We start from the raw sequence: 57,671 nt of genomic DNA, 5'->3' as shown, positions 1-57,671 counted from the left end.
CGGACCTTCTCGTCCAGCGGCGAGGTCTGCAGGTCGGTGTTGGAGTAACGGCCCTCGTAGAACAGGGTCTGCCACTGGCGGACCATGCCCAGGTTGCCGTTGTTGACCACCGCGACCTTGATCGGGATGCCCTCGATCGCGCAGGTGGCCAGCTCTTGGTTGGTCATCTGGAAGCAGCCGTCGCCGTCCACGGACCAGACCACGCGGTCGGGGTCGCCGACCTTCGCGCCCAGGGCGGCGGGGACGGAGAAGCCCATGGTGCCCAGGCCGCCCGAGTTGACGAAGGCGCCGGGTCGCTCGTAGTCGATGAACTGCGCGGCCCACATCTGGTGCTGGCCCACGCCCGCGACGTAGGTGGCCTCGGGGCCGACGACCTGGCCCAGGCGCTGGATGACCGCCTGCGGTGACAGGGTGCCGTCGTCGGGGGCGTCGAAGCCCTTGGGGTAGGTGGTGCGCAGCTTGTTGAGCTTGTCCCACCAGGCCCCGTAGTCGCCCTGGCGGCCCTTCTCCTGGTCGGCGCGCACGGCCACGACCAGGTCGGCGAGGACCTCGCGGCAGTCGCCGACGATGGGCACGTCCGCGTGGCGGTTCTTGGAGATCTCGGCCGGGTCGATGTCGGCGTGCACGATCTTGGCGTCGGGAGCGAAGCTGTCCAGTCGGCCGGTGACGCGGTCGTCGAAGCGGGCGCCCAGGGCGACGATCAGGTCGGCCTGTTGGAGGGAGCCAACCGCGGCGACGTCGCCGTGCATGCCGGGCATGCCCACGTACAGCGGGTGGCTGTCGGGGAAGACACCGCGGGCCATCAGGGTGGTGACGACCGGGACACCGGTGAGTTCGGCAAGGACGCGCAGTTCGGCCGCGGCACCGGCGCGCAGGACGCCGCCGCCGACGTAGAGGACCGGACGCTTGGCGTCGGCGATCATCCGGGCGGCCTCGCGGACCTGCTTGCCGTGCGGCTTGGTGACCGGGCGGTAGCCGGGCAGGTCCAGGCGCTCGGGCCAGATGAAGTCGGCGTTGTTCTGGAGGGCGTCCTTGGAGATGTCGACGAGCACCGGGCCGGGGCGGCCGCTGGAGGCGATGTGGAAGGCCTCGGCGATGGTCCGGGGGATGTCGCGGACGTCCTTGACCAGGAAGTTGTGCTTGGTGATCGGCATCGTGATGCCGCAGATGTCGGCTTCCTGGAAGGCGTCGGTGCCGATCATCGGGGAGGCAACCTGCCCGGTGATGGCGACCATCGGGACCGAGTCCATGTGGGCGTCGGCCAGCGGCGTCACGAGGTTGGTGGCCCCGGGGCCGCTGGTGGCCATGCACACCCCCGGACGGCCGGTGGCATAGGCGTAGCCCTCCGCGGCGTGCCCGGCCCCCTGTTCGTGGCGCATGAGGATGTGGCGCACCTTGGCCGAGTCGTAGAGGGGGTCGTACGCGGGGAGGATGGCGCCGCCGGGAATCCCGAAGACAGTGTCAACGCCGACGTGCTCCAGCGACCTGATCAGCGATTGGGCGCCGGTCATCTGCTCGGTCATCTCAAGATCCTTCAGCGAGGGTCCAGAGCGGTACAGCGGCTCTGGGGATGGTGGTTTCCGGTTCTCGGCCCTGGTTCGGCAATAAAAAAACCCCCACCGCCCGGTGGCGGTTGAGGGGTGGCGCGCAGCAGAGAAAACTCAGTGGGCTGCGCGCCGACCAAGTACGAGAATCAGGGAGTTGTTCTGCACGCTCACAACATTGGCCGAAGGAGTGCTCACCCGTCAACCAGAACTTAATAATGTCTCACTATGTGAGACAGAAATTTCAACATGCGGCCAGACAGCCCGAATGGCAGCCACTCTGGCCTGCGAAAACAACAAAAAGACCCCCGCCACGTGTAACGCAGAACACGTTGCAGGGATCCGACGCTTCGATCGTAAGCCGGACTTAACACCCCATCCCGGCCCGGGGCCAGGCTTAGGCCTCGAAAAGGTCCTCCGCCTTCTCCACCCTCACGGCCCGCCGCACCCAGGTGTCCAGCAGATCCAGGTCGGTGGTCGCCCCGATCCGTTCGCGGACACCCTCCGAGACAGGGATCCCACGCTCCTCGAGGACCCCCAGGATGGCCTCGGTCCGGCCCTCCTCCCTGCCCTCACGGTAGGGACGCCTCATCGTTTCGCTCTTGTACTCGTAGTCCTTCAGGATCATGAACTTCTCCAATGCTCCAGGAGCCGTGGCCTCCAGGGCCGCGAGCACATAGTCAGAATACAGCGGGGTGGACGAGGCATCGAGGCTCTTCAGGGCTTCGAGCAGGGCGTTCAGCGCGGCCCCGTCCTCGGTCGGATTGTTGGCCATGGCCAGGACGGTCAACACCGGTCGGGCTACCGCCACCTCCAGGTCAGTGACCGGGGTGAGGGTGTCCAGCGCGAGAACCAGGGGGCGGACCTCACCGCACCCCAGGTCGATCGGCTCGGAGAACCGGCCGGCCAACTTCGACGTGGGTGCGAGCACCAGGAGTACCACCGGGCATTCCAGCCGCAACCGGGTGTTGGCCACGTACGCGGGCCATCGGTAGTACTTGCGGGGGTCCGGCTTGTTGTGGGGCTCGACAATGATCCCCAGAACCGAAACCGGGCCGTCCGTCTTCTCGTGTGGGTAGGGCGGCCGTTCACAGACCACCACCGAATCCGAGGTCAGTTGGGTCAATGCTGTGCTCGTGGCTTCGGCCGAGTCGCATCGGACACGGGTGTACTCCGGCAGCGGTTTACCGGTGATCTCCTTGAGGAGTTCGACCACCGACCCGGGATCGTTGCGGATCAGGTCGAGGGGGAACTCGTGCTGATGAGAGGGCATGCCGGAAAAGTAGCGAGTTTCTCCGTGTCTTCGCAGGCGAACACCGCTATGACCACATTGGCCCCGGTTCAGGATCCGAGTTCGGCGGCCACCTCGGCGGCCGCCCTGCGGCCGCTGGCCAGGGCCCCGCTGAGATCACCGTTCTCGGGGAAGCCCGCGGTCTCCGTACCGGCCCAGTGGATCCGGCCGACCGGGCTCCGCAGCACCGGGCCGTACTCGGTCAGGAACCCCGGCGGCATCGGAGACCGGTAGAAGCCGCTGTAGGCCCCGTCGTCGGAGACCGACTGCGCCACCGCCAGCGGTTTGGCCCCCAGAGGCCCCAGGGCACGGGCCACGTTCTCCAGCAGCAGTCCCCGGTGCCGTGCCCGGTCTTCCACCGAAACCTGGTCAGCGCCGAGGGGCGCGTACTCACCGAAGGTGTAGGTGTGTGTCAGGAGGCGGCCGTGAGAGGAGTCCGAAGGGCTGTGGTCGATACTCCACGCGGGGATCCCGTCATCGAAGAAGACCTGTCCGGACCGCCCGAAGTTGCGCCAGAACGGCCGCCAGTAGACCAGCTCCGTCTGGACCACGCCCGCCCTTGGCCACTGCCTCTGCATGCTCCGCCGCCGTTCCGACAGCCGGGGGACGAACTCCACCCGGTCCGCATCGGCGGGGGAGAGGGCCAGCACGACCCGCTCCGCAGCGTACGTACCCCAGTCCCCGTGGACCCGCACCCCCGACTCGTCCTGCTCGACCAGGTCGACGTGGTGCCCGACGCGCACGTCCGCCAGCGCCGCCAGCCGGCGCACCAGGAGACGGGCGTCCAGGCCGAGCCCCTCCTCCTCGGCGGCCGGATCGCGGCCCACGTGCGCGATCAGCCAGAGCAGGCTCACCCGCCCCGTGGGCAGGCCGGCCTCCAGCGTGAGGTGCTCTTCCAACAGGTCGAGCACCTCGGAGTCCGGGGCGTACTCCCGGAGCCAGGAATAGGCCGTCTGCGCGTCGAGGTGCCCGGCCTTCGCGGAGAGCCACGGACTCCCGAAGTCGACGCCCTCTCCGAGCCGGCCGAACCTGTCCAGCAGCCATTCGCCGCCGAACCGACTCCACCAGGGGAGCGACAGGGGCAGGTTGTCCCGACTGGCCGAGACCTCGCCGTCCTCACCGACCCTCAGGTCCTCCAGATCCTGCCGGTGAGCCAGCCTCTCGACGGGAACCTCCAGTTTCCCCGCCAGTTCCAGGAGGTCGCGCTCGTCCGCCCGGATGAACATGGGGGCCGGTGAGAGGCCCTCCAGCTCCGCCCTGGGCATGGCGTCCGCGCGACCGCCGGGGCTGCGGGCCCCGTCCAGCACCACGACCGGGCCCGCACCCCGCGCGCGCAACTCCTCGGCCGCTGACAGCCCCGCGAGCCCCGCGCCGACCACGATGACCTTCGTCCACTCCACCAGCGTCCCCCCGAACACCAGACACACTCGAAGTCCCAACGCCCCCTGCGCGGGAGAAGTTCCGACGGAGAACTCCCTACCCGGTCGTCACAGGTTGGCTCCGGCCTCGCCGCCCACCAGGGACTCCACGCCGCTGGCGGGCATGGGGCGGGCGACCAGGAAGCCCTGGCCGTGGTCGCAGCCCATCACGCGCAGCTGTTCCAGCTGCTCGGGGCGTTCGATGCCCTCGGCCACCACCTGGACGCCCAGGTCGCGGCCGAGCTGGATGATGGTGTGCGTGAGCAGCGTGACCGTGTCGTCGCGTCCCAGGTCGGCGATGAACGACGGGTCGATCTTGATGGCGTCCACGCTCAGCTCGCGCAGGTGCGCCAGGGACGCGTAGCCCATGCCGTAGTCGTCGATGGCCAGGCGCACGCCCAGCTCGCGCAGCTCGCCCAGGCGCGCCACAGCGTCGCCCTGGTCGTCGAGCAGGACCTCCTCGTCCACCTCGAGGGTGAGGACCTCGGCGGGCAGGCCGGTCGCGGCCAGGACGCTCTCGATCGTGCGAACGAACCTCGGGGACAGCACCTGCTTCACGGACAGGTTCACCGAGAGGCCGATGTCCCAGTCCGAGAGCCGCCACACGGCGACCTTCTCGCAGGCCTCGCGGAGGATCCACTCCCCCAGCGGCACGATCAGGCCCGACTCCTCGGCGGCGCCCAGGAAGGCGCCCGGGCCCACCTCCTCGCCGTCGCGGTCCCAGCGCACCAGCGCCTCCACCGCAGTCACCTGGGAGGTGCCCAGGTCCACCACCGGCTGGTACTCCAGGTAGAACTCACCGCCCGCCAGCGCCTCGCGCAGCCGGATCTGGAGTTCCAGGCGAGACACGACCATGTCGTGCATGTGGGCGGCGTAGACCTCCACGTGTCCGGCACCGCGCTCCTTGGCCCTGGTCATCGCCACGTCGGCGTTGCGCAGCAGCTCACCGCTGTCCGTCGCCGCGTCCGCGAAGGCCACACCGATGCTCGCGGTCAGCACGATGTCCCGGTCAGCCACCTGGAAGGGTTCGGAGGCGATCACCCGGCCCAGCCGTTCGGCCAGGTCCACCACCCGCTGCGCCTTGGGCACGTTCTCCACCAGCACCGCGAACTCGTCCCCGCCCCAACGCGCCAGGGTGGCGTTGGCGCCCAGCTCGCCGCGCAGGCGCCGGGCGGCCTGTCCCAGCATGTGGTCGCCGCGCACATGCCCGGCGGAGTCGTTGACCGCGGTGAACCCGTCCAGGTCCAGGAAGATCACCGCCACGTCCCCCGAGGGGTCGTCGCTGATCGCCCGGTGCGCGAGCACGTCGCTGGCCCGCTCCTCCAGGTAGGCGCGGTTGGGCAGGCCGGTGACCCCGTCGTGGAAGGTCAGGTGCTCGACCTCGTCCTGGAGCGCGACCTGGGCACTGATGTCGCTGGTCGTGACCAGCAAGCGGTCGGGCTCGCCCGGCTGCTCGTACAGGGAGATGGTCGAGGAGGTGTGCCGCCAGGTGCCGTCCGCGGCGCGCACCCGCAGCCGCAGGTGCACGCCCTGGCTGGAGCGTTCGGTGAACAGGTCCGTGACGGCCTTGGTGCGGCTCAGGTCCTCGGGGTGGATGAGCGTGCTGACCGGGGCGGCCAGGACGTCGTCCAGTCGGTATCCGAAGGCCTCGGCCGTGCCCGGGCTCATGTAGAAGACACCGCCGTCGCGGTCCAGCACCAGGATGACGTCGCCGCTGTTGCGGGCCAGCTCGTTGAAGTGCCCCTCACGGTTGCGCACCATGCGGGCGAGCGTGGAGGTCTCCTCCAGCATCCCCACCACGCGCAACAGCAGGACCAGTACCGCGGTGCCCGCTGCCAGCGGCAGTACCGGGGCGACGCCGGGCAGGCGCAGCGCCGCCGCGGTGAGCACGACCGTGGCCAGGAAGACCGAGGCCACCGCCGCGATCTCCGGGGCGAAGCGGTACAGCCCGCGGCCGGTGATCCGGCGCGGGGCGGCGCCCGGCCGGTGCTCCAGCAGCCACGGCAGCGCTCCGAGCAGCGCGAAGCCCAGGAAGCGCACGGGCTGCTCGATCCCGCCCGCCACTGGCGGCCCGGTCAGGCGGGTCACCGCGCCGACCATGTCCGAGGCGGCGATAACGATGAGCGCGCCGATCGCCACCAACACCGCGCGCCTGGTGCTGTGCGGCGACATGAACACCAGTGGGATGAGCAGGCACAGCACCACGATGTCGGCGACCGGGTAGACCAGCGCAAAGCCGAGGAACCCGGCCCCCTCGCCCAGTTCCTCATAGAGCGGGGAGAACAGCAGGATCCACACGACCGCGAAGACCGCGGCAGCGCACACGTAGCTGTCGGTGATGTGCCGTACGGCGGTGCGCAGCCCGCCCGGCCAGGGTGCGAACTTGGTGAAGCCGATCACGAAGAGTGGCAGCGCGGCCAGCGCAAAGAGGTCACCCAGGGTGAGCGAGAGAACCGAGGCTCCGCTGAACGTCCGGGTGACGGCGTGAGTGAGACCACCCAAGCACCAGGCCAGCGAGGCCAGTCCGAGGAAGCGCAGGGCCGCGGGGCCGTCGGCCCCGTCCACGTGGGCGGCCCGGTCCGCGCCGGTCCGGGCCCAGCGTCGCGAGGCGAGGAGCAGGGACGTGCCCGCCACCCCGGCGGCCACCGCGGTGGGCCACTGCCCTAGCGAGGCGGCCAGCGTGGACTCCCCTGCCGGGATCAGGGTCCCCAGGAGGTAGAGCAGGAAAAGCGCGCCCAACCCGAACAGCCACAAACGGCGTGCCCTGGTGCCCATCACCAGCCTCCCAGCAGGGGTGTCGCGACCCGAGGGCGTGTTCGGTGGGTGCTGCCCGTCCGCGAGCGGAACAGAAGACCGCGCCGGAGGCGTCCGTTGAGGGGGGTGGCGGGCGACGGGTGGGCCGGTGGTGCCGGCGCAAGGCCGACGAAGGAGTGCCCCTGCTGTGCCCTGCCAGGCAAGCTCCGCAGTGTCGCACAGCGGGGGCCCGCCCCGGTTTGGCTGTCGACTGAGAGATGCACAGCGAAAGTGCCACCGGGGCGACGCGCAGCAGGGTCAGTGCTCGCCGAACACGCCCTGGCGGCCCTCGACCGCCGTCGCGCTCTCTCCTCGAACATGGAGCACCCACCTCGTGATCACTCGAATCAGGACGCGGCGCGGATGCCGCACCGCGAGTCGCCGCCCAGGATCTTCGCGGGACTGGGACAAACGGCGGCGGGGGTGACCCGGCGTACCGCGTGCACCCCCGTGCGTGGACACCCTACGCAACCAAGGTCACACAGCGATTGAGACCCGGACGAGAGATGACGACAGGATCATCACTCTGAGTAGCCAAATCCTGTTGGTGTCCACCCCTGCCGCGCTCGTCCCAGCGGTTCCCGTCCCGACAAAGGGTGGCGGCACCGCGGGTCCCCCTCAGTCCCCACGGCGCCGCACCAAACATAGGAGAACCCGGGTAAGCAGCGGATCAGCTGCCCACGGGCTCCGGAACCGGCTCTAGCTGCTCAGCTTCTCCAGGATGAGCTCGCGGGCGCGGCCCGCGTCGGCCTGACCGCGGGTGGCCTTCATGATGGCGCCGACCAAGGCACCGGCCGCGGCCACCTTGCCGCCGCGCACCTTGTCCGCGGCGTCGGGGTTGTTCGCGATGGCCTCGTCGACCGCGGCACCCAGGGCGCCGTCGTCGCTGACGACCTTCAGGCCGCGGGCCTCCACAACGGCGTCGGGCTCGCCCTCACCCGCGAGGACGCCCTCCACCACCTGGCGGGCCAGCTTGTTGGTGAGCGTGCCCTCGGCGACCAGCGCGATCACACGGGCCACCTGCGCCGGGGTGATGGGCAGGGAGGACAGCTCCACCTCCTGCTCGGTGGCGCGGCGGGAGAGCTCGTTCAACCACAGCTTGCGGGCCTCCGCCGAGGGGGCGCCCTCGACGACGGTCGCCTCGACCAGGCCGATGGCGTCGGCGTTGACTAGGTCGCGCAGCTCGGTGTCGGAGAGGTTCCACTCGGCCGTGACCCGGGCGCGCTGGGCGGCGGGCAGCTCGGGCAGGGTGGCGCGCAGCTCCTCGATCCACTCCGCGGACGGGGCGACCGGGACGAGGTCGGGGTCCGGGAAGTAGCGGTAGTCCTGCGCCTCTTCCTTGGAGCGGCCCGACGTGCTGCGGCCCAGGTGCTCCTGGAAGTGGCGGGTCTCCTGCACGACCCGCTCCCCGGCGTCCAGGACACCGGCCTGGCGCTCGATCTCCGAGCGCACGGCGCGCTCGACGGAGCGCAGGGAGTTGACGTTCTTGGTCTCGCTACGGGTGCCCCACTCGCCAGCGCCGCGCTCGTTGATGGAGACGTTCACGTCGCAGCGCATGGAGCCCTCCTCCATCCGCACGTCGGAGATACCCAGCGAGCGGACGAGGTCGCGCAGCTCGGCGGCGTAGGCGCGGGCGACCAGCGGGGCGAGGGAGTCGGTGCCGGTGATCGGCTTGGTGACGATCTCCAGCAGCGGGATGCCCGCGCGGTTGTAGTCGACGTTGGAGTGGCTGGCGCCGTGGATCCGGCCAGTGGAGCCGCCGACGTGGGAGGACTTGCCGGTGTCCTCCTCCATGTGGACGCGCTCGATCTCCACCCGGAACTCGCGCGGACCCTCGGGGGTGTCCACGGTGACGTTGAGGTAGCCGTCCACGCAGATCGGCTCGTCGTACTGCGAGATCTGGTAGTTCTTCGGCATGTCCGGGTAGAAGTAGTTCTTCCGGGCGAACCGGCCCCAGGGGGCGATGGAGCAGTTGAGCGCCAAGCCCAGCCGGATCGCGCCTTCGACCGCCTTCTCGTTCACCACCGGGAGCGAGCCCGGGAACGCCAGGCAGACCGGGCACACCTGGGTGTTGGGGTCGGCGCCGAAGGCGGTGGGGCAGGGGCAGAACATCTTCGAGGCGGTGCCCAGTTCGATGTGGGTCTCCAGGCCAAGCACCGGCTCGTACTTGTCCAGCGCCTGCTCAAAGCTAGGAGTTACCGCGTGGGCCATCGCCGCAAACCCGTTTCCGTAGAGGACATACCTTCCAGGTCAGCCTACCGAGGCTCAGAGGCCCGGTGACCCCCTTCCCCGATGTGGCGCAACCAACGGCCCCGATACGGCGCGGTTGACGGATGTCACGGCAAGCACACGATTGGGCCGCTGTAGAGGCGATCTCCCTCGGTAACGGGTGCCGGACCGTTAGTCTTGACAACCCAGGAACACGATTTCGCCAGTTGGGGCACCGCGCCCTTTTCACCCTTCGCACGGGAGCGCCTGAGCATGTCCGGCATCTTGCGTCGGTGCGCCGCGCTGCTTTCCGCCTCCGCACTGATCAGCACCCTGGTCGCCGTTCCAGCGGCGGCCGATGATTTCTCACGCGTGGACCGAGACCCGGTCGCGGGTCTTCCCGTCGTACTCTCCGACGGCGCCGAGGCCGACACCGCGCTGTTCAGCCTCCGCGTGGCCGACGAAGACTCGGTGCGCGCCTACGCGCTGCTCGCGGACGAGGAGGTGCGCCCGCGCACCGCCTACGTGGAGTCAGCGTGGGCGGACCGTGCGGAGTGGACCGAAACCGTCCGAGCCCCCGCGCCCGCGGACCGGGCCAGCTGGATCGTGAGCAATTCCTACCCGAACCTGACCCTCCCGGCTCTGGGGCTGGCCTCCGGCGTGCTGTACCTGGAGGAGGAGCATGCCATCGCGGCGACCCAGGCCGCCCTGTGGAACGTGCTGGACGGGGCCGAGCTGGACCCGGACGCCAACCACCAGGACGTCGTCACCGTGTACACGCACCTGGTCGAGGGCAGCAACGGCGCGGAGGGCGGCACGACCGCCCGTTCCGTGGAGCTCTCCCCCCACCACATCGAGGCGGTCTCCCCAGAGGAGCCGCTGGGCCCGCTGACGGTCTCCAGCGCGAGTGAGGACCCGGTGCGCCTCTCGCTGCGCGGCGCCCCGGCGTCGTGGCTGGTGGACGCCGGAGGCGAGGAGGTCTCGCAGGCCCACGACGGCGACGAGGTCTACCTGGCCGTGGACCCGTCGGTCCCGGCCGGGGTGGCCACCCTGCACGTGCGCGGCAACCAGGTCCCCCTGGAGGAGGGCCGCCTGTTCATCGGCCGGGAGGGTGTGCGGACGCAGCCGCTGATCACCGCCGAGCCGGGTTCGGCGACGAGTTCGACCACCGCGACGTTCACCTGGAACCGCGAGGAGCCGGAGGAGCAGGCCGCGGCGGTCGAGACCGAGGAGCCGGTGGAGTCCGAGAACTCCGAGGAGTCCGAGACCCGGGAGCTACCCCCAGCCGAACCCCTGGTCGAGGAGGCCGAGACCCCGGAGACGGAGGCCCCGGACGCCGAGGGCGGGCTGGCACTCACCGGCACCTGGCTGTCCGGACTGCTGGTCATCGCGGGGGCGCTGGTCGTGTCCGGCCTGCTCATCCTGGTTCTGGGTCGTCAACGGCGCGACTGAGGCCCTGCTGAGGCGCCGCCGCTGAGAAGCCTCCGAGAATCACCCGGAAAGCAGCTGGGAACAGCGGAAACACCCTTTACTGAAACCCGGTTCCATAACACCCGGCCATAATGCGGATCCGCCTTGCGCTGTTTTGTTCTGGCCCGTAACACGTCATATTTTTCGCGAACCGGGTTGGAAGTGGTGAATGGGATCGCTAGTATCAGCCGGGCGGTCGGCTTTCCCACGACGCACGCGGCCCGCTCCCGCGCCTGCGAGCCCCAACCGGAAAGACCACGCCCGTCCCCGACCTGTCACAGAGTCCCTGCTCCGACTCGATGACACTCGAACCGGGCGACCCCGCGACGCGCCTCTCCCTATCCACTGAGGGCGTCCACCACGTGGCGACCGCATCCGCCGTTCACGGCTTCCCATCGACCTGGGCGGATTCCATCCGGTTACCCCTAGAAGACACCGGGACACAACTTGAGTAACTTCTCCTTCCCCCGTTCCGTCGGGCGCGCTGGCCTCGCCGCCTCCGCCGCGGCGTTCCTCGCCCTCGGCCTGGCCGCCCCCGCGGCCGCCGATGAGGTCGAGACCTACGAGGGCTCCACCGTCGGCCAGTACACCGGGAACGCCGAAAGCGGCCCCGATATCTACATGACCGGCGACTCCTCCGCGCCCGCGAGCTTGTTCAACCTCAAGCTGAAGGACCAGGACACGGTCCTCACCGCCTACTGCATCGACTTCCGCACCAACATCCGGCGCAACGCCTGGTACAAGGAAGACGACTGGGCCAACTACCCGGGCAAGGGCGACTTCGCCCAGCCGGGCAAGGTCCACTGGATCCTGCAGCACTCCTACCCGAACGTCGACGCCGCCGCGCTGGGCGCTGAGGCCGGGGTGGACGGCCTCAGCAACGAGGACGCCCTGTCGGGCACCCAGGCCGCCATCTGGCACTTCAGCAACGACATGGAGCTGGACCTCGACGACAGCAGGAACAGCGACGCCGTCAAGGCCGTCTACACCTATCTGACCGAGAGCGCCGTCGAGCTCCCCCAGACCGACGAGCCCAAGGCCGCGCTGAGCATCACCCCGGACGAGGCCGCCAGCGGCCAGGCGGGCGAAATCGTCGGTGAGTTCCTCATCGAGACCAACGCCGCTGAGATTCCGGTCAGCCTGGAAGCCCCCGATGGTGTCGAGCTGGTCGACATCGAGACCGGTGAGGCCGTCGAGAGCGTCAGCAACGGCGACAAGGTCGGCTTCGGTGTTCCCGCCGACGCCGCCGAGGGTGAGGCCTCCTTCACACTGGAGGCCACCTCCAGGGTCGAGACCGGACGTCTGTTCCAGGGCAAGGACCCGAACAAGCCCACCCAGACGCTGATCACCGCCGAGGGCGGCCAGACCAAGGTCTCCGCTTCGGCCAGCGGTTCCTGGACCGAGGGCGAGCCCGAGCCCAGCCCGTCCCCTTCGCCCAGCCCGACCCCGAGCGACAAGCCCACGGAGCCGGGTGACAAGCCGACCGAGCCGGGCGACAAGCCCACCGCGCCGGACGACAAGCCGGCCCCGCCCGCGGACGACCAGCCGACCCTGCCGGTGACCGGTGGCGCGCTCGCCGGCCTGGTCGCGGCCGGTGTGGCCGCCCTGGGTGCCGGTGGCGGTGCCCTCTACCTGAGCCGCAAGCGCAAGGCGGCCGCCGGTGAGGAGACGGACGCCTAAGGGTTGACCCCCGGCTCCGGCTCCCCGCACCGCGAAAGCGCTGCCAGGGTTCTGCAAGACGAGTCAAGCCGCTAGCGAGGAACGAGCGTCAGGCGCCGACGAGGATGAAGAATCCCTGGCTTCTCCAAGCGCTTGAGCACCGAGCGAAGCGAAGCGGAGCTCAAAAGCAGCACCGCGGGTAGCACACGAGGGCCCGTCCCGGTGAGAGATCACCGGGACGGGCCCTTCGTCTTCACTCACAAACCCGCAGCTCAGTGGACATACCAGGAGTTTTCTTCCAGGGCGGCTTGGAGGTGACCCCACACATCGCTAATATCGGACAGGCACAAACCATTACTGCTGTGCCACCGGACTCATTCAAGGTCCGAAGCCGCTCCGGCCCCTCCCGGGTGCGTCCTCCTCTTTTTTTCTTCTCGCCGCCGTACGCCCCCTTGGGGCCGTGTGGCACAGCACCTCATGACAGGACACGACGTGAAGCACTCCCCCAACCTCCGGACCGCCGGTCGCGCGGGTCTCGCGGTCTCCGCCGCGGCGCTGCTGACCTTCGGCCTGGCAGCTCCGGCCGCCGCTGACACCGTGGGTACCTACGAGGGCTCCGTGCGGGCTCAGTACGTGGGCAACCACGAGACCGGCGAGACCGTGACCATGAGCGCGGGCACGATCGGCACCAACCTCTTCAGGCTCCAGCTTGAGGACGGCAGCGAGCTCATCACGTACTGCATCGACATCGAGACGGGTATCCGCTCGAGCGCCTGGTACAAGGAAGACGACTGGGCCAACTACCCGGGCAAGGGCGACTTCGCCGAACCCGGCAAGGTCCACTGGATCCTGCAGAACGGTTACCCGAGCAAGGGCGCCGACGAGTTCAACTCCCTTCCCGGTGCCAACCGGGTCGAAGGCAAGCACGCCCTGGCCGCCACCCAGGCCGCCATCTGGCACTACAGCAACGGCGCCACCCTCACCCGCGGTCACGCCAACGTGAAGGCGATCTACAACCACCTGATCGAGAACGCCGAGGAGCTGGCCAACGAGCCCGCGCCGACCCTGAGCGTCACCCCGGACAGCGCCACCGGCCAGGCCGGTGACACCGTGGGCGAGTTCCAGATCTCGACCAACGCCGCTGAGGTGCCGATCTCCCTGGACGCCCCCGAGGGTGTCGAGCTGGTCGACATCTCCACCGGTGAGCCGGTCGGCGAGTCCCTGAGCGACGGCGACAAGGTCGGATTCTCCGTGCCCGACGACGCCGACGCGGGCGAGGCCTCCTTCAGCCTGGAGACCACCGCCACCGTCCAGCAGGGCCGCCTGTTCAAGGGCGAGAGCGCGCACAAGGCGACCCAGACCCTGATCACCGCCAAGGACAGCGACGTCTCCGTCAAGGCCTCCGCCTCCGTCGAGTGGTCCAAGGCCGACGAGCCCGAGCCGAAGCCGACCCCGGAGCCCGAGCCCAGCCCGTCCCCGTCGCCCACCCCGACCGACGAGCCGGACCCGAAGCCGACCCCGACCGGCGAGCCCAGCAAGCCGGCGGAGGACGACAAGCCTGCCCCCGGCACGAAGGACGACGAGCCCACGCTGCCCGTGACCGGTGGCGCGCTGCTCGGTCTCGTGGCCGCCGGTGTGGCCGCCCTGGGTGCCGGTGGCGGTGCCCTCTACCTGAGCCGCAAGCGCAAGAGCGGTGCCAACGGCACTGACCTGGGCGCCTAGGACTCAGCGAACGCGAAGGGCCGGTCCGACTGACCGCCCTGTTCGAAGGGGCCCGTCCCGCGAGTGATTCGCGGGGCGGGCCCTTTGTCATGCGAACAGCAACAAAAGTCCTTTTTTCGACACAGCACGTCCCTTAGGCCGAGCGGTTTACACCCGGCATGCCGAATGGCTGATGTCGGCCAGATCTAAAAACTTCCGTTGTGTTACGTGACTCCCTGTGAAAACCTCGCCCAACGGCAGCAGAGCACTCACGCCGTGCATTCCACAGCATTCCTGGCACTCGCTTCGCACCGGGCGACCGCTGCCACCGGGTGGAACACCTCAGGAAGAGAAGTGACACACTTGTCCCTCCGCAAACCCTCCGGGCGTGTGCCCCTCGCCGCCACGACCTCAGCGCTGCTCGTGTTCGGGCTGGCGGCCCCAGCCGCCGCGGAACCCGCGCCCTACCAGGGTTCGGTTCGCGGGCAGTACACGGGCGTCGCCGAACACGGCCACTCGGTCACCATGCAGGGTGAACCCTTCACCACCACGGCCACGTTCAACGTGCACCTGGACGACAGCGACCAGATCCTCACCACCTACTGCATCGACTTCCGCACCGGACTGGTCGAGGACGCCTGGTACCGCGAGGACCAGTGGGAGAGCTATCCCGGCCAGGGCGACTTCGCCGAACCCGGCAAGGTGCACTGGATCCTGAAGAACTCCTATCCGGTGGTCGACGTCGCGGACCTGGAAGAGGAAGCCGAAATGGCGCGCCTCACCGAGTCCGAGGCACTCACCGCGACCCAGGCCGCCATCTGGCACTTCAGCAACGAGCTGGACCTGGAAAGGGTGGAGCAGAGCCCCGAACTCACCGACAACGTCAACGGCGGCAACGTCACCCACCTGTACAACCACCTGATCGACAACGCCGAGGACCTGCCCAACGAGCCGGGTTCCGCGCTCACCGTCAGCCCGGGTCAGGGTTCGGGACTGGCCGGGGAGGACATCGGCGAGTTCACCGTCGAGACCAGCGCCGAGAGCATCCCGGTGCGGCTGAACGCCCCCGACGGGGTGGAGCTGGTCGACGCCGGGAACGGCGAGGCCGTGGACGAGGTCAGCAGCGGGGACACCGTCGCCTTCTCCGTGCCCGCGGACGCCGAGGCGGGCGAGGCCACCCTCGTCCTGGAGGCCAACGCGGCCGTGGAGACCGGCCGCCTGTTCAAGGGCGAGGACGGCGACAACCCGACGCAGACGCTCATCACAGCGCAGGACAGCGAGATCGTCGTGTCCGAGGTCGCCACGGTGGCCTGGGACTCCGCGGGCGGCACCCCGCCCGTGGTGGAGTCCACCGAGGAGCCCAGCCCGTCCCCCGTGGCGGACGAGGCTGCGGCGCCCGACCAGGGCGGACTGGCGATCACCGGTAACGCCGTGATCGCGCTGGTCGTGGCCGCGCTCGTCGCGATCGCCAGTGGTGGCGCCGCCCTCTTCCTGGCCCGCCGCCGCAAGGCCGCTGCCCCCGAATAGGAGGCCCGGCTCAGCGGCCCGACACAAACGGACGCCCTCCGCTCCCGAACCGGGAACGGAGGGCGTGACGTCTGCTTCGTACTACACGACCGCGTACGGGCTGCGGGCGATCAACGACCCGTGCCGCTCGGTCAGGGCGCGCTCGACGGCGGCCGCGACCCGGTAGGTGCGGTCGTCGGCCAGCGGCGGGGCCATAATCTGGAAGCCGACCGGCAGGTCGTCCTCCGGGGCCAGCCCGCACGGCACCGACAGTGACGCGTTCCCGGCCAGGTTGGACGGGATCGTGCACAGGTCGGCCAGGTACATGGCCATCGGGTCCTCGGCACGCTCACCGATCGGGAACGCGGTGGTCGGGGTGGTCGGCGAGACCAGCACGTCCACGTTCTCGAAGGCGGCGTCGAAGTCGCGCTTGATCAGCGTACGCACCTGCTGGGCGCTGCCGTAGTAGGCGTCGTAGTAGCCGCTGGACAGCGCGTAGGTGCCCAACATGATCCGGCGTTTGACCTCGGGACCGAAGCCCTGCGCACGGGTCAGCGACATGACCTCCTCAGCGCTGCGCGTGCCGTCGTCGCCGACCCGCAGGCCGTACCGCATCGCGTCGAAGCGGGCCAGGTTCGAGGAGGCCTCGCTGGGCGCGATGAGGTAGTAGGCGCTCAAGGCGGCGTCGAAGCTGGGGCAGGACACCTCGACGACCTTCGCGCCCAGGGACTCCAACAGCTCCACAGTCTCGCGGAAGCGCTGGCGCACGCCGGGCTGGAAACCGTCGCTGTCCAGCTCCTTGACCACGCCGACGCGCAGGCCCTCGACGTCACCGATCCGGGCGGCGTCGACCACCGGCGGCACGGCCGCGTCGATGGAGGTGGAGTCGCGCGGGTCGTGACCGGAGAAGGCCTCGTGGAGCAGGGCGGCGTCCAGCACGTTGCGCGCGAACGGGCCCGGGGTGTCCAGGGAGGAGGCGAAGGCGATCATCCCGTAACGGGAGGAGCCGCCGTAGGTGGGCTTGCCGCCGACCAGGCCGCAGACCGCTGCGGGCTGGCGGATGGAGCCGCCGGTGTCGGTCCCGGTGGCCAGGGGCGCCTCGAAGGCCGCCACGGCCGCGGAGGAACCGCCGGAGGAGCCACCGGGGATGCGGTCGGTGTCCCACGGGTTGCGGGTGACCTGGTAGGCCGAGTTCTCCGTGGAGGAGCCCATCGCGAACTCGTCCATGTTGGTCTTGCCCAGGATGACCAGACCGGCCCCGCGCAGACGCTCGGTGACGGTGGCGTCGTAGGGCGGCTGCCAGCCTTCGAGGATCTTGGAGGCGGCGGTGGTGGGCATGTCCTTGGTGGTGAACACGTCCTTGTGCGCGATCGGCACACCGGCGAGCGGGCCGAGTTCGGCACCGGCGGCGCGCTGGGCGTCCACCTCGCGGGCCTGGGCGAGCGCGGACTCGCGGCCCACGTGCAGGAAGGCGCCGATGGCGCCGTCGACCGACTCGATGCGGTCGAGGTAGGCGGTGGTGGCCTCCTCGGAGGAGACCTCACCCGCCTTGATGGCCGCGCCGAGGTCGGCGGCGCTGAGCCCGATGACGTCGCTCATCTACTCTTCCTCCCCAAGGATCCGCGGCACCCGGAAGCGCTGCTCCTCCACCGCGGGGGCACCGGCCAGGGCCTGCTCGGGGGTGAGGCCGGGCTTGGCCTCGTCGGGGCGGTAGACGTTGGTCAGCGGCAGGGCGTGCGAGCTCGGCGGGATGTCGCCCTGGGCGACCTCCTGCACCTTGGCCACGGCGGTGAGGATGTCACCGAGCTGGGCGGCGAGCGTGTCGAGCTCGCTCTCGTCGAGTGCCAGCCGCGACAACCGGGCGAGGTGCGCGACCTCATCACGGGTGATGGCGGTCATCAGTAGAGAACCGTTTCTTCGGCGGACGGGTGATCAGCCCAATCCTATTGGCCCGCCACCGCTCCCGGTGCCGGTCCGCGACCAGACACCCTCTTCCCGCCGTGACGCTTCTATGTCAAGTGGCGGGCTGAAGAGAGACCTCAGCCCGCCCTCTCACCACTTGATCAGCGACCATCGCCCGATACACCACATCCGCCAGATGCCGCTTCAAAGCCCGATACGCACCCTTGGTGCCCTTAGCCTCCTCCCGGGAACGCACGAACTCCCGCGCTGGCTCACCAAGCCGAACCTGGACCACCCCGATCGAGTGCAGCGCCCGGTTCACCTGCCGGTTCCCACCCCGGTGCAACCGATGACGATCCCGCCCAGAGGAAAACACCGGAATCGGCGCGCTCCCCGCCCACCGCGCCATCTTCGCCGAGGTCGCAAACCGCGACACATCCCCCACCTGCGAGAGCAACACCGCAGCCCAGACCACACCCACACCACGAATCCCCAACAAGTTCGGCGCCAACGGCTCCACCAGCTCCTTGAGACGCCGCTCCACCTCGGCAGCACGCACGAACAGGGTGTGGATCTCCTCCAGCTGCTCCAGCAGCACCCACCGCGCCACCTCGTCCAGCTCGGCCCCCTCCACCAGAGCACGCACCCGACCCACCTTGGCCCGGGTTTTCAATGCCCCCTTGCCCAGGCGGTGGTCCAGCTCGATGTGCACCGCCGCCAGCACCCGGTTGGTCAGGGCCACACGCTGATCGGTCAGGTTCTGGCGCAGGCCCACCAGCGAACGCACCTTCCGCACCTGCGGGTCAATCCGGTGGCGGGCCAGGTCAGGGGTGGCCAGGGCCGCACGTGCGATGGCCACCGCGTCGATCACGTCGGACTTGGCGCCCACCGGCCCGCTGAGGCGGCGGTGGGCGGCCATGGCGCGCGGTGGCACCCACACCACTTCCTGGCCCGCTCCCAGCAGAGCGTCGGCCAGGGCCCGGCCCAGGCCGGGGCCGCCCTCGATGGCCCACAGCACCGGGCCGTTTCCGGCCAGGGCGCGGATCCAGGTCAAGAGCTGGCCCAGGGCCTCGGGGCCAGTCTTGACCTTCTTGGCCCTGCCCAGGCGGGTGCCGTCCTGGGCCAGCGCGACGGCCTGGTGCATGTCCTTGTGCGGATCGATACCCACTGTCACCATGGTGGTGTCCTGCTTCCTCTTGGTCAGGAACGGGACGACTACCAGGGCCCTGGCCCGGGGGACAGATCTACTGTGAGTTATCGGCTGCACAGGCTTCTATAAGGTCACTCCCGCGGCCAGGGCCTTGGCCTGCGAGCGCTGGTGGACAGGTCACGACAAGGTCCACGTGGGACAGATCTTGCTTGAGTCACCCCAGCCCCGCTGTCGGGCGGCTCCCGTCGAAACCCTCCCGACACCCACCATGGTGGACCAGTAGATCTTGCTACCAGAAGCAAGTTCGGCGCCGAACTTGCTTCTGGTAGCAAGATCACGGGGAGAGGACCCGGGCGGGGGGTGGGGATTCAGACGGGGGTGCCGGTGTCGTGGGCGGCGACCCAGGACATGACGTCGCGGGCCCGCATCGGCGGGGCCAGGTAGTGACCCTGGGCGGTGTGGCAGCCGGTCTCGCGGGCGGCCTCGGCCAGTTCCCGGGTCTGCACGCCTTCGGCGGTGGGGTGCATGCCGAGCGCCTTGACCAGGGCGATCGCCCCGCGCACGATGGTGCGGCCGTTGGGGGTGCCGTCGACCAGGCGGGCGGTGAAGGACTCGTGGATCTTCACCTCGTCCATCGGCAGTCCGGCCAGCTGGGCGAGGGTGAAGTGGCCGGTTCCGAAGTCGTCCAGAGACAGCCCCACGCCCAGGGAGCGCAGGCGTCTGAGCGCTGCCGTGGCCGCTTCGGGGTCGGCGATGAGGGTGCGTTCGCTGATCTCCAGAACCAGCTGGTCGGGCGGAACCCCGTGCTCGCGCAGGGCCGAGGCGATGCTCTCGGGTAGGTCGGGGTCCAGGAGCTCGCGCACGCCCAGGTTGACCGCGACGGGCAGGTGCAGCCCTTCCCTGCGCCACAGCGCGATCCGGGCCAGGGTGATGTCCAGAACCTGCCCGGTGAAGGCGCGGAACAGGTTGGAGTGCTCGATCACCGGCATGAACTCGTCCGGGGTGAGCAGGCCGCGCACCGGGTGCCGCCAGCGGGCCAGGGCCTCCAGGCCCACGGGACGGTCGTCGGCCAGGGTCACCTTGGGCTGGTAGTGCATCTCCAGGGCGCCCTCGGCCAGCCCTCGGCGCAGTTCGCTGTACATGCTGAGCCGGGCGGTGGAGTTGCGGTCCTTGCCGGGGTCGTAGCTCTCCACCCCGGTGCGGTCGGCCTTGGCGACGTACATGGCGACGTCGGCGCGCTGCATGAGGAGTTCGAAGCTCGGGGCGTCGTCCGGGTACAGCGCGATCCCGGTACTGACCTGCAGGTCGAAGTCCATACCGTCCAGCCGCACCGGTTCGGCCAGCGCGCCCTTGAGGCGCAGGGCCACCTCGCGGGCCGAGGCGTTGTCGCGCACCTTCGGCAGCAGGATCGCGAACTCGTCTCCGCCCAGGCGAGCCACCAGGTCGCCCGGGCGGACGCTGTGGGTGAGCCGGTGGGCGAGGGTCTGCAGGAGCCGATCGCCGGTCGGGTGGCCGAGGGTGTCGTTGACCTCCTTGAACCGGTCCAGGTCGAGCAGGAGCAGGCCGACCCGGTTGCCCCGTTGGCGGGCGTCCTCGATCTCCCGGCGGGCGCGGACGGTGAGGAGCTTGCGGTTGGCCAGGCCGGTGAGTTCATCGTGGTTGGCCTGGTGGTCGCGTTTCACCGACAGCAGGGCGCTGGTGTAGAGGGCGCCCAGAGGGAAGGCGAACAGCGGGACGTAGAGGACCGAGTGGGTCATCGCGAGCACGATGAGCGGGGACAGGCTGAGCAGGACCGCGTTCACGTACACCTGCTGGCCCAGGCCCTTGAACATGACCTGGTACAGGGAGGCGCGTTCGTGCATGGCCACCGCGCACAGCACCAGGACCCGGTTGACCAGGAACGAGGCGGCCCCGGCGAGGGCGACGGCGATGAGCTCTCCGCCGACGGGCACCCAGGGGGTGGTGACGATTTCGGGGAGTGTGAGGCGCAGGACCGCGTCGGCTACACCCAGGGAGAGGACGTACTGGGCCGCGTTGAAGGCGGTGCGGTGGGCTGCGTGGCCGCGGGCGGTTCCGGCGACGACGGTGGCCGCGCACTGGAGGAGGGCGGCGACGGGCAGCCCGTAGAAGATGACGAGCGCGAAGGTGAAGGGCAGTGAGGTGGGCGCGCCGCTGCCCGGCGCCTGGCCGGGCATGGCGATGGGTCTCAGCTCTCCGAGGATCACCATGCACAGCAGCACCCAGATCAGGGGTTCCTTGGCCAGGTCGACCAGCTGTTCGAGCCCGAGTTCGAGGCTGGAGACGCCGAGCAGGGCCGCACCCGCGACGGTGGCCGCCGCCATGTAGAGCCAGAGCGGCGTCCCGATCCGGGGACCGATGTCCCGCGTACCGATGGGGTCCTTCATCCATGACCTCGTGACTCAATGACCGATATCCGAATACAGCTGTGTCCGTATCCGGGGGGTAGTTGCACAGCTTACGGGCTTTCGTCACCAAGTGTCGCCCGACAAGGACTATCCGTTAACCATTTCGTCAGCTGTCCGGGCAGGGACCCCTCGGATCCCTGCCCGGCCCACGGGTACGCGCCCGCGTGCGAAAGGTGTGCGGCGGAGCCTACTCTGCCGTGTCCCCCTTCGTGGCTTCTTCTGCGGGGTTGATCCGAAGGCTGGCCGCCGCTTCCGGCCCGTCGGAGAGCAACACCCGGAAACCGGCCTCGTCGAGCACCGGAACGCCCAGCTTGACGGCCTTGTCGTACTTGGATCCGGGGGCGTCGCCGACCACCACGAAACCCGTCTTCTTGGAGACCGAGGCGGTGGCGCGGCCGCCGCACTCGGCGATGGCCTCCTTCGCGCCGTCCCGGGTGAAGCCCTCCAGGGAGCCGGTCACCACGACGGTGACGCCTTCCAGCACCCGCGAACCCGGCTCCTGACCCTCGTCCTCCATACGGACACCCGCGGCCGCCCACTTCCGGACGATCTCGGCGTGCCAGTCGACCGCGAACCACTCGTGGATGGAGCGGGCGATGGTCGGGCCGACTCCGTCCACGGACGCCAGCTCTTCCTCGGTCGCGTTGCGGATCGCGTCCATGGAGCGGAAGTGGCGGGCCAGGTCCTCGGCGGCGCGCGGGCCCACGTGCCGGATGGACAGGGAGACCAGCACCCGCCACAAGGGCTTCTTCTTGGCCTCCTCCAGCTGCTCGAACAGCTTCTCCACGGTCTTCTTCGGCTCGCCCTTCATGTTGGCGAAGAAGGAGACGACCTTGGGCTCACCGGTCTTGGGGTCGGTCTTGGGCTCGGTGGTGTCCGGGTCCAGGACGTGCGTGCGGATCGGCAGGAGCTGCTCGACGGTGAGGTCGAACAGGTCGCCCTCGTTGCTCAGCGGCGCCTCGGCCGGTTCCAGCGGCTGGGTGAGCGCGGTGGCGGCCACGTAGCCGAGCGCCTCGATGTCCAGGGCCTTGCGACCGGCGATGAAGGCGACCCGTTCGCGCAGCTGGCCCGGGCAGGAGCGGGCGTTGGGGCAGCGCAGGTCGACGTCGCCCTCCTTCTGCTGCCCGAGTTCGGTGCCGCACTCGGGGCACCGCTCGGGCATGACGAACTCCCGCTCGCTGCCGTCGCGGCGGTCCAGCACCGGGCCGACGATCTCGGGAATGACGTCGCCCGCCTTGCGCAGGACGATGGTGTCGCCGATGCGCACACCCTTGCGGGCGACCTCCTGGGCGTTGTGCAGGGTGGCGAACTCGACCTCGGACCCGGCCACCACGACCGGTTCCATCACGCCGTAGGGGGTGACCCGGCCGGTGCGGCCCACGCCCACCTTGATGTCGACCAGCGTGGTGGTGACCTCCTCAGGCGGGTACTTGTACGCGATCGCCCACCGGGGCGCGCGGCTGGTGGAGCCCAGCCGCCGCTGAAGGGCGAAGTCGTCCACCTTGATGACGATGCCGTCGATCTCGTAGGCGGGGTCGTGGCGGTGCGCCTGGTAGTGGGCGACGTACTCGCGGACCTCGTCCATGGTGGCCACGGCCCTGTACCGGTCGCTGAGCGGCAGCCCCCACTCGCCGAGCAGAGTGTAGGCCTGCGACTGGCTGGTGAAAGCAACGTTCTCGCCGCCCTCGACGGCAGGCGTGTACGCGCCGACGCCGTGCACGATCATCGACAGCGGCCGGGTGGCGGTGACCCTCGGATCCTTCTGCCGCAGCGAACCGGCGGCGGCGTTGCGAGGGTTGGCGAACGGCGCGTGGCTGCCGTCGGCGGTGATGCGCTGGTTGAGCTTCTCGAAGTCCTCGACCGGCAGGAAGACCTCACCGCGCACCTCAAGCAGCTCGGGGGCGGGGCGCACGCTCTCGTCGAGCTGCTCGGGGACCACGCCGATGGTGCGGACGTTGAGCGTGATGTCCTCACCGACCCGGCCGTCGCCCCTGGTCGCGGCCCGGATCAGGCGGCCGCGCTCGTAGACCAGGTCCACCGCGAGGCCGTCGATCTTGAGCTCGCACAGGTAGGCGCCGACAGGCACCTCGGCGGAGGCGCGGTCGGCCCAGGCGTTGAGTTCGTCGGTGTTGAAGGCGTTGCCCAGGCTCTCCATCCGCACGAGGTGCTCGACCTCGGCGAAGTCGACGCTGATCGGCGCGCCGACCTTCTGCGTGGGCGAGTCCTGGGTGATGAGGATCGGGTACTTGTCCTCGATGTCGCGCAGCTCCTGCATGAGCTGGTCGTACTCGGCGTCGGAGACGATCGGGTTGCCCAGGTAGTACCGGTAGCTGTGGTCATCCAGCTCACGACACAACTCGGCGTGGCGGGCGCGTACCTCGTCGGGGACGGTGGTGTTGTCGGGCGCGCTCACGGCCTGCCTTTCCTTGTTGTTCTCGCGGGGGCCTGATCGGGGGGATCCGGGGACGGGGGCCTACTGGTGTCGGGGGTTGCTACGGAACGGCGTTCGGATCACTTGCGGGGTTCGTCCCGCAGGACCCGGGCGCCGTCCCTGGCGGCCTTGAGCGCTGCTCTGGCGTGCCGGGGTGAGGCCCCTGCCAGCCCGCAGGTGGGGGTGGTGACCACCGCGCGGGAGAGCAGGTCAGGGCTGAATCCCAGCCGGTTCCACAACTCTCGAACAGGGTCGACGATAGTCGCCGGGTCCGACATTCCGCGGTCCGCGGCAGGCCGCCTGGAGGGACCGGAGTCCGGGCCGGGGGCGGTTGCGGGCGGGTCCGTGGCGGGGACGGTGCCGAGCAGGAGGCCGATCCCGTCCTCCACGGCGGTGCCGACCATCTCGTCGTGGGTCCGCTCCAGCAGCAGCGCGTTCACGCTCAGGGCCTGGGCCCCGCTGCGGCGCAGGAGGTCGATCGGGACCCCGGCGGCGCAGCAGTGCGCGGCGGGCACGGCGCCGGTCTCGGCGACGGCGGCGAAGAGCGTGCGCAGGACCGCCTCGACCTGGATCCGGTCCACGGCGGACACGCGGCCTAGGCCGCTGGCGGTGGGCAGGGAGCCGAGCAGGACCGACGGCAGGGAGGGTTCGTCGATCTGAACGATGAGCTGGGCCCCGGGCACCCGCCCGCGCACGTCGGCGATGTGCGCGAGGGTGCCCTCCAGGTGGGATTCGGCGAGGTCGCGGTGGGCCCCGGGGTCCGAGACCAGCCGCTGGCCGTTGCGGAGCTCGATCGACGCGGCCAGGGTCCAGGGTCCGGCGAGCTGGATCTTGAGCGGCCCCTCGTAGGCGTGCAGGTGTTCGGTGAGGGCGTCGAGGTCGTAGGAGAGGAAGCTCCCGGAGCGGGCGAGGTCTCGGCCGGGGGTGTCCACGACTCGCCAGCCGGTGGGCTGGACTTCGACGGGGAGGTCCACGAGGAGGCCCGCGGCACGCCCGATCATGTCGGCGCCCGCTCCCCGCGCGGGGAGTTCGGGCAGGTGCGGCAGGTCGGGGAGCTCGCCGACGATGGTCCGCATGGCTTCGTCGGGTTCCTCACCCGGCCAGGAACCGACACCGGTGGCGGACGCGGCGGACCAGGGATAGTGCTGCTGTTGACTCACGTTGCCCAAGGTTAGAGCAACCCGCGCGGGGCTTTCGGGAGCCCGAGCCCCGGGGGAGGTCAGGACCCCGGCCCGGGGCCGTTCGAAGGCGCGGTCAGGGCGCCGTTAGAGCGCGGTCAGGGCGTGCACAGGATGAGGCCGTCGGGGCCGGTCTCCAGTGTGCAGAAGGTGAGGTTGTCGATGACCTCGGCGGCGCCGAGCCCTTCCAGGTCGGTGCGGCTGTGGGAGGTGGCCACGGCCAGGACGGCGGCCCCGGAGGCCAGGCCGGCCTGCACCCCGGCGGGGGCGTCCTCGACGACCAGGCAGCGGGCGGGGTCCACGCCGAGCGCGGCGGCGGCCTTCAGGTAGCCCTGGGGGTCGGGCTTGCCCGCGGTGACGTCGTCGGCGGTGACGAGCACGTCGGGCACGGGGAGCTTCGCGGCCTCCAGGCGGGTGCGCATGAGGCGGCGCCCGCCCGAGGTGACGGCGGCCCAGCGCGCGGCGGGCAGCGCGGAGAGGAGTTCGGCGGTGGCGGGCAGGGCAGCCACGCCGTCGAGGTCGGCGAGTTCGAGTTCCTCGAGTTCGGCGGCGGCCTCGTCGATCTGGTCCTCGGGCAGGAACATCGCGATGGTGTCCTCGGAGCGCCTGCCGTGCGAGACCGCCAGGATCTCCTCGGGGTCGATGCCGTGGGCCTCGCCCCACTGGCGCCAGGTCCGCTCCACGGCACCGGTGGAGTCCACGAGTGTGCCGTCGATGTCGAAGAGAACGGCGTCAACAGAAATGCGCATGCACCCCAACCTAGAGGCCCGGGCGCCGGGGTACGTGCGTTCGGGGCACTCGTGTTCCGGGTCCGGTGTTGCGGAGTGCGAGGGCCTGGGACCGGAACTCGGCGCGAAACCTTGGGACGGGGCCTCAGGGCGCGGAGGCGGTCTCCGGTTCGGCGGCGGTTTCCTCGGCCCTGCGGGAGCGGCTGGCCAGGCGCGAGCGCACCACCAGGGCGGTAACGGCCGCAACGGCGATCACGATCACGCCCACCGCGGTCCACGGCGACCGGAGGAAGAGTTCCAGCCAGGTGCCGACCAGCCCGGCAATCACGGTGCCCCACAGGCCCGCCCAGGCCAGGCCGCCGACGAACACCGCGGCGAAGTACCGGGGGAAGCGCATCTTCACGGCACCGGCGGAGAAGTTGATCGCCGTCTGCATGCCCACGGTGAAGAAGCTGAGGGTGACCACGGGCGCGCCGTAGCGGTCGATGCGCTGCTTGGCGGCGTCGAGTTTGGGGCCGAGCCGCTCGCCCATACGGCTGCGGGTGACCCCGGCGCCCAGGCCGCGGCCGATCCAGTAGGTGGCGGGGGCGCGGAGCAGGATCACCACGAGCAGGGTGCAGTAGATCACCCAGAAGGGCTGACCCTCGAGAAACGCGAACTGCGGCATGGACCGGACCCCTTACACCTTGACCCCACAACTTTGCATTGCCTTACCTAACTTCGGCAAGGGGCATGGGCGAGAAAGTGCGTGTTGTGTGTCCTACTGTGACCGTTTTATCGCTGCGCCAGTGGCCACGGTCACGCCGAAGCCGCCTCCGCCGCCTCGGCCTGTGCCTTCTCCGAGCGCGCGGTGGACCGGATCGTCGCCGACCCCAGCACCGTGTCGCCGTCGTAGACCACCACGGCCTGCCCCGCGGCCACGCCCTTGGCGGGCTCGGCCAGCCGGACCACCAGCTCCGGGCCGTCCTCGGCCTCGCGCTGCACGACCGTGGCCGGATACACCTCGCCGTGCGCCCGCAGCTGGACGTGGCAGTCGGTGGGCTCGGCCAGCGGCTCGCTGCCGCTCCAGATCGGCTTGGTCCCCACGATCTCGTCCACCCGCAGCGCCTCGCGCGGGCCGACCGTCACCGTGTTGTTCACCGGCTCGATGGAGAGCACGTAGCGCGGGTTCGGGGCGCCGCCCAGACCCAGGCCCTTGCGCTGGCCGATCGTGAACCCGTGGGAGCCCTTGTGGGTGCCCACCACGTTGCCGTCCTGGTCCTGGATCGGCCCGGGCTTCTCGCCGAGCCGACGGTTCAGGAACCCGGCGGTGTCACCGTCGGCGATGAAGCAGATGTCGTGGCTGTCCGGCTTGTCGGCCACCGAGAGCCCGCGGCGCTCGGCCTCGGCGCGCACCTCATCCTTGGTGCAGTCACCGAGCGGGAACATCGCGTGGTCGAGCTGCTCGGCGTTGAGCACGCCCAGCACGTACGACTGGTCCTTGCCCTCGTCGACGCTGCGGACCAGGCGGCCGTCGATCTTGCGGACGTGGTGCCCGGTGGCCACGGCGTCGAAGCCCAGCGCGACGGCGCGGTCCAGCACCGCCTCGAACTTGATCTTCTCGTTGCAGCGCAGGCACGGGTTGGGGGTGTTGCCCGCCTCGTACTCGGCGACGAAGTCCTGGACCACCTCGCGGTCGAACTCCTCCGACATGTCCCACACGTAGAAGGGGATGCCGATGACGTCCGCGGCGCGGCGGGCGTCGTGGGAGTCCTCGACGGTGCAGCAGCCCCGCGCACCGGTTCGGTAGGACTGTGGGTTCTTGGAGAGGGCCAGGTGAACGCCGGTGACGTCGTACCCCGCCTCGGCCACACGGGCCGCGGCTACCGCGGAATCGACCCCGCCGGACATGGCGGCCAGTACACGCAAAGTCATAACACCCTCCAGCCTATGCGCCCCGGGGAGGGCGGGGCCACGTGTTTGCCGGGCCGGGGATGTGCTTTGGGACGCTCCTTGGCCGGACCGAGGGTGAGTTTCGGAGCGCTCCTTCGCCCACCCGGAGGTGTACTTCGGGACTTTCCCCACCGGGCCGGGGCGAGGGTGGTCGTCCACTTCTGCGAAAATCGACGGTATGGCTCTGTTCCGTCGTCGCCGATCCGCCGACTCCTCTGACTCCACCGAATCCACGGCCGCCGTCTCCGCCTTCTGGGACGCCTGGCCCGCCGTGCGCTCGGCCCTGGCCGAGTCCGTCGAGTCCGACGCCCCCGCCTCCGCCGAGGTGTCCGATCAGGTCTCGGCTCTGGTCAAGGCGATCCACCCGGACCTGGACTGGGAGGTGGGCCGCGCGCCCCAGCCCCAGGGTGGTCTGGAGGACCTCGACCTGTCGCCCGACGTCGACCCGGCCAAGCTCCTGGAGCAGCTCGCGGCCCTGGACGACCCCTCCAAGATCACCGGCTCTCCCTCCTACGCGCTGACCCTGCGCCCGGGCGCCTCCGAGGAGGCGCGCATCCAGTCCGAGCGCTGGTCGCGTTCGGCGCCCGAGGACACCGAGTGGCGGTTCCTCCCGGTGCGCCCCGCCGACCACGAGCAGCTCGGCAGCACGGTGCGCTGGGACGACCACGAACTGGACCTGTCCCACGTGTCCGTGTCCATGCGCGTCAACCAGGGCACCGGCAAGATCGAGGTGGGCGTCTACCACCCGGACAACATGTTCCTGTCCGGCGAGACCCGCCAGGCGGTGGCCGAGCACGTCACGCTGCTGTCACTGGGCGAGGACGAGTACGTGCGCTGGATCGGGAAGGTGGCGTCGCTGGACGAGCGTCCGCTGGACCCGCTTCCGCCGACCTCCATGCCGGCCGTGGCCAAGCAGATGGGCGACCTGCTCGGCGGGACCGACGGCTGGGTGACGCTGCACGGCAAGCTCCCGCTGCAGGGCCCGGTCGAGATCCTGCTGCGCCACCCGGTGACCCGCCGCGACTTCCCCGCGCTGGCGCTGTTCGTACAGGTCCTCGTGCCGTACTCGGACGCGGACTCTGACCGCCTCCCCCAGGAGAACTCGGTGGTGGCGCTGGCCGACCTGGAGGCCCGCCTCTCGGGCATCCTCGGTGAGAACGGCGCGCTGTTCATGCAGCAGACCGTGGCCGGGCAGCGGATGTACATCTACTACCTGGACCCGGACTCCGGCGTGCTGCCCGAGTTCGAGAACGAGCTGATGGGCTGGCCCGAGGGCAAGGTGCAGCTGCGCACCCAGCTGGACCCGAAGTGGAAGCAGTTCGGACTGGCCCGCCGCCCCTACCTCCGCCAGATCGGGCGCTAGCCGGATCAGACCCCAGCCGGGTCAGGCCCCAGCCAAGTCAGACCCCAGCCGGGTCAGGCGCCGGACGCGAAGCTGACCGGACGCGTAACCGGCCAGAAGAGATGCTGGCCCGATACTGGTCTGGTACTGGCCCGGACATGGCCAGACCGGCCCGGGCCGGGGCCTGAACAGGGCTTGCACCAGGGTTTGGTCAAGCACAAATCCCTGTTTGCACATCTGGCGCCCAAACAACAACAGGCGTAACGTGTCGTCCCCGCTCAGGAGGATGATTCGGGTCTGATGGACGGCGTGCTGACGCGAACGCCCACGGGCCGGCCTCGGGCCGCCGCGGTCGGTGCGATCCTCATCCTGTGCCTGGTGGCCGCCCCGTTGATATCGCTGTTCCCCGTCGCCCTGTGGGAAGTGACCCAGGGGCTGGTCCTGGACGGCCTCGGGCTGGAGGCCATGCTGATCGCGCCGGTGGCGGTCGGCGGCATGCTCCTGATGTTCCTCGCGAGCGCCTCCTGGCTGCGTTGGGCCAGGGTGACCCATCCGGCCTCGTGCGCCGCGCTGGTGACCGGGACGGCGCTGGCCACACCCGTGGTGATGGGTTTCCTGGCGCCCGCCCTGCGGCCCTTCCCCGGTGGCCTGTATGTGAACAGCGCGGTGGTGAGCGCACTCGCGGCGACGGTCGCGATGGGCGTGTGCGTGCTGTTCAGCAGGCGGGCGGGGCGGCGCCAGCCGGGGGTCCTGCCGGGGGTGGCAGTGGCCGCGGCCGCGCTGCTGGTGCTCCCACTGGCCTCCGAGCACATGCGCGACCGGTCCACCGAACAGCGCTCGCTCGCCCAGATCCAGGATTTCGGCTATCCGATCGCGGTTCTGGACCACCCGTCGTGGGTTCCGGTCCGGGTCCACGAGGTGCACGGCGGCCTGCGGATCACCTACACCTCCGGCCAGGACCTGGACGACCCGGACGGCACCGGAGACCCCGGCACGTCGGGCCCCGGCGCCGCCCCGGCCACCGGCGACGACATTCTCCCCGCACTCCCCGCGCCCGTCACGGCCGGTGCCGCGGGCCCGGGGGTCGGCTCGGAGAACCCCGAGGAGGTCCGGCCGGGGACCCTGCACGTACTGAGCTGGACCCCGGAGCGGATGGCGGAGGGCATCCGCAGCGGCTGCGACTTCCCCGGGGTGGAGTGCTCGGAGGCGGATTCCTTCGTGGTCGTGCACCGGGGTATGGGCGGTCAGGCCGGAGCCCGGTTGAGCGAGGTCCGCGCCCAGCTCGGGGACGACATCATCGCGAGTGTGCACCCTGTCGGTGCGATCTCCCCGGACCTGCTGTTCGCGGTGGCCCAGACCCTGCGCGTCGAGCGCCCCGGCGAACGCGGCCTCCTGGCCGAGAGCATCCTGCACAGCTGAGGCCCCGGGGCACCCATGCGCCGCGCGGCACCGGCCACTACCCTGGTCCGGCACGGTTCCCGAACGCGGACAGGATCCGATGACACCCCCCGGCACCCCGGCAAGCCCCTCCGAGTCGAGAGCGGGCGGGCCGTCCCCTGCCCCGGCCTCGCCCGGCGGTACTGCCTCTGACGGCGCCGTCCCCGTCGGCGCCGCCTCCTGTTACGCGCGGGCCAATGCCGGGCCCGAGGCCCACCGCTGGCAGACCTTCCCGGACACCCCCGTGGTCCTGGCCCTGGCCCGGACCTTCACCTCGGCCGTCCGGGTCCTGGAGGCGCTCGCGGTCTTCCGTGGCGACACCCGCGTCCGGGTCCTGTTCGCCTTCGACGGTACCTCCGCCTTCAACGCCGGAACCGAAACCCTGTTGGAGGGGGTCGAGGCGGGGCTCATCCCCTGGTCGGACCGGCTCGCCGTGGGCCCCGACCTGGTCGTGACCGCCACCGAGAACGCCGACATGGCTGCCTTCGACTGTCCGGTGGTGGTGCTGCCGCACGGCATCGGCTTCCAGAAGTACGTTCCCGACCACCGCACCCGGCAGGTACGGCTCTCCGGGGTGCCCCGACCGGAGTTCCACGACGCCGACAACATCCATCTGGTCCTGTCGCACCCGGCCCAGCGCGAACAGCTGCGCGCCGCCCGCATCCCGCTCGCCGAACACGCCCAGGTCGTCGGCGACCCCGCGCACGACCGGCTGGTCTCGGGGCTGCGGCTGCGCGACCACTACCGCTCCCGGCTCGGGGTGCGCCCGGACCAGCGCCTGGTGGTGACCACCTCCACTTGGGGCCCCGGCGGTCTGCTCGGCAGTCGCCCCCGACTGCCCGGAGCCCTGCTCGGCGCGCTCCCCCACGACGACTACCGGGTCGCGGCCGTGGTGCATCCGAACGTGTGGTTCGCCCACAGCCCGTGGCAGGTGCGGCACATGCTCGCCGACGCCCTGGACGCCGGACTACTGCTGATGCCCCCGGAGGCGGGCTGGGGCGCGGCCCTGGTGTCAGCGGACTGCGTGATCGGGGACCACGGCAGCGTGACGCTGTACGGGGCGGCTCTGGACCACCCGATGCTGCTGGGCGCGCTCGGCGAGGAGTCGGTACCGGGCACGGCCGTGTCCGAGCTGGTCAGAACCGCGCCCTGGCTGGCGCAGGAGGGGCTGCGCGCCCAGGTGGAACAGGCCATCGACACCCATGTGCCGGGCCAGCACCGTGAGGCCGCCGACCTCGCCTTCGCCCACAAGGGCCGCGGCGGGCAGCGGCTCACCGAACTGCTCTACCGACTGCTGGGCGTGGCGCCGCCGGAGGACGCGGGGCACGACGGGACCCAGCGTGCCCTGCCCCAGCCGGAACCGGACCCGTCGAGCGGCACCCCCCGCGCCTTCGAGGTCCACGGATGGGCGGAGGGGGTGAAAGAGGTGGTCATCGAACGCTTCCCGGCCGCCGCCCGCGAGGTTCCGGACCCGCCGCCGGGGGCCGTCCGCCACCTGTCCGTCTTCGAGTCGGAGAAGCGGCACGCCCTGGCCAACTCAGCCTCTGTGGTATGCCGCGAACCGGACCGGGATCCGGGATCCGCCGGTTGGTTGGAGCGTGCCCTGGAACTGCACGTGGGTGCTTTCGCCAGCGCGGAACCCGTCCCCGAGGGCACCGCGGTGCTCCTGCGGGACGGCCGGCGCTTCCTGGTCCGGAGCGAGGCAGGGGCGGACCCGGTCCTGGCCGCGGCCGTGCTCTACACCGCGGTACGCGCACGGCTCCCGCTCAGGGCGCGTGGCGAGATCTTGAAGGTACGAACCGGCTCGGCCCGTTGGGAGTGCGTGATCGAGTCCCGCGCGGCCGGGTAGGTCGGCTGAGTCCTCAGCCCTGGAGAGTTCAGTCCTTGAGGCGGTCGGCGAACTCGCGGGCTCGGGGGCTGCCAAGATCCCGGAAGTGCCGTTCCGCCGCCTCCAGGTGGGCACGCACCTCGTTCTGGGCGCCCAGCGCCTCGTAGTGGTCGGCGAGGAGCTCGTGCGCCTCGGCTTTGTAGTAGTACCAGCGGCCCTTTTCCAGCTCCTTGATCGCCTGCTTGAGGGTCGCCGCCACCTCCTTGTCCCGGCCGGCCGCCGCGTACGCACTGCCCAGCCAGACCCGGCCCCGCGCCCTCATGCGCTTGTCCGGTTCGGGGAGGGCGGCGAACTGTTCGAGAGCGTCCTCGATATCGGCCACAGCGGCACCGGCCTGCCCCGCCACCAGCTTGGCGTGGCCACGGAAGAGCACTCCCAGCGCCTCACCGCGCACGGAGGCGGGGTCGTCGCTGGCCCGGTTCTCCGCCACACAGCGGTCGAAGGCGGCCACCGCGGCCTCGGGGTCGGCCATCTCCAGGTAGCGCCCCTGGAACTCCCACACCGACGCGCGCAGGAGCGAGTGTTCCAGGTCCGCTGCCAGTTCCACGGCCCGGGCGAGCCGCTCACCCGCCTCGTCACGGCGGCCCAGATCGATCAGCGGCCGGGACGCCATGGAGTTGAGCCGGGCCTCCGCCGCCGCATCCCCCGCCAGGCGAGCGGAGTCCGCGCCAACCGTGGCCGTGGTGGCCCAGTCGTGAACGAGGCGCTGGTCCAGGTAGAGGGCGGTGGCCAGCTCGGCGAACCGGTGCGCGTGGGTGTGCAGCCCTCGGTCGGCGCTGTCCAGGACCACCGCGAGCAGGGTGGCGCGTTCGCCCAGCAGCCAGTTCCTGGCGTGGTCGGTGTCGCCCCTGAAGGGGTCTTCGGCCCCGGCCAGGAGCTCGGCCAGGTCCACGGTCCGGAGCCGTTCCCCTCGGGCCGCGAGCTCCGCGAACCCGAGCCGGACCAGGTAGGCGTCCAGCAGGTCTTCCAGACGTCGGCGGCGCTCCTGCGGGGAGTCCTCAGCCACCGCCCGGTCCCGGGCGTGCGTGCGGATGAGGTCGTGCCGGAAGCGCAGCGCCGAGATCCCGGCCTCCTCCACCACATTGGCCGTGAGCAGCTCGCTCAGGGCTTCCTCGTCCCCGATCCCCGGCAGCAGGGCGCGGTCGAGGACCGGCGCGGGCCAGTCGCCCAGCGCCCGGTAGAGGGCGGCGGCTTCGGGGGAGAGTGCCTGGTAGGCCGTCTGGAAGATCACTTCGAGGTTCCTCCTGGGGTCGCCGATCGCGCGCAGTGTGGAACGTGTGTGCCGGATCTCTGCCACCAGGTCGGCGGCGGTGCCCGGGCCGGTCCGGCAGAGGCGCCCACCCACCAGGGCGATCGCCAGCGGCAGCCCGGCGCAGGTTTCCAGGAGCTGGTCGACGGCGCCGGGAGCTTCCCCGGAGAGGTCGTCTGAGGCGCGACTGGCCAGGAGGGCGCGGGCGGGTTCGGGCTCCAGCGGTGTCAGGGGCCGGGACTGGGCGCCGGTCGAGTCCTCCTGGAGCTCCCCGAGGTCGGGACCGTCGCCGGAGACCAGCACCAAACTGCCCTCCCCGCCCGGGACCAGCGCTCTGACCTGGGCCGGTTCCCACGCACCTTCGATCACCACGAGGAGCCTCTGCTCCTGGGTGCGGGTCAGGTACTCCTTGGCACGCAGGAAGGGGTCGTTCGGGATGGCGTCCTTGTCCATGCCGAGTGTGCGCAGGAACCCGGTGATGGCCTGGTCGTGGTGGTCGTAGTGGCCACGGCGGTACTCGAAGCTGAGCTGACCGCCGGTGAAGTACTCCCGCTGGGCCTCGGCCACCTTGCGGATCAGCGTGGTCTTGCCGATACCGCGCGGTCCCTCGCAGACGACCACGCGCGGCGAGGCCGCCGAGTTCAGGGAACCGTTGATCCAGTCCAGGTAGGACTCGCGGTTGACGAAGTCGTGCGGCGGCGAGTTCACCTGCATCGGGCGCGGGGTCAGGGGTGGTGACGGGGGCTGCTGGCCCACGGTGACGTGGACGCCACCGTTGTTGACGTGGACGCCCCCGTGGATGTCGTCCCCCTGGACCGAGGTCCCGCTGACGTCCCCTCCGACGGAGTTGTGCGCCTTGTCGTGCGCCTCGTGCGGACTGGGGCTGTCGGCGTTCATACCTCTCCTGCGGGGGTCGGGGGAGCGGGTTCGGAAAGTCCCGGTCACCCTATCGATCGGTGTTGGGAACGGCGGACCCGGCGGTGGCCGCTTCCGGACAGGCGCAGGTCACCCGCACCGGCCTCACCGGTCACCGGGACAGGTCGCGTTGGTCACCGGGCTGAGCCCGGGCGGTCATCCCTCGGGGTCGCACTGGCCGCCCGGCTGGGTCGGGACAGTCGTCCCACCCAGCCGGGGCGGTCAGCCCGCCAGGCCGGATGGCCGGTTCGCCGGGCCGGGGTCAGTCGAGTGGACCAGGTGGTCAGCGCGCGAGGCCGGGGGCGGACCAGCCGAGAGAGCTCGTCGGCGAGTTTCGGGTATTCGGACAGGAGCACGCCGCGGCTCCAACGCTCCAGCAGGTGCACGGTGCGTTCGATGTCGAGGTAGAAGTGAACGCCGCGCTCGTAGTCGCCCTGTTCGGGTGCGCCGACCTCAGCGGTGGCGGCGAGCTGCTGGTAGAGGATGCGGACCCGGCGCGCGCCGCCGCGCAGGCGTTCCTGCTCGTGCGCTCGGAGGAAGTGCCCCCCTGAAGCCCTGGATCCCCTCCCCCGCGTCGGTGCCCATACCGTCCCCTCCCGGGTCGGTCCCGGCCGCCGCACCCGTGGTAGTCGAACCTTCCTATCCGAGCCAGCCGGTGCGTTACCAGTGGACGGGGGCCTGTTGGGGTGGCCGGGTGCGGACATTCCACCGACCTGCACAATCGTGCTTGTCTCGCTACTCTCAGCTACCCTTCTCGCGGCCTTTGTTCCGCTCTTTCCCGCCCCCTCGCATCCCCTGGGAGCCGCCCCGTGTGGCAGGTGCTGTTCTACGTCAACCCGACCACTGTCACCGCAGCCCTGGGGTTGTGCCTGCTGGCTGCGCTTGCCTTCGCCTGGTGGCGCCGCCCGGACCCACAGCGGTTCCAAGGTGCGATGCGCAAACTCCTGGCGGTGTCCGCGGCCGTGTACCTGGCGGTCCTGCTCGCCCCGATCGGCGAATCCGAGTTCTCCCAGAGCAGCAGCCGGATAGTGGCCTGGGACCCGATGCTGTCCTTCCGAGACGCCCCGGGCATCGGCCAGCCGGTCGGCCTGGAGAGGGAGTTCGGCCAGACCCTGGAGGACGGCCGCGTGGTGGTCTACGCACCCGACGGCGTGCCCGCCGAGAAACGTTCGGGAGATGACCTCTACGTCCAGGACGGCCCGGACGGCACCCTGGTGGTCACCGACGCGGAGGGAGGGACCCCGCCCCAGGAGGCCGCCGCCGTCGCCAAGAGGATCACCACGGAGCACTTGGATTGGCAGGCGGACTACGCCGCCCAGATCGAAGCCGAGGGCCTGTGGGGCACCACCGGCGGCCTCGCGTTCCAGGAGCGGGTTCTGAACACCCTGCTGTTCGTCCCGATCGGCGTGGTGGCCTTCTTCGCCTTCAGCTCGTGGACGGCCCGGCTCCTGTTCGGCCCGGCCCTGTCCCTGACCGTGGAGGCCTCGCAGTGGGCGCTGCCCTGGGGCCGCATGGCCGACATGGGCGACCTGATGGTCAACAGCATCGGTTCGGTGATCGGGACACTCATGGCGGTGCTTTCGGTGGGGGCGGTCTCGGCGATCCGCCCAGCCACCGAGTACGAGGAGAACAAAGAGGGAGAAGAGGACGACCAGCTCAGTCCCACGCGAGGATAAGGAAGGGGAGAAGGAGAAAGGCAGCGGGCTGCCCAGCTCGGCGGGGACCGGGTCGAGTGTCGCGGCCGGTCACGCGTGCCATCGGACGCCCGGCGGCGAGGATGGGGTTCAGCGCTGTGGTGTTGGCTCTGGGGAAGCCAAGGCGTCCGTAACCTGCGCTTGGGGGATGTCCGCTGCTCCCGAAACCCCCTCATCCCCGATGATCTTGCTACCAGTAGCAAGTTCGGCGCCGAACTTGCTACTGGTAGCAAGATCATCTCCGAAGAAGGGGCCGAAACCGGGCTCGGGGGCTGGCGGGGCGCGGTTGTGGTTCGCGGGAAGGCGTGACCGGCCGCGACACGGCCAGGCGTTGCGCACAGGCCTGGGTAAGGCCCGAAGACAAGGCCTGGAAGCAAGGCCAGGAAGCGAGCCTCAGAAGCGAGCCCCGGGGGCGAGGCCCAGAGGGAAGACCCAGGGCAAATCGATACCGGGCGCGAACCCGGCTACGAACCCGACCACAAACCTGGCTGCACAGTCGTGATTCACCTCCCCACCCACCGACCACCCACTGACCTGGGATAGCACAAACGATGGGGTTGACTCCCCTCTGTGATGGGAACTGGATCGACCGAAACCCCTTTGCAGCCGGGGTTCCCGACTCGCGATCGGGGCATACGACACGTACGAGCACCGGTGGGCGCGCGACTCCCCTCAGACCCCGGGAAGGGTGTGGCTGTTGAGCTCTGGCCACGAACACCGCAATGGAACGGCCGCAGGCGAGGACCGCTTCGGCACCCCCCACGGCCGACGGCCCGACCACCCGGGTCCGGCGAGCGGCCCCTCCTCCCCTGGGGACGACTTCCACACCAGCCGAAACCCGGTGAACTGGCCCATCAGAGTAGGCCTCATCCCCGAACCCGCCGCGCATCAGCGGCAGCGTGCGCTCTCCGGTGCCCTCGACGAGGCGCTCAACGCGTTCGGCCACCCCGCCGCGCACCAGGTGCTCTCCGGGGAGAGCGGGGTCGGCAAGACCCAGCTCGCCGCCCACCACGCCCGCTTCCTGCGCGCGCACCCCGTCCCGAACCAGCGGCCCGAAGTCCTGCTGTGGGCGGACGCCGCCACCCGGGAGGGGGTCGTCTTCGCCTACGCCCAGGCGGCCCGGCAGCTCTTCGCGCGGGTCCCCGGCGACCCCGAGCTCGCCGCCGGGCAGTTCCTGGCCTGGTTGCACGACCCGGTGGACGCCGAGGGCCGCCGCTGGCTGGTCGTGTGGGACGACCTCACCGACCCGGCCGAGGTCGAGGACCTGTGGCCGCCCGCGGGCCGCGAACGCGGTCGGATGATCGTCACCACCCGCCACCCCGGCCACCGCTCCGGTCACGACCGCGCCCCCGACCGTGAGTCCGGACGCGACCCCGGACGTGAATCCACGCGCGACCCCGCCCGCGAGCTCAGCCGCGCGCTCGACCTCAACGCCCGGCGGCTGGTCACCGTCCAGGAGTTCTCCCCCGCCGAAGCCGACGGTTACCTGCGGGCCTCGTTCCTGGAAGCGGGAATCGAGTACACCGACGACGAACTACGCTCCCTCGCCACCGCCCTCGGTCATCTCCCCCTCGCCCTCGCCCAGGCCACCGCGTACGTGGCGGACCTCCAGCTCTCCCCCGCCGCCTACCTGGAGCTGTTCCACCGGCGCTCGGCCGCGCTGGCCGACTCCTTCCCCCGCTGGGCCACCCGCTCCCCGGTCGCCGTCACCTGGGAACTGGCCGTGGAGCGCGCCGACGCCCACCACCCCGAAGGCGTGGCCCGCCCCCTGATGGGGCTGATCGCCCTCCTGGACTCCGCAGCCACCCCCGAGCAGGTCCTCGTCTCCCGCCCCATCCGGAACTACCTGGGGCGCCGCACCTTTCCCGCGCGCACCCTGGCCCGGCACGAGGTCCGGCTGGCGCTGGCCTCACTGGAGCGGCTCGCGCTCGTCTCACGGGACACCCCGCTGGTGATCGGCGCCCACCACCTCACCCAGCGCGCCGCGCTCGAACACACGCGTACCCGGCCCACCCGGGAGGCGGTCCGCTCCATCGCGGACGGGCTGGTGCACGTGTGGCCGGATACCGCCCAGGACTCGGCTCTGGGGCGCAGACTGCGTTCGAACACCGCCGTGCTGCGCGAGCGCACCGACGGCCGGGTCCGGGTGTGGAGCTGGTTGTGGGAGGAGGGCATTCACCCGGTGCTGTTCCGTGCCGGTCGCGGTCTGGACTCCTCCCGCCAGATGGAGTGGGCGGTCACGTACTGGGAGGTGCTGGCCGAGGCGGTCGCGCATGCCCTGGACCCCGACCACACCGGCCGCCCGCACCACCCCCGCCACCCTCAGCACCCGCATGGTTTCGGCCGCTTCGAGCGTCCCGGGCAGCCTGAGGCTCCGGTGGGCCCCGGCCCCGACCACCTGGCGTACTGGTCCGGCGCGACCGCGGACCTGGCCCAGGCGCAGCGTTCGTTCGAGGACCTCTACGAACGCCAGCTGCGTGTGCTCGGCCCCGACCACCTGGACACCCTGCGTACCCGGCACGGCCTGGCCTACCTGCGTTCCCGGGCGGGCGACACGACCGGCGCGATCGTCCGCTACCGGAATCTGCTGGCGGACCTGGAGCGGGTGGTGGGCCCGGACCGGGTGGAGACCCTGAGCACCCGGGGCAACCTGGCGGTCTGCCGGGCCGAGTCGGGAGATCTGACCGCGGCGGTGCTGTCCTCCCAGGAGCTCCTCGAGGACCAGCGCGAACACCTGGGCCCGGACCACCCGAACACCCTCAACACCCTGCACAACCTCGCCCACTGGCGCGGCGTCGCCGGGGACTCCGAGGGTGCGGTGACCGAACTCCGCGAGCTGGTCACCATCCAGGAGGAGGTGCTGGGGCCCGACCACCCGAGCACTCTGACCAGTCGGCACAACCTGGCCTACTGGCAGGCCCGCGCCCACGACACCACAGGGGCCGCGCACGCTCTGGAGGCCCTGGTGGAGGACCGCCGCCGGGTCCAGGGCCCCGAGCACCCGGACACCCTCGCCAGCCTGCGCCAGCTGGAACGCCTGCGCCGCGAGTGCCGGGCCCGCTCCCAGTCCGACCCCAGCGGTCGGCCGTGCGACGACAGCGGCGCACGGGAGAGCCAGGCGGGCACCAACGGCGGCAACGGCGGTGCGCACGAGGTGGACCCCAACGACGAACCCACCGGACCCCAGGCCCTCAACCAGTCCTGGAGCTGAGCACGCGGAAGGCCGTGACAGACGACAGGGGGGACCTGCCGGGTGCCTGTCACGGCCTTCACCTGTGCGGAGCGGTCACGGGCCGGGGCGACCGGGACCGATGTCGGGATCAGGGGCCGGGGCCACCGGGACCGGGGCAACCGAGGCCTGTATCAGTCGTGTAGGGGAGAACCCGCGACGTCGAACTTCTCGCTGCTGATCCGACCGGTCATCAGCGGCCGTGCCTCGGCGATCGCGGCGCGCACGCTGTCCAGTTCCAGGGCCGCGCGGTGCGCCTGCGCCGACTCCCACAGCTCGGCGACGAACACCGTGTCCGGCCGCTCCTCGCTGGTACCCACCTCGTACAGCAGGCATCCGGTCTCGTCCAGCTGGGGATTGCGGCGGCTCAGGATCGCCACGACCTCGTCCCGTCGGCCCGGCTGCGTTTCCAGGGTCACCACGTTCGCGAACGTCATGCCCGGCAGACTACCGGCCGTCCTCTCGGCGTCCCGGGCCCTACATGCCGTGCTGGGCTCTGAGCTGGGCGGCCAGTCTCGGGTAGTCCTCGAGGATCTGGTCCTGCTCGTCCGTGGGCAGCTGGGAGACGGTTTTCTCCACCTCGCCGTGGTAGCGCCACAGTCTGTCGAACTCCTGCCACTCCGCGGATCCGCGTTCCGCGCGGTGCCGCAGGGCCTGGTAGATCCGCCGCACGTTGGCCACGCACCCGTCGAGTCGATCGCGGCGCTGGACTCTGGCGACGTGCTCCTGGTACTTGCGCTCCCGGTCCCGCTGCCTGGCGGTCCGGCCATCGCCTTCGGGGCCAAGGTCCATAAGTGTCCGTTCTCTCCAAATCCTGGGGGCGGTCGAACGACCCGTTGCCCGGGTGTCCGCCACTGTCGTTCCTATACCGCTTTCTGCTCGCGGGACAGAGGAAATCAGAGATCGAATCCTATGTGCGACGTCATCGCGACCCTTCCTCGCCCTCCTCCCACCGCGTCTTCGCCGGTCCAGCGCCCCGAATCCCGTTCCAGCCCCACCCCGGCACAGTCCGTGTGCTCTCCGTCACCGGCCGGCCGAGCACCCCGGGCGACCGCCAGCGAACACATTTGCCCGTGGCAACACCCCATGGAGAAAGGGGCCGGGATTCCGATGCAAAGCACCCTGGCCCTCTCGGGGCCGACACCAATTTCAACAGCCCGACATCGACAACCCGACGAGCGGAAGAATGCGACATGAAAACACCCCCGCCAGCGGGCGAGGACTCAGCGGAGGGAAGCGCTCAGAGGCCGGACCAGGAGCAGCGGCGGTGGGCGGGGATGCCCTGCCAGGAGCGGAGGATCGGCCACACCAGGGGTGCGGCCAGGAGGAGGGCCAGGGCCCAGCGGAGCGGCCATGCGTCGGTGAAATCCACGAGGACCTGAGGTACCGAGAGCAGGACGGCGAGCCCGGCGAGCCCGGCCGTGACGAAGATCGGGGCGGTGCTGCGGACCCGGCCGGACAGGGACGCGGACAGGCCGATCAGCAGGAGTGGGAGCGGCAGGCAGAGGGCGAGGGTGCCCAGCAGGACGTTGGTCGGGGCGGGTTCCTCCGGGACCTGATCGAAGTTGAGGCCGCCCGCCAGGAGGAAGTACATCACCACCGCGTACAGGAAGACGACGCCGTACAGGGCGACCGCGAACACGGTCGACACCCAGGGGTAGGGGTCCGCGGGGATGCTGGAGACCTGCCGGGTCGGTGGCCCCTGAGCCCGTTCGGTCAGCCAGGCCAGGGCGGCCAGGGCCACCGCGCCCAGCACCGGCGTGACGAACACCGCGTACAGCTCTAGCAGGTCCAGGTAGAAGGGCGGTGCCACGCCCAGGACCCAGTACACGCCGAGCAGCACGATGACGAGCAGGCCGGTGGCCAGAACAGGGAGCGTGTCGCCCGCCCGCCTGGAGTGGTGCACACCGAACCCGAGAGCAGCGGCCACGCCCAGGAAGCACACGACGGGGACCAGAGCCTCCGGGCCCGTCGAGCGGGACGGGGACAGCAGCGCGCCGCCACCGGCCAGGCCGTAGAGCAGAACACCGATCATCGCGCTGAACCGGGCGCTCTGCCGCAGGAGGCTGTCAGTCAGCACCGCCGGGGCTCCGAAGGGCACGCCTTGGTGCGGGCTGCGCTGCGGGCTTTCAGCGGGTTGGTTGTTCTCCGAGGGTCCGGAGGTGGTCATGGGCTGTTCCTCCGGTCAGGACCGCGGGCGGGGGACACTGCTTTCGATCCGCGGGATTCCGTGCCGGTTCTGCTCAGCGCCGGGGAAGGCCGGAAGCGGCCTCAGGGAGGCGAAGAGGGAGAAGGGAGAGGTCCTGCGACGCCGTTCGGCGGAGGACGAGAGGTGGAGGCGCGGCAGGGGTCCAGAGCTTCAGAGATCCGACTTCAGGGGTCTAAGGACACTCCTTGCCACTCCTAACTTATAGCGCACCCCCGGGCTTGCCACAAGACCCCCCTCGTCCCTGAAAATGGTCGACCGTGACCCGAACCAACCACCCGGGAGACGGTGTGAATCCGCAGGCCACAAGCGCTTTTGACCTTTCCGACCGCCTCTCCCCCAAGGCCGTTCCCGAGCTGATCACCGAAGACGACCGGCACTTCTCCGCCATCCGCGAGAGCCTCGACCAGACCGTCGCCGATCTCTCGGAGCGGCTCGACACCCTGCGCCGGGCGCCCACCGGCAAGGTGCGCGAGGTGCTCGACCGGGACATGGAGGTGCACCGGCTGTCCGCGCGTCTGCGCACCCTGCGCCGCTTCGGCTCAGACCTGTGTCTGGGGCGCATGGTCGGTTCGGACAACTCCGAGCCCGTCTACGTCGGGCGGCTCGGGCTCACCGACCGCGACGGCGGGCGGCTGCTGATCGACTGGCGCTCCCCCGCCGCCGAACCCTTCTTCGCGGCGACCCACGCCGACCCGATGGGCCTGGTGAGCCGCCGCCGGTACCGGTGGAACCTCGGCCGGATCAGCGACTACTGGGACGAGGTGTTCACCGAGGAGGGTTTCGAGGGGAACGCGGCGCTGGACGACCAGTCCGCCTTCATCGCCAGCCTGGGCGCGAACCGCTCGGACCGGATGCGGGACGTGCTGAGCACCATCCAGGCCGACCAGGACGCCATCATCCGGGCGGGGGCGAGTGGGGCGCTGGTCGTGGACGGCGGTCCGGGTACCGGTAAGACCGTGGTGGCCCTGCACCGCACCGCACACCTGCTCTACTCCGACTCCCGGCTCGGGCACCGCCGCGGCGGGGTGCTGTTCGTCGGCCCGCACCAGCCGTATCTGGCCTATGTCGCCGACGTCCTGCCCAGCCTGGGCGAGGAGGGGGTGCAGACCTGCACCCTGCGCGACCTCGTCCCCGTCCCCGCGCCCAACCGTGCCGCCCCCGGCAGCAGGGACACCGCCACCGGAACCAGCGCCGCTGTCCGAGGCGACCTGCCTGCGGAAAGCGCCCCGGAGGCGGCCCGGCTGAAGTCCTCCGCGGAGCTGGTGAAGGCGATCGAAGCGGCGGTGCGCTTCTACGAGCGCCCGCCCGAGCAGGGCATGACGGTCGCCACCCCCTGGGCCGACCTGCGTCTGAGCGCCGCCGACTGGGCCGAGGCGTTCCGGTCACCGGACCTGGGCATCCCGCACAACGAGGCGCGCGAGCCCATCCTCGACGAGCTGGTGGAGATCCTCACCGACCAGCTGACCGGTCAGCTCCCGAGCCGGTACTCGGACCGGTACGACGAGGACAGCGACGCCCCCGCTGAGGAGGACATCACGCCCGCGATCCTCAAGGCCGCCCTGCTCAGGGAGGGTGAACTGCCGGGTGCCCTGAACCGGGCCTGGCCGCTACTGGAGCCGACCGACCTGGTCGGTGACCTGTGGTCGGTCCCCGCCTACCTGCGCCTGTGCGCGCCCTGGCTGGAGCCCGACGAGATCCGAACCCTCCAGCGCGGCGAGGCCCGCGCCCAGGACTGGACGGTCTCTGATCTGCCCTACCTCGACGCCGCCCGCCAGCGCCTCGGCGACCCGAAGGCCGCACAGCGCCAACGCCGGCGCCAGGCCTCCGCGGCGGCCGAGCAGGAGCGCATGTCCTCGGTGATCGACAACATCATCCAGGCCGACGACGACGGCGAGGGGCTGGTGACGATGCTGCACAACCAGGACCTCAAGGACGCCCTGGTGGACGAGTCCGCGCTGCCCGCCGCCGATCCGGACCTGCTCACGGGGCCGTTCGCGCACATCGTGGTGGACGAGGCCCAGGAGCTGACCGACGCCGAGTGGCAGATGCTGCTGCTGCGCTGCCCCTCCCGGAGCTTCACCATCGTCGGCGACCGCGCCCAGGCCCGGCACGGCTTCACCAATCCCGAGGGCGAGAACGAGTCCTGGGCGGAGCGGTTGGAGCGGGTCGGCTTCGACCGGGTCGGGATGGCCTCGCTGAGCATCAACTACCGGACCCCGGCGGAGGTCATGGCCGAGGCCGAGCCCGTCATCCGCGAAGCCCTCCCGGACGCCAACGTGCCGACCTCCATCCGCACCAGCGGCATCCCGGTCAAACACGGGTCGGTGTCGGAACTGGCGTCGGTCCTGGACACGTGGTTGGCGGAAAACACGGAGGGCACCGCCTGCGTCATCGGCGATCCGGCCTTCCGGCCCACACCCCGAGTGCGTTCGCTGACCCCGGAGCTGGCCAAGGGCCTGGAGTTCGACCTGGTCGTGCTCATCGACCCGGAGGTCTTCGGCGACGGCATCGAGGGGGCGGTGGACCGCTACGTGGCGATGACCCGCGCGACCAGTCAGCTGGTCATCCTCACCAGCCCCTGATGGGAGACAGGCCGGGTCGGTCGAGCGCAGCCCGGCCAGAAGCAAGAGGTCCAGTCCGTGGGTGCGCCCGGTGATCAATCCGCCAGGCGCACCCCTGGACGCGCCCCTTGTGGTTCATCAGCGGGCGAAGCGCTTGAGCGGTTCTGTGTCCAGGACGACCCCGATGCCCGGGAGCGGGACCTGCTCGCCATAGAGATGGGTGCTGCGGTCCAGGTGCTGGCCCTGAACTGGGCGGCTGTGCACCACAACGGCGTTGGCATCGCGACCCACCAGCAAGTAGAGGTCGATGCCGGTCTCCGCGTAGGCAGCGGGTTTCTCGACGCGGTCCCGGGCGTGGGTGTCGGCATCCCAGGAGGTTACTTCGGCCACGACCAGGACACCTTCGGGACCGGCCCACTCACCCGCATCGTCGAAGTAGCCTGCTGGATCGATGACCGCATCGGGGCGAGCCCGGTCTTCAGTGTAGGTCTGTGCGAGGGGATCCGCAGGGCGAAAGTTCAAGGCAGAGCCCATCCTTCAGCGGGAGGTCTCGCGCGGGGTTGAGGGCGCCCCGGGCCTCGGAAGGCCACGCGTAGCGCAGGGGCGGGAAGGGCCGGGTGGGCGGTTGGGGACCTGATCGCCCACCCGGGGTCGGGTGCGGGGCCGACCGGAGGGGGTCAGCCCCGGGACCCGGTGGGTCGGGGCAGTTACTCGGGTCGGTCGTCCGGTGGGAGCCAGGGTTCGGGGAGCGGGGCGCGTTCGATGAGGGCCCGGTTCAGGCGCTCCCACTCCCGGGCCGCCTCGCGGAGGGCACGCCAGGCGACCACCACTCCCCCGACCTCCCGCAGCGTCTCGCTCACCGCGTCGTAGCACTGGGTGGCGTACTCGTAGGCGATCCCGCGACGCGACGACGGCGGGGGCGGGCGCAGGGCCGCCCGCCAGGTGCTCGGCAGCGGCCCGCCGGACCTGAGCTGACGGTCGAGCTCGGAGAACAGCCCGTCCACCCGGGTGAGGGTGCGGACCGCGTGCGCCGAACGCCCCGGGTTCCGCAGGAGCCGACCGATCTCCGAAACCAGCTCATCGGCGCGGTTGGCACCTCCCGGAGCGACGGGCAACGGGTTGAGCGGGCTAAAACCGAGCGGCTGCGGGGCGAGGGAGCCCGGTGCCACCCCGGAGGGGAGGTGCTTCAGGGCGTGGGTGCGGGTGTGGGAGCGGACGCTGGGGCTGGAGGCGTTGGTGTTCATGCGCAGCACCCCCTGACCGCGGCGGGGAGGGTATCCGCGTACCGGCGCACCCGGCGGGAGCGGCGGCGGAACTCGGTGATGAGCCCCCAGGTGTAGCCGTAGGAGGAGGCGTGGAGGCCTCGCGTGGGACGTGCGAGCCGCACGGGTGCAGCGAGCACGCCAAAGAGGAGCAGTAGGATCTGCATCGTCGTCCTGTCTTCGTCAGGTCGGCCATGGCCCCGGGGCGTGTTACAGCACGTCGCCGGGGTCCCGTGCGTTACGGGTTCTTTACTGTACCTTACTGATCTTCAGTGTTCCATGGATAACTTCACACTTCCCGAAATGACAGTCCTGAACCTAGCTCCTCCAGGCTCGATACATGGACTTGCCTAGCGGATACACAGCGGACAGCGAGATCGACAACGAGGGCATGGACCCCGTGTGGCTACAGCTGGCCGCGATCCTCGTCGCGCGCATCGATGCGGGGCGCTACCCGGCCGGAAGAGCCATCCCGTCGCTCAACCAGCTGGTCCAGGAGTTTGGGGTCGCACGCGGAACCATCGTTAAGGCCACGAACTATCTGGCAGATCTCGGCCGAGTACGCGCTGTGCACGGACGGGGAGTATTCGTCCTACCGAGAGATTGACACCTTTGCCCGCTTTCGGGCTATGCGTGAACTCAAGAAGTCAAAAAAGTGGGGCGGATTCCCGGGAATCCGTCCCACCACACTCTGCGCTTCCCTCATAATCATTCGTGAGGGCAGGAACAAGGTCCGCCGGGGGTCTTCTACTCCCCCCGGCGGGGCCTCGTTCCATCCGACCCGCCCTCATCGGTTTCCGAGTCACCGCAGGCCTCACTACCTGCGACGGAAACTTTAGCGGCGGCTTCCTCCACGCTCTGGCGGCCGTCGCTATTTTCTTGCCCGAGTTGGCTTTCCAGCCGGGCCACCTGCTCGCTGAGCTCAGCCAGCCGGTCCATGACCGCGTTGTGCTGGACCAGTTCGAGGTGCTGGTCCTCCGCCCAGCGGCTCTTACCGAACTCCTGCTCCATGGACGTGACGATCACACCGATCACCAGGTTCAGGATGATGAACGCGGTCAGCACCATGTACAGCACGAAGAAGATCCAGCCGTACGGATGGTGCTCCGCTACCGCCTCCGAGACCTCCGGCCAGTCCTCGGTGGTCATGAGCTGGAACATCGTGAAGAGCGTGGTTCCCAGGTCTCCGAAGAACTCCGGGACGCTCTCCCCGAACATCTGCTGGCTGAGCACCGCGGACGCGTAGACGACGATCAGAAGCAAACCGATGACCGTGCCCATACCGGGAACCGCCTTGAAGAGCGCCCCGATGATCTGGCGCATCTGCGGGACGGCGGTGATCGCCCGCAGGATCCTCAGTACACGGAGGATCCGTAGCACCGCGAAGGGCCCGGTCGCCGGGATCAGCGAGATCACGACCACGATGAAGTCGAACCAGTTCCAGCCGTCCTTCCAGAAGCCGCCGCGCCAGGCGTACAGCTTCAGGAGCATCTCGATGACGAACAGGACGATGATGATCCGTTCAGCCGCCTCGAGATACGGCAGGGCGGGCCCCCCGTAGGTTGCCCATCCCAACATGACGGCGTTGAGCAGGATCACGCTGAGCATGGTGTTGGAGAACCCACGGCTCTCGACAAATCTGGTGACCTGATCTCGCCACAAAGCCAGTTTCTCCCTCACGCTCACACCTTGAATTTGGACAAGGCGCGAACAAATATATCGAAGCACTTCCGGACGCCCCGAAGTGCGTCATAGTTCGCACTGTTTGCCTGCCACTCCCCTGCTTCAGCCGGCGAGGCCGACCGGCCGGCAGGAAGGGCCAGGGGGCGAGCTGAGTGCCTGCGCACACCTCTCCACCAGGGACGGCAACTCTCCCAAAAGGTACGCTGCCGCACTGGCCGAAGAGTCACAACCGGATAACCGGGAGGGTCCGGACCCGCGTGCGACTTCCCACACGCCAGAAGGGTCCCGGTTTCGGTCCGACCCCATCTGACGCCACCCAGCCCCAGAAGCAGAGCGGAGACTTGATCTGGAGCAAGGATCCGGGCTCCGAACCCCGTACTGAACCTGATGGCCCCGCTGGTATCTTCGCTGCTGGCCTCGGCAGCTGCTGAGCCTCCCCCAGGCAGTGCCCGCGACCGAGTTACGGAAGAGACATGGCGGAGCTGAAGTACTTCACCGGTTCGATGAACTCGGGCAAGAGCACGATGGCCCTCCAGGAGCACCACTCCCGCGGAGGTGAGGGTGTCCTGTACACGAAGCAGGACCGCGCCGGTTCGGGGATCATCTCCAGCCGCCTGGGCCTGACTTCCCCCGCGGTCGAGGTCGGAGACTCGCTGGATCTCTACGACGACATCGCCGACCGCAAGGTCCCGTACGTCATCTGCGACGAAGCCCAGTTCCTGTCGTTCAAACAGGTGGGGCAGTTGGCGGGCGTCGTGGACGGGATGGGCATTGATGTGTACTGCTACGGCATCCTGACCGACTTCCAGGGCGCCCTGTTCCCAGGTTCGAAGCGCCTGGTCGAGCTAGCAGACCGGATAGAGATCCTGCCGGTCTATGCGCGATGCTGGTGCGGCAACCGCGCTACGCATAACGCCCGCGTGGTCGATGGGGTCATGATCTACGAGGGCGAACAGGTCCACATCGGCGGCAACGAGTCCTACACGACTCTCTGCCGCCACCACTTCATGGCTGGCGTGGCTTAGAGGGCCGGTCACGCCAAAGACAGCAGTCGCTACTTAGGAATCCTGTTCTCCAGCGTGATCCTAAGCTGCGGGCCAAACTTGCGAACCTCACCAGCGAATGCCTCAGGCGATACATCGTCAGGTGAAGTCATGCGAACGGTATAGGTCGCGCTTCGCTGCCTGACCACGAGAACGTAAGTCGCCTCCTGGTTATCCGCGAGAACCCCGTAGTAGTAATAAGACTCGTCCCCTAGATCGCCTACCCCTGATTCAGCGACCACAAGCCCCGATTCTTCAATTTCCGAGCGAAGCTCAGCCAAGTCTCCTGAGGCCAACTCATCCCGATCATCATCTGGGGAAAAAATAATAGCCCGATACGAGAAATAAAAGTCCCACGGCACCATACCCTCCTCCATTACCGAGACTTCCCCACTGCACTGATCCGAACGAACTAGATCGTTGCTCGCTGGGTCACCACCCTTGATTGAGGAGTCCTCGTATTCTCCAGCTCCATGATCATAAATCAGGCTAAGACCGCCTATTGTCCGCAAAGTACTATGACAAAGATCGAATTTGTCATCACGAAATTCTTCGCGCTGCTTTATACTCTGATCCGCGACTGGAGCAGGGTCACTTCCAGCTGAAAAACCGCTGGATGCCGTGTTAAGTACAAGGCTCAACACGCCAACAATAACCCCGAACACACCAAAAGCTGCGAGCGTCCCGCAACCGAAGACTGCGAGCGCAGCCTTCCAACCATGCAGGCCCTTCGTCACCGGTTTCTTACGCTTCGAGTCTTCTTCCTTTGTGTCCGCCACGGTTAAGCCTGCGCCTCCAGCTGAGCCTTCACTTCGGGGTGCTCAAGCGGACGGGTGAAACCCACGATGTCCGCACGATTGGGGTCATCGTACTCTCGCACCGCGATCGGTCCACAGTTGGTGCACCAAGCCTCAACCATGAGGCCATCGCCAATAACCATTCCCATATGGCCAGGCCCCGGTGGTTCACCAGCACGGGTCACATCAAAGAAGACCAGGTCACCGGGCTGTTCCTCACCGAGCGGAATCTCAGGGCCAAAGCTCCACTGGTCCTGGGAAACACGGGGCACCGTCACCCCGATGCTCTCGTAGGCCTTCATCGTCAAACCAGAACAGTCATAACCGTCCGGCCCGGTGCCACCCCAGATATACGGCTTTCCTCGCTGGTCAAGAGCCCAGTCCACCACCGCCTGGGTCAACTCATCAGGAGCCCGACCGATCGGCACGCCGTCCTCGTCCAGCTCACACAGAACCGCAGTCCGGATGGAGTCCGAGGTGTTGAAGTCGCCTTCGGCGTACCGGTCGGCCCACTCCATCACGTCATCGACGTACCACCAGGCATGGTTGTAACCGTAGATCGCTCGCCGAACATCATCTTCGAGCCCGTGCGCCAACAGATAGTCGGCAGCGGCCGGGATCGCATCAGCCGGGTCATAGACGTTGACGATCCCATCGCCGTTTCCATCCACCCCGTAACCCTGTTCCGGGCGCTCCTCTACTGGTTGGATCGGCTCGCCGCCCCAACTGTTCCCCGCTGCTGACCCATCCAACGAGCCGAACTGCATAGGCCCGGAGGCCCCCCAGTCGTTGTGCCCCTCAGTAATCCCCGGCCCGTCCCAGCGTCCGTGATGCGATTCCACCTGACCGATGCCCGCCAGGATGTTCCACGGAACCCCGCGATCCTCCCCGGCCTCCTGGTAGAGCTCCAGGTAGTTCTCCGGAATGGTGTCCATGGCGTATTCGCTGCTACTCGGCTGTTCGGCATCAGCGTTGGGAGCACAGATCACCCCGGAAGCCAGCCAGGACCCAACCTGAGTGTTGTTCGTGATCGCCGGGATCACCATCAGGGTCAGAAAGACCAGCCCAGCCACTCCGATAGCGGCCAGTACGGCAACTCGGGTCAGGCAGGAACCGCTTCGCTCATCGGGGGCGGGGGTGCGCAGAGCGGAGATCAATCGGTCACTCCTCCCCGTACTGTCCTGCGCTGGCAGGCTGGAAGTCGAAGACAGCCCAGGAACCGCGCTCTCGAATCACGGTGACGGCGAAGTCGCCCAGGTCCTCATCGAACTCGGCGTCCCCGGTCTCGGTGATGGACTGAGCAGTGACCACGAAGGTGATGGAGTCACTGCCGAAGGTCCGGATTTCCTGGACCTCAGCGCGTCCCTGGGCCACCGCCTCGGCCTCGCTCATTTCCTCCCAGAAAGCCCCGGCACGGTTCACATCGGAGAGCACCTCGGCATACTCATCGGTCGCCAGAGCTTCCATCGAGGAGTAGTAGGTCTCGGGGGATTCCGAGTAGTCGATGGTGCCGTAGGCCTCCGCGAAGGCCTGGGCCGTGGCCCCCGCAGCCTGAAACTCCGCTTCGGTGAACGGGAACCAGCCGAGGACGTCCAGGTCCTCAGCCTCGGTGGTCGGAATCGGGCTGGGCGGCACCGTGGCCAAACCACCCGGACTTGAGGGTGGTTCGGCCTCACCCTGAGCAGTTCCCGGCTCTCGCGGCGGGCCAGTGGGCTGCTCCTCCTGATCTCCGCTGAACCCGCCGAGACTGAAATAGATCCCGAACCCAGCCAGGGCTGCGATCAGGCCGATGACGACCAGTCGCTGGGTGCGTTCGGGGAGAGGGTTGGGCATGGTCTTTGGGGTGCCTTGTCTTCGGTCAGTCGTCGTTCAGCCAGAAAGGAACATCTCGCTTGCGGTCCCGGGTACTGGATGACCCGCTCTCACCCCAGAAGGGGGTGATGGGGGCGTTGTCTTTACTCTTGCCGGAACCGGTCAGCCAACCGCCCTCACCGTCACCGCGCCTGCTACGGTCAGCGGGGGCCGGACGTGCCGGACGCTGCGGAGCGGGTCGTTCCCGCTTCTCCTTCGGGCTTCCCCAGCGTGAACCCCGGTTGCCGAGGTTCCCCTGAGCAGGGGTGTCCTCGCGGCCGCTGAAGATACCGCGCCCGGTACTGGGCTCCGCGCGTTCGGAGCTGGCTGCACGGGAGTTACTCGACCCGCCACCCGAACCTGAGCCGGAACCACCGCTTTCGTTTCGGTTCGACCTGTTTCCACCGCCAGTACCGAATACCCCGGCCCAACCGCTGTCCCCAGTTCCGGTGTAACCACCAGCGGGTCGGGGCGGAATGGCTCCACCACTGCTACCAGCTCCGCTTGAACTACTACCTGCCAGATCTGGCGCTTCGCTGCTAGTGCGCGGCGCTGAAGTAGGCCGTGCGGTACCAGGGCCACCAGTTCGGTTGACGTTGAGTGGCGGAGCGTTGTCGTTGCCTCGGACACGGCCGTACCCAGCTGTCCCCCGAGCTCGTGTACCTTCCCCGCGAGTTCCTCCGCTTTCCGGAACCTCTTCAACTCCCTCAGCAGAGCCGGTGGGCACACCTCCATTGGCGGGGACTCCTGCAGCTGTACCAGCGATCATGGCTCCCCTACGCCGACCCCAGTTCTGACTCTTGAGATAGGCGACTGGAGGCAGGACCATCGCGCTCTTGTCGAGGGCCTGACTCCGCGCCGCATCGCTGACGATCCGTGAGGTGAAGGTATTCGCGTTCACCGAAGAGAAGAGGTAGGCGAAGGTCTTGCGGTAGATGAAGAGCGCCAGAGTGAACAGGGCAAGCAAGATCATCTGCAAGCCCCAACCCAGCGGAGTTGACATAACCAGGCCGTAGCTCATGACAAGTAGAGCAATCATCAGAACCACGAAGATCTGTTTGAGCAAGAAGCCGACCATCAGCTCAACCCACCGGAGCAGAACCATACGTCCGTATCCCGGATGAATCCCGATCAGCAGGAACACCGGAGCGAGCATGAAGAGCAGCATAAACGCGATCTTCAGCACGATAAGCGCCACTGAACCAGCAAGAATCAATCCACCAGCGAAAATCGATGCGAAGAGCGCGAGCGTTGCAACCCCCAATCTACTCCCCTGATCATCGCCAGCGAAAAGAGGGTAGACACTTGGATAGTATTCCTGAATGTCAGAAGCAATCTCCTGATAGCCCTCCTGCTTATCAGCAACAAGAGTTGCTGCATCAAGATCACCATCAGCAATTTGCTGCTGTTCGATCCTACTAATCGCCTGTGCAGCAAGCAGATCTTCCGCGTGCATCTCAGCCGCGTTGATCGCCATATCGTCATTGCCAAACTGACCAGCCATCCAAGGCTGACAGACCAAGCTTGACCACATCATGTCCGCGTTACGACGAACCTGAAAATCCGACTCAGACTCCCAAGAGGCCCGTTCAGGAGGCTCCGCTCCAACAGGACAAGAAGTCAACGAAGAGCCATAGGGGACCTGACCAACCGCACTGGTCACAAGCTGAGTACCAGAGTTCACCAAGGAACTCCCCAGACCCATGACCTGAGCCGGATTAATGAGGATCCACATTCCAAGCGCAGTAGCGGCAACCATCCACACAGATGACTCAAGAGTTAGAGTCATCCTCTTTCGGATGAGCCCATACCACCCAAGCCAGATAGCACCCAAAATTACAATCGTCGGGATGAGTGGACGCCAGATCCCTTCCCGCAGGGCAACAACCACACTCTCAACCGTGCTAGAAAAACTAGCCAGGAGCCCATCCGAAGTAGCAGCCTGATAAACAGTGATGGTCGACTGGTTGATGGTCTTGGACAGATCCCAAGCCGAGTTCGCGATTGTTGCCTGAGCCCCGGAAGCCATCTTGTCAACGCAGGACTCGGTGATCATGTGCCACTGTTGACCAGCCGTTCCGTACTGGCCGTACATGCTGGCATCAGGAGGCATTCCATCAGGAGAACCCTCAATGGCGGAACGGGACTGCGGCGGAATCAGAAGACCGTCTGAACCACTCCCAGCAGACTCCGGAAGCGGTGCCGGGTTCCCCGGGCACATCGGGTTCGCCTGGGCCCCCGTCAGTGGCAACAGGATGAAGCCGCTCAGCATCAGGAACGTCATCAGGGCTCGTCGCCAACCCCGCCGGTGGACGTGCTGATGCGTCATCTGGTGAGCTCCTGCGTCGTGGTTCGTGCGGGGAATCGATGGCACACACCAGGGCCTCCGACCACGCACGCACGCCACCCCACCCTCAAGCGCACGGCCGCACGCGGCCACAAGGCCCCCGCATGTCTTTACCCCATCCTCTATGGTGCGTCATCACCGGGTTGAGGGAAGGCTGCAACGCGAGCGGTTTTCGGGTTGTCCGTACCCATCCACCCGGAACCCGGGGGGCAAATCAGGAGCTTCCCCTTGTTTGTGCAGGTAACAGGCTTGATCGGACGGCCGTAACACCCAAAAACCACAAGGCCACAATTTGCTGTCCACATGCGGACTATGAGGGGCGTCACAGAACTTTTCGTGTTGAAAATTGGACATATGGCAACCAACTGGACTGGCACTCAGTCCCATCCTCGGCTTCCGTGAGACCCGCAGTCCCTATTGCCGCAGGACCGAAACAGCAGCCCTCCCGCCCCTGGCTCAGGCTCCCCGCCCGCAGCCCGCCCACAGCGGGTCTGCGCGGGCCCGAGCAGACCCCAGCAGGCTTCAGTCATGCGTTATGCGCAACACGAATCGCCCGCTTGGCCCCTGCCCCGGGACATCACGGGAACCTGAGCCAACCCGAGGCCGCTACCAACGCCAAGGCTGGCGCCAAGGATCTGGGCGCCCCAGCCCCCAGATCCCCCGAGCGCAGCCTCTCCCTCCCCAGAGAAGCTCCACGATGCTTCGCCTCCGAGGCCCGAGGGAGGGCAAGACCCGGGCACAGTGATCCCTCCGCCGCATACCCGCCCACCGCATAGCCACGCGCCCGCGGTACCGGCTCGTAGGAGTAGCGAGCCGGTACCGGCGTCAGGCGCGGGGAAGGGGCCGGGCCGCGGCGCCCAGCCGGAGCCTCAGGGCCGCAGAGCCCGAGAGGCAGGGTTCCGCCTCTCACTCGCGAAGGGCCCAGCGGGCACAGAACCTCAGCGCCGCACTACCTCAGCACCACAGTGCATCAGCGCGGTCTTGGTCCGCGAGCGGCCTTAGTCCGCGATCCAGTTGCCGTTGGAGTCGACCCTCCAGTCGGGCGTCTCGTACTCCTGGATGTACAGCTCACCGTCGCTCCCGGAGCCCCGCATGACGCTGACGTAGGCGACGGCGACGGGCATGATCATGTCCTCCCGGGTGTCGATGTAGGTGAGAGTCACGCCCACGACCTCCTCCGGTTCACGCGGCGCGGGCGAGCAGTCCAGGTGCAGCACCGCGGAGCTGTAGTCCTCCTCGACCTCGACCTGCTCATTCCCCGGCGACTTGTTGGTCAGCAGACTCGACACACGCTCTTCCACGGAATGATCATTGTCACGGCTCTCCGCGAATTCGACAAGACGCTCCAGGCCGCCCCTCGCGTAGTCGTAGTCGTACTGCACGGCGCACATCGACGGGTCCTCGGACTCGATCGCTCTGATGGTGATGGAGTCGAAGATGCGGCTGTCCGCGTAGTCCTCGTGCAGGTCACCGAGATCACTGGGGACGCTGAACTTGATGCTGGAGGGCGCCCCTTCCAGGCGCTCGGTGAAGTCGAAGTTCTCCGACGAGGAACAGGCCGTCAGGGTGAGCACCGCGGCCATGCCCACAGCGGTGAGGGTGGGGATTCTACTGCTCTTGGCGTTCTTCATTCAGCATCCGCGCTTTCGGTCTTCGGGTTCGGGGGAACCTGCCGCCACTCCCGGCACTGCAGGCGCAGAAAGCTTACCGAAACCCAGTTCCACCAGATTCCATTTGGCCTCCGTCATTCACCATCAGACCGGAAGAGCCTCCCCGGGAACACCAAAAAAACATCCCCTGAACTGCGGAAATAAAATCCACCCACAGCCCGCACGCCTGTTGCCGATCCCACTCCACGCCGTTCGATACCACGGGCATTTCGAGAGCGAATCCGGAACCACATTCATGTTTCATGTTTTCTCCGCCCCTCCCGAAAACACTCGCGGCCTGCTCAGCGAGCTCCGACCGGCACCGCCCGGGGGCAGGGTCAAGCCCCACCGAGGTGGGTCCGGGCGCACGGCTCGCTCTCCTTCGGCTTGACCCTCACGCGGCGTGAGGCTTCACGATGAGGCACATGAGCGAGAAATACCCCAACTTCCCCGCGTTCAGCGTCAGCCCCGTCCCGCCGCCCGCCGGACCCGACACACCTGCCCCGGAGCAGTTCCGCGGCCTGTACGGCATGCCCATGTTCGTGACCGTGCCGACCGATGACCTGGCGGCCTCCACCGAATTCTGGGTCGACGGGCTCGGTTTCTTCGACTTCTTCACCGTGCCCGGCCAGGTCGTACACCTGCGGCGCTGGGCCTTCCAGGACGTCCTCCTGGTCCCAGGCGAGCGCCCCGCTGAGGCCGCGCCGATGAGCGTCAGCTTCTCCTGCGTGCTGAATCAAATCGACGGGATCGTGTCCGCCTGCGAGAAGGCGCTGCCGGGCTCCGTCAGCGCCCCCCGGCAGATGCCGTGGGGTTCGGTGGAGATCGAGGTCACCACCCCGGAGAACGCCCGGGTGATCATGACCGCGGCCCGCCCCTTCGACCCCGCGAGCGCAGCTGCGGACTACCTCAGGGAGAACGACTTCAACCTCCCCAAGACGCCCGGCGCCTGACACCTAACACCGGGCACCGAGCACCGGATCAAGCAGAACAGGACGAACAGGAGCGGGGGGCGTGCGGCCGAATCGATCGCACGCCCCCTTTTTCAGTGGGCAGGGTCTGGCGGAGTCCAGGCGGGTTCCTCACCGCCCGCGGAGAACGGATCCGGCCTCCACCGAGTCACAGGGGCCAGAGGGACGGCGTCCGAGAACCCCCACCGCCGTACTTCGCTCCCCGCCCAGCCCTACCGCCCAGCTCCCCCCTCAGCGCTACCTCACTCGCCCAATCCTTCCGCCTCGATCGCCCCGCTCGCCCACCCCCGGAGCCACCATGTCCACCGCCCGACAGCCCGAGGACCCCACCGGCCCCGCAACTCCCCAGGGATCCGACTCCCGCCAGCGGCTGGGCGCGCCCGCCTTCGTGCCGCTCGGGCTACTGGCGCTCTTCCTGCCCATCCTGATCTCCCTCTTCGCGCTCATGCCGGCGTACTTCGTCAGCTTCTTGCTCCAGATTTTTCTCGCTGGAACGGGAAGCTCCGAATCGGCCTTGCCGGTGGTCCTGGTACTCGTCACCGCCCTGGCGGGTCTCGGAGTCCTGGCAGCTCTGGTGGCCTGTCTGCTCAAGCTCGCCCGCTGGCCCCACCCTTTCGGGACCACTCTGCTGCTCCTGGCCGCGCCGGTCCTGGCGCTGGCCCAGGGCCCGACCCTGGGGCTGTGGTTCAACAACGGCCCCGGGGCTACCGGAGGCGGGCCCATCGGTCCTGTCTCGCTGGCCCTCTTCTCGACAGGGATGACCGGCCTCGTGGGCTACCTGCTCCTGGCCGCGGTGGTCCTCCCCCTCCTTGCGGTCCAGCTGTGGCGTCAGCGCGAAGCCCGGACGGGTCTCGCCCTGGCGGGCGTGACGCTGGCGCTCGTCCTCCCGCTGACGACCTGGTACACCCTGGCGGACCTGCGGTCCGAAGCCGCGGAGCAGATTCAGTCCTACACGGAGTCGATCGAGGCCTACCCGTATCCCCTCGCCGTCCTCGATTCCCCCGACTGGCGGACCTGGCACCTCCAATTCGGCTCCGAGCACCGCTCCTTCACCGTGGTCTACATCAACGAGGACGACGCGCAACTGAAACTGACCACCCGCCCGGACCACGACCCCGACTGCCCGGAAACCAACGTCCCCGTCTCCCCCGACTGCGAAAGCTTCCGGGTCGAGGTCTCCGGCCTGAACGACGGTCCCTCCGGCTTCGCGTCGTTCAAGACCGATGCGACCGTCCACGGCACCCGCGCCTGGGTGGATCTGACCGAGGTGGCCGCGGAGGGCTACGCGCAGGCCTCGGCGGACGAGGGCACCCCCGCCCCGGCAGCGCTCCTGGAACCCGCCGACAACCCCCGGGAGAGCTTCCTGCAGGGCAAGACCGCGTTCTCCATCGCCCCGATGGGCGTGCGGATGGCCGCCGACCACGTATTCCTGCTGAACCCCGAAGACACCGAGGCGGTCCGGAAACTGGCCGCCGACGCCTACCTGGCGACCTGAGCAGCAGAGGTATCGGCGACCGGTCGTCTCAGGGGTGGGCGATCTACCGCACGATCTGCTGTACGCGCCTGCCCGGGTTCCGCGCTGTCCGCTGGCGTCACTCCCACACTGCGGTCTGCGGGTCCACGCCTTGGGCGCGGGCGTTGGCGTCGATAACGTCGCTCAGCCACACCGACAGACCGGGGGCGAGGCCGTCGTAGTGGGCGCGGAACCCCGGGTCGTCCACGTTGGTCCGGCCGAGGATCACCTGCATGGAGTGCGTGCAGTCGAAGTACACGCTCATCGAGGCCCGGTGCCGCTCGGCCAGGGCGTTTGCCTCCTGGCTTCCGGGCTCGAGACCGGCCCGCAGCGCTTGGACGAGGTCGGTGTTGAGGGCCCGGACCTCCTCCGTGACCAGCTGCCAGTCCTCGGCGGTCTTCTCCGCGGCGCGTTCGGCGAACTGCGCCCACTGGCGGGTGTCGCCCCAGCGCTCCCGGGCCTGTGCGGCCCAGGAGGGCTGCCAGTCCTCGCCGAAGATCGCGACCTGTTCTTCCGCCGACAGCAGGACTCCTTCCTGTCGTGCTTCGGCCATCCGGTCCAGGGCCTCCGCCATCCGCTCCAGCTTGTGGATGCGTTCGCGCAGCCGGTCGCGCTGCTGGAGCAGGGATTCGGTGGCCTCCTCGGCGTCCGCCTCCAGCAGCCGGGCGATCTCCTCCAGCGAGACCCCGAGCTC

General features: G+C 69.0%; 42 protein-coding genes and 1 pseudogene (2 of these 43 only partly in view). 14 read left to right on the top strand and 29 right to left on the bottom strand.

Annotated features, from left to right (window positions below; all coding sequences use genetic code 11):
- The 5 genes from D457_RS0110735 to gatB form a co-directional block, all read right to left on the bottom strand.
- On the bottom strand, positions 1 to 1,523 hold the 5' portion of the coding sequence (locus tag D457_RS0110735) for an acetolactate synthase large subunit (protein WP_017580667.1). The gene continues 238 nt to the left of window position 1, outside the view; the window shows 1,523 of its 1,761 coding nt (coding positions 1-1,523); the start codon lies at positions 1,521 to 1,523; its stop codon lies beyond the left edge, outside the window.
- A gap of 418 nt (positions 1,524 to 1,941) precedes the next feature.
- Positions 1,942 to 2,817, bottom strand: coding sequence for a hypothetical protein (locus D457_RS32325; RefSeq protein WP_017580666.1), 876 nt, complete (start codon positions 2,815 to 2,817; stop codon positions 1,942 to 1,944).
- 68 nt (positions 2,818 to 2,885) lie between these two features.
- Positions 2,886 to 4,253 (bottom strand): flavin monoamine oxidase family protein, encoded by a 1,368-nt coding sequence (locus tag D457_RS0110725; protein WP_239646062.1) that lies wholly within the window; start codon positions 4,251 to 4,253, stop codon positions 2,886 to 2,888.
- A 69-nt stretch (positions 4,254 to 4,322) separates the two neighbouring features.
- Positions 4,323 to 7,028 (bottom strand): putative bifunctional diguanylate cyclase/phosphodiesterase, encoded by a 2,706-nt coding sequence (locus D457_RS0110720; protein WP_017580664.1) that lies wholly within the window; start codon positions 7,026 to 7,028, stop codon positions 4,323 to 4,325.
- A gap of 717 nt (positions 7,029 to 7,745) precedes the next feature.
- Positions 7,746 to 9,257, bottom strand: a complete 1,512-nt coding sequence (gene gatB / locus D457_RS0110715; protein WP_017580663.1) for an Asp-tRNA(Asn)/Glu-tRNA(Gln) amidotransferase subunit GatB — start codon at positions 9,255 to 9,257, stop codon at positions 7,746 to 7,748.
- 270 nt (positions 9,258 to 9,527) lie between these two features.
- Here gatB and D457_RS0110710 point away from each other — a divergent pair, with 270 nt between their 5' ends.
- The 4 genes from D457_RS0110710 to D457_RS0110695 all read left to right on the top strand — a co-directional run bounded on the left by D457_RS0110710 (position 9,528) and on the right by D457_RS0110695 (position 15,611).
- Positions 9,528 to 10,706 carry a thioester domain-containing protein gene (locus tag D457_RS0110710; protein WP_017580662.1) on the top strand — a complete coding sequence of 393 codons (1,179 nt, stop codon included), beginning with the start codon at positions 9,528 to 9,530 and terminating at the stop codon, positions 10,704 to 10,706.
- A gap of 465 nt (positions 10,707 to 11,171) precedes the next feature.
- Positions 11,172 to 12,404: a thioester domain-containing protein gene (locus tag D457_RS0110705; RefSeq protein WP_017580661.1), complete on the top strand. Its 1,233-nt coding sequence runs from the start codon at positions 11,172 to 11,174 to the stop codon at positions 12,402 to 12,404.
- A gap of 471 nt (positions 12,405 to 12,875) precedes the next feature.
- A complete protein-coding gene (locus D457_RS0110700; RefSeq protein ID WP_017580660.1) occupies positions 12,876 to 14,105 on the top strand; it encodes a thioester domain-containing protein in 1,230 nt (409 codons plus the stop codon).
- Between the two features lie 333 nt (positions 14,106 to 14,438).
- Positions 14,439 to 15,611: a thioester domain-containing protein gene (locus D457_RS0110695; protein WP_026116528.1), complete on the top strand. Its 1,173-nt coding sequence runs from the start codon at positions 14,439 to 14,441 to the stop codon at positions 15,609 to 15,611.
- Positions 15,612 to 15,692: 81 nt separating this feature from the next.
- On the opposite strand, the gene gatA is transcribed toward D457_RS0110695, so the two are convergent.
- The 9 genes from gatA to mnmA all read right to left on the bottom strand — a co-directional run bounded on the left by gatA (position 15,693) and on the right by mnmA (position 27,319).
- Positions 15,693 to 17,189, bottom strand: a complete 1,497-nt coding sequence (gene gatA, locus D457_RS0110690; protein ID WP_017580658.1) for an Asp-tRNA(Asn)/Glu-tRNA(Gln) amidotransferase subunit GatA — start codon at positions 17,187 to 17,189, stop codon at positions 15,693 to 15,695.
- Positions 17,190 to 17,489 carry an Asp-tRNA(Asn)/Glu-tRNA(Gln) amidotransferase subunit GatC gene (gene gatC / locus D457_RS0110685; protein WP_017580657.1) on the bottom strand — a complete coding sequence of 100 codons (300 nt, stop codon included), beginning with the start codon at positions 17,487 to 17,489 and terminating at the stop codon, positions 17,190 to 17,192.
- A 115-nt stretch (positions 17,490 to 17,604) separates the two neighbouring features.
- Complete coding sequence (locus D457_RS32320; protein ID WP_017580656.1) at positions 17,605 to 18,669, bottom strand: IS110 family RNA-guided transposase; 1,065 nt, start codon at positions 18,667 to 18,669, stop codon at positions 17,605 to 17,607.
- 341 nt (positions 18,670 to 19,010) lie between these two features.
- Positions 19,011 to 21,047, bottom strand: coding sequence for a putative bifunctional diguanylate cyclase/phosphodiesterase (locus tag D457_RS0110675; protein WP_017580655.1), 2,037 nt, complete (start codon positions 21,045 to 21,047; stop codon positions 19,011 to 19,013).
- Positions 21,048 to 21,255: 208 nt separating this feature from the next.
- A complete protein-coding gene (ligA, locus tag D457_RS0110670; protein WP_017580654.1) occupies positions 21,256 to 23,481 on the bottom strand; it encodes an NAD-dependent DNA ligase LigA in 2,226 nt (741 codons plus the stop codon).
- Between the two features lie 98 nt (positions 23,482 to 23,579).
- Positions 23,580 to 24,668: a methionine synthase gene (locus D457_RS0110665; protein ID WP_017580653.1), complete on the bottom strand. Its 1,089-nt coding sequence runs from the start codon at positions 24,666 to 24,668 to the stop codon at positions 23,580 to 23,582.
- A 107-nt stretch (positions 24,669 to 24,775) separates the two neighbouring features.
- Positions 24,776 to 25,426, bottom strand: coding sequence for an HAD family hydrolase (locus D457_RS0110660; protein WP_017580652.1), 651 nt, complete (start codon positions 25,424 to 25,426; stop codon positions 24,776 to 24,778).
- A 124-nt stretch (positions 25,427 to 25,550) separates the two neighbouring features.
- Positions 25,551 to 26,072: a DedA family protein gene (locus tag D457_RS0110655; RefSeq protein WP_017580651.1), complete on the bottom strand. Its 522-nt coding sequence runs from the start codon at positions 26,070 to 26,072 to the stop codon at positions 25,551 to 25,553.
- A gap of 131 nt (positions 26,073 to 26,203) precedes the next feature.
- Positions 26,204 to 27,319: a tRNA 2-thiouridine(34) synthase MnmA gene (gene mnmA, locus D457_RS0110650; RefSeq protein WP_017580650.1), complete on the bottom strand. Its 1,116-nt coding sequence runs from the start codon at positions 27,317 to 27,319 to the stop codon at positions 26,204 to 26,206.
- A 196-nt stretch (positions 27,320 to 27,515) separates the two neighbouring features.
- Between mnmA and D457_RS0110645 the strand changes: the two genes are divergently transcribed.
- The 3 genes from D457_RS0110645 to D457_RS0110635 all read left to right on the top strand — a co-directional run bounded on the left by D457_RS0110645 (position 27,516) and on the right by D457_RS0110635 (position 31,965).
- Positions 27,516 to 28,700, top strand: a complete 1,185-nt coding sequence (locus tag D457_RS0110645) for a DUF695 domain-containing protein (protein ID WP_017580649.1) — start codon at positions 27,516 to 27,518, stop codon at positions 28,698 to 28,700.
- Positions 28,701 to 28,979: 279 nt separating this feature from the next.
- The gene (locus D457_RS34070; protein WP_017580648.1) at positions 28,980 to 30,098 is read left to right on the top strand and encodes a hypothetical protein; all 1,119 of its coding nucleotides are present in this window, start codon (positions 28,980 to 28,982) and stop codon (positions 30,096 to 30,098) included.
- A gap of 79 nt (positions 30,099 to 30,177) precedes the next feature.
- Positions 30,178 to 31,965, top strand: coding sequence for a hypothetical protein (locus tag D457_RS0110635; protein ID WP_239646061.1), 1,788 nt, complete (start codon positions 30,178 to 30,180; stop codon positions 31,963 to 31,965).
- A 28-nt stretch (positions 31,966 to 31,993) separates the two neighbouring features.
- Here D457_RS0110635 and D457_RS0110630 read toward each other — a convergent pair whose 3' ends face one another.
- Both D457_RS0110630 and D457_RS36150 read right to left on the bottom strand, forming a co-directional pair.
- Positions 31,994 to 34,150, bottom strand: coding sequence for an NB-ARC domain-containing protein (locus tag D457_RS0110630; RefSeq protein WP_017580646.1), 2,157 nt, complete (start codon positions 34,148 to 34,150; stop codon positions 31,994 to 31,996).
- Between the two features lie 152 nt (positions 34,151 to 34,302).
- Positions 34,303 to 34,788 (bottom strand): hypothetical protein, encoded by a 486-nt coding sequence (locus tag D457_RS36150; RefSeq protein ID WP_160167397.1) that lies wholly within the window; start codon positions 34,786 to 34,788, stop codon positions 34,303 to 34,305.
- Between the two features lie 189 nt (positions 34,789 to 34,977).
- Between D457_RS36150 and D457_RS34065 the strand changes: the two genes are divergently transcribed.
- Entirely contained in the window at positions 34,978 to 35,844 is an 867-nt protein-coding gene (locus D457_RS34065; protein WP_051072911.1) for a VanZ family protein, read from the top strand.
- Between the two features lie 715 nt (positions 35,845 to 36,559).
- Entirely contained in the window at positions 36,560 to 39,073 is a 2,514-nt protein-coding gene (locus D457_RS37475) for a tetratricopeptide repeat protein (protein ID WP_152514209.1), read from the top strand.
- Between the two features lie 152 nt (positions 39,074 to 39,225).
- Here the strand turns inward: D457_RS37475 and D457_RS0110610 are convergent, their stop codons facing one another.
- From D457_RS0110610 to D457_RS0110600, 3 genes are all read right to left on the bottom strand, one after another.
- Positions 39,226 to 39,528 (bottom strand): putative quinol monooxygenase, encoded by a 303-nt coding sequence (locus tag D457_RS0110610; RefSeq protein ID WP_017580644.1) that lies wholly within the window; start codon positions 39,526 to 39,528, stop codon positions 39,226 to 39,228.
- A gap of 40 nt (positions 39,529 to 39,568) precedes the next feature.
- Positions 39,569 to 39,883, bottom strand: a complete 315-nt coding sequence (locus D457_RS0110605; RefSeq protein WP_017580643.1) for a hypothetical protein — start codon at positions 39,881 to 39,883, stop codon at positions 39,569 to 39,571.
- Between the two features lie 448 nt (positions 39,884 to 40,331).
- On the bottom strand, positions 40,332 to 41,261 hold the full coding sequence (locus D457_RS0110600; RefSeq protein WP_017580642.1) for a hypothetical protein: 930 nt from the start codon (positions 41,259 to 41,261) through the stop codon (positions 40,332 to 40,334).
- A gap of 326 nt (positions 41,262 to 41,587) precedes the next feature.
- Between D457_RS0110600 and helR the strand changes: the two genes are divergently transcribed.
- The gene (helR, locus tag D457_RS0110595; protein WP_026116527.1) at positions 41,588 to 43,882 is read left to right on the top strand and encodes an RNA polymerase recycling motor ATPase HelR; all 2,295 of its coding nucleotides are present in this window, start codon (positions 41,588 to 41,590) and stop codon (positions 43,880 to 43,882) included.
- 117 nt (positions 43,883 to 43,999) lie between these two features.
- Here helR and D457_RS0110590 read toward each other — a convergent pair.
- The 3 genes and pseudogenes from D457_RS0110590 to D457_RS0110580 form a co-directional block, all read right to left on the bottom strand.
- Positions 44,000 to 44,350 (bottom strand): annotated as a pseudogene (locus D457_RS0110590) (Uma2 family endonuclease); the annotation flags it as partial.
- Positions 44,351 to 44,568: 218 nt separating this feature from the next.
- On the bottom strand, positions 44,569 to 45,105 hold the full coding sequence (locus D457_RS0110585; RefSeq protein ID WP_239646060.1) for a hypothetical protein: 537 nt from the start codon (positions 45,103 to 45,105) through the stop codon (positions 44,569 to 44,571).
- Positions 45,102 to 45,290 carry a hypothetical protein gene (locus D457_RS0110580; RefSeq protein ID WP_017580638.1) on the bottom strand — a complete coding sequence of 63 codons (189 nt, stop codon included), beginning with the start codon at positions 45,288 to 45,290 and terminating at the stop codon, positions 45,102 to 45,104. The genes D457_RS0110585 and D457_RS0110580 overlap by 4 nt, the downstream gene beginning before the upstream one ends.
- 173 nt (positions 45,291 to 45,463) lie before the next feature.
- Here D457_RS0110580 and D457_RS0110575 point away from each other — a divergent pair, with 173 nt between their 5' ends.
- Positions 45,464 to 45,730, top strand: a complete 267-nt coding sequence (locus tag D457_RS0110575; protein ID WP_026116525.1) for a GntR family transcriptional regulator — start codon at positions 45,464 to 45,466, stop codon at positions 45,728 to 45,730.
- Between the two features lie 140 nt (positions 45,731 to 45,870).
- On the opposite strand, the gene D457_RS0110570 is transcribed toward D457_RS0110575, so the two are convergent.
- Positions 45,871 to 46,785, bottom strand: a complete 915-nt coding sequence (locus tag D457_RS0110570; protein WP_017580637.1) for an ion transporter — start codon at positions 46,783 to 46,785, stop codon at positions 45,871 to 45,873.
- A 494-nt stretch (positions 46,786 to 47,279) separates the two neighbouring features.
- Between D457_RS0110570 and D457_RS0110565 the strand changes: the two genes are divergently transcribed.
- Entirely contained in the window at positions 47,280 to 47,831 is a 552-nt protein-coding gene (locus D457_RS0110565) for a thymidine kinase (protein WP_017580636.1), read from the top strand.
- A 29-nt stretch (positions 47,832 to 47,860) separates the two neighbouring features.
- Here the strand turns inward: D457_RS0110565 and D457_RS35700 are convergent, their stop codons facing one another.
- The 5 genes from D457_RS35700 to D457_RS0110545 all read right to left on the bottom strand — a co-directional run bounded on the left by D457_RS35700 (position 47,861) and on the right by D457_RS0110545 (position 54,475).
- Positions 47,861 to 48,628 (bottom strand): hypothetical protein, encoded by a 768-nt coding sequence (locus D457_RS35700; RefSeq protein WP_152514208.1) that lies wholly within the window; start codon positions 48,626 to 48,628, stop codon positions 47,861 to 47,863.
- Positions 48,629 to 48,630: 2 nt separating this feature from the next.
- On the bottom strand, positions 48,631 to 49,803 hold the full coding sequence (locus tag D457_RS0110555) for a C40 family peptidase (RefSeq protein ID WP_017580634.1): 1,173 nt from the start codon (positions 49,801 to 49,803) through the stop codon (positions 48,631 to 48,633).
- A 4-nt stretch (positions 49,804 to 49,807) separates the two neighbouring features.
- Positions 49,808 to 50,479 (bottom strand): hypothetical protein, encoded by a 672-nt coding sequence (locus tag D457_RS0110550; protein WP_017580633.1) that lies wholly within the window; start codon positions 50,477 to 50,479, stop codon positions 49,808 to 49,810.
- 25 nt (positions 50,480 to 50,504) lie between these two features.
- A complete protein-coding gene (locus tag D457_RS37470) occupies positions 50,505 to 52,781 on the bottom strand; it encodes a type IV secretion system protein (RefSeq protein ID WP_275040997.1) in 2,277 nt (758 codons plus the stop codon).
- Between the two features lie 1,061 nt (positions 52,782 to 53,842).
- Positions 53,843 to 54,475, bottom strand: a complete 633-nt coding sequence (locus tag D457_RS0110545; RefSeq protein ID WP_017580631.1) for a hypothetical protein — start codon at positions 54,473 to 54,475, stop codon at positions 53,843 to 53,845.
- Between the two features lie 443 nt (positions 54,476 to 54,918).
- On the opposite strand from D457_RS0110545, the gene D457_RS0110540 reads away from it, so the two are divergent.
- Positions 54,919 to 55,446, top strand: coding sequence for a VOC family protein (locus D457_RS0110540; protein WP_017580630.1), 528 nt, complete (start codon positions 54,919 to 54,921; stop codon positions 55,444 to 55,446).
- A gap of 316 nt (positions 55,447 to 55,762) precedes the next feature.
- Complete coding sequence (locus D457_RS0110535; RefSeq protein WP_017580629.1) at positions 55,763 to 56,959, top strand: hypothetical protein; 1,197 nt, start codon at positions 55,763 to 55,765, stop codon at positions 56,957 to 56,959.
- A gap of 97 nt (positions 56,960 to 57,056) precedes the next feature.
- Here D457_RS0110535 and D457_RS0110530 read toward each other — a convergent pair whose 3' ends face one another.
- A protein-coding gene (locus D457_RS0110530; RefSeq protein WP_017580628.1) for a MerR family transcriptional regulator crosses the window boundary here: on the bottom strand, positions 57,057 to 57,671 show its 3' portion. 177 nt of this gene lie beyond the right edge of the window; 615 of the gene's 792 nt are visible here — the last part of the coding sequence; the start codon falls outside the window, past its right edge; its stop codon occupies positions 57,057 to 57,059.

The organism is Nocardiopsis valliformis DSM 45023 (genome assembly GCF_000340985.1).
GTDB classification, from domain to species: domain Bacteria; phylum Actinomycetota; class Actinomycetes; order Streptosporangiales; family Streptosporangiaceae; genus Nocardiopsis; species Nocardiopsis exhalans.
This window is presented reverse-complemented; position numbering and strand designations above follow the sequence as displayed.

Coding starts and splice junctions, on each gene's coding strand:
- D457_RS37470 (WP_275040997.1), bottom strand. CDS start 52,781: ATGACGTTCCTGATGCTGAGCGGCTTCATCCTGTTGCCACTGACGGGG.
- D457_RS32325 (WP_017580666.1), bottom strand. CDS start 2,817: ATGCCCTCTCATCAGCACGAGTTCCCCCTCGACCTGATCCGCAACGAT.
- D457_RS0110540 (WP_017580630.1), top strand. CDS start 54,919: ATGAGCGAGAAATACCCCAACTTCCCCGCGTTCAGCGTCAGCCCCGTC.
- gatB (WP_017580663.1), bottom strand. CDS start 9,257: ATGGCCCACGCGGTAACTCCTAGCTTTGAGCAGGCGCTGGACAAGTAC.
- D457_RS0110565 (WP_017580636.1), top strand. CDS start 47,280: ATGGCGGAGCTGAAGTACTTCACCGGTTCGATGAACTCGGGCAAGAGC.
- D457_RS0110535 (WP_017580629.1), top strand. CDS start 55,763: ATGTCCACCGCCCGACAGCCCGAGGACCCCACCGGCCCCGCAACTCCC.
- D457_RS0110655 (WP_017580651.1), bottom strand. CDS start 26,072: ATGCCGCAGTTCGCGTTTCTCGAGGGTCAGCCCTTCTGGGTGATCTAC.
- D457_RS0110575 (WP_026116525.1), top strand. CDS start 45,464: ATGGACTTGCCTAGCGGATACACAGCGGACAGCGAGATCGACAACGAG.
- D457_RS0110585 (WP_239646060.1), bottom strand. CDS start 45,105: ATGAACACCAACGCCTCCAGCCCCAGCGTCCGCTCCCACACCCGCACC.
- D457_RS0110635 (WP_239646061.1), top strand. CDS start 30,178: ATGACACCCCCCGGCACCCCGGCAAGCCCCTCCGAGTCGAGAGCGGGC.
- D457_RS0110605 (WP_017580643.1), bottom strand. CDS start 39,883: ATGGACCTTGGCCCCGAAGGCGATGGCCGGACCGCCAGGCAGCGGGAC.
- D457_RS0110710 (WP_017580662.1), top strand. CDS start 9,528: ATGTCCGGCATCTTGCGTCGGTGCGCCGCGCTGCTTTCCGCCTCCGCA.
- D457_RS0110630 (WP_017580646.1), bottom strand. CDS start 34,150: ATGAACGCCGACAGCCCCAGTCCGCACGAGGCGCACGACAAGGCGCAC.
- gatA (WP_017580658.1), bottom strand. CDS start 17,189: ATGAGCGACGTCATCGGGCTCAGCGCCGCCGACCTCGGCGCGGCCATC.
- D457_RS0110550 (WP_017580633.1), bottom strand. CDS start 50,479: ATGCCCAACCCTCTCCCCGAACGCACCCAGCGACTGGTCGTCATCGGC.
- D457_RS0110610 (WP_017580644.1), bottom strand. CDS start 39,528: ATGACGTTCGCGAACGTGGTGACCCTGGAAACGCAGCCGGGCCGACGG.
- D457_RS0110675 (WP_017580655.1), bottom strand. CDS start 21,047: ATGAAGGACCCCATCGGTACGCGGGACATCGGTCCCCGGATCGGGACG.
- D457_RS0110645 (WP_017580649.1), top strand. CDS start 27,516: ATGGCTCTGTTCCGTCGTCGCCGATCCGCCGACTCCTCTGACTCCACC.
- D457_RS0110600 (WP_017580642.1), bottom strand. CDS start 41,261: ATGACCACCTCCGGACCCTCGGAGAACAACCAACCCGCTGAAAGCCCG.
- gatC (WP_017580657.1), bottom strand. CDS start 17,489: ATGACCGCCATCACCCGTGATGAGGTCGCGCACCTCGCCCGGTTGTCG.
- D457_RS0110580 (WP_017580638.1), bottom strand. CDS start 45,290: ATGCAGATCCTACTGCTCCTCTTTGGCGTGCTCGCTGCACCCGTGCGG.
- D457_RS0110720 (WP_017580664.1), bottom strand. CDS start 7,028: ATGGGCACCAGGGCACGCCGTTTGTGGCTGTTCGGGTTGGGCGCGCTT.
- mnmA (WP_017580650.1), bottom strand. CDS start 27,319: ATGACTTTGCGTGTACTGGCCGCCATGTCCGGCGGGGTCGATTCCGCG.
- D457_RS32320 (WP_017580656.1), bottom strand. CDS start 18,669: ATGGTGACAGTGGGTATCGATCCGCACAAGGACATGCACCAGGCCGTC.
- D457_RS34070 (WP_017580648.1), top strand. CDS start 28,980: ATGGACGGCGTGCTGACGCGAACGCCCACGGGCCGGCCTCGGGCCGCC.
- D457_RS0110660 (WP_017580652.1), bottom strand. CDS start 25,426: ATGCGCATTTCTGTTGACGCCGTTCTCTTCGACATCGACGGCACACTC.
- D457_RS0110545 (WP_017580631.1), bottom strand. CDS start 54,475: ATGAAGAACGCCAAGAGCAGTAGAATCCCCACCCTCACCGCTGTGGGC.